The organism is Pseudoalteromonas sp. Xi13 (assembly GCF_003952205.1).
GTDB classification, from domain to species: Bacteria; Pseudomonadota; Gammaproteobacteria; order Enterobacterales; family Alteromonadaceae; genus Pseudoalteromonas; species Pseudoalteromonas atlantica.
In genome coordinates this window covers 1,017,918-1,075,588 of sequence record NZ_CP034439.1, presented here as the reverse complement: position 1 = coordinate 1,075,588, position 57,671 = coordinate 1,017,918, and the positions used below count along the sequence as shown (strand labels likewise).

Here is a 57,671-nt window from a genome sequence, read left to right as displayed (position 1 = left end):
AAACACCAAACAGACTGCTGCAAATTTAACCTCGAAAGGTAAACAGGCCCTAAAATTTATTACACAAAATCAACTCCTTATTCTAAACCTGTTGATAACATTAATTAAATGCATCGCATGATAGACACACCAGACGATAATTATTGTCACAATTGAGCAAATAAGTACTTTTTATTTATTTGCAATTCCAGTAGATTGTCAGCGCCGTCAAAAAATAGAGAAGTACAACAATATGAGCGCAGTTAGAGGTGAGTTTAGCTCTCGCTTTGGATTTATAATGGCCGCCGCAGGCTCTGCAGTAGGTTTAGGTAATATTTGGGGTTTCCCTACCCAAACAGCAAGTAATGGTGGTGCCGCTTTTTTAGTCGCTTATTTGGTACTCGCGTTCTTTTTAGCATACCCCGCACTTATGGCTGAGCTTATAATTGGCCGCCACGGACAAGCTAATGCGGTGTCTTCTTTAACAAAAATAACATCACACTCGTGGCAAAAGCGCTTTGCTTTTATCGTGGGTTTTGGGGGGATTTTATGTGCGGGCTTTATTTTAAGTTTTTATGCCATTGTGGCAGGCTGGATGCTCAGCGCAACAATTGAACCTATCACTACATTAGCTGGTGCAAATCAAGCTTCAACGTGGTTAAGTGATCAGTCACTTTCACGAAACATCATTTTTACAGTGATATTTATTATACTCACCGTGGCTATTATTAGTCGTGGCGTAGAAAACGGCATAGAAAAATGGTCTAAGCGTCTGATGCCTGCGCTTTTAGGTATTTTATTTGCCTTAATTGCCTACGTTATGACCCAAGAAGGTGCTATGCAAGGGCTTAAAGCCTATTTAGTGCCTGATTTTTCATCTATATTTGATGCGAATTTACTCGTAAGTGCACTCGGCCAAGCGTTTTTCTCTTTGTCATTAGGCACCAGTGTGATGATTATTTATGGCTCTTACATAAGTAAAAAAGAAAACCTAGTCACGCTAGGCGCATATGTAACCTTAATAGATGTGTTTATCGCGTTTGTAGCGGGCCTTTTAATTATACCTGCCATGTATGTCGCACAAGCTCAAGGCGTAGAAATTTTTTCATCTACAGGCAAACTTCTCTCTGAAGACACACTGGTGTTTCAAGTGCTACCAGCATTGTTTGATGGTATGGGCTCTGTGGGTTTATTTATAGGCTTTGCATTTTTTGCCCTAATGAGTATAGCCGCACTTACCTCCTCTATTTCAATGTTAGAGGCGCCGGTATCGTATACGGTGGAGCGCTTTGCAATGAGCCGCCTGCAGGCAACATGGCTAATTGGCGCGCTAATAAGCGCAGTGAGCATTACCATAGTATGTAACTTAGGAAGCTTATTTGGTTTAGTGATCACCCTAACAACTAAAGTTGCTCAGCCTTTGCTTGGCTTAATGTGTTGTATTTTTGTTGGCTGGATTTGGTACCGTGGCTCACTACTAAAAGCAATACAGCAAGGTAACCCTGAGGTTCATAACACACTATTTTGGAAAGTATGGCCTGTATACACTAAGTTTGTGTGCCCTATAGCTATTGGTGCTGTGTTTTTACATTCGGTGTTAAGTTAAAACGTTATTTTTAACTAACCCGAGTTCAGGTTAAGTACTAAATTAAGCAAAGCCCACGTGTTAAGTGGGCTTTTTAATAGCTTAAATTTACTCGTAATAAATTAGCTTAGAGTATTTAACACCATATCTTGATGAGGGATGCCATCTTCTAGGTATTGCTCCCCTACTTCTGTAAAGCCAAAAGAGCGATAAAATGCTAATAAATAGGTTTGTGCGCCTATATAAATATGACGCTGTGGCCACTGCTTTTTACAACATGCTATGGCCGCATTTACAAGCTCAGTAGCCCGCCCTTTACCTCGCTCACTTTTGCAAACCAGTACACGGCCTATTGCACTGTACTGCTCGTTTTTTTCATAGCAGCGGGCATAAGCTAATAAACTATTATCTGCAATTGCATATAAATGCTGAGTACTAGGGTTAATGTCTACTTCATCAAGCTCAGGGTAAGGACACGTTTGCTCTACTACAAATACATCAACACGGCCGCGCATTATCGTAAATAAAGTACGCGTATCAAGCGCATCAAAATGCGCACATTTAAACGACATATAAAATCCTAAAATAAAAAACCCAGCCTAAGCTGGGTTTAGTTAAACTATGCATCACTTAGGCAAACAAACGCTCTAATTGGTCGCACAACTGCGATAAATTTACATGGTCGTGCTCTATGGTTAAATCAACATAACCATCGCCTCTAAATGCTCTATCCAGCTCAATTAAAACATGCGTTTTGTGTGCTTCTGGTACAAACGATAATTCAATTTCTTGAATACCAAATAAGCTGCGGCTATTAGGCTTGTATTCTAACTCTTGATAACACCCCGATACCGACTGAAAAGTAGGCGCACGTAAATGGCCTTTTTCAACATCAGCTTTTAATAAACTAAACCCTAATTTATCCATTGCTTGCATACAGGTTTTAACAGCTTCGTTAGGGTAAATATGCAAGTGGTCTTTATCTGTTGGGTCTAGTGCTAAATCAATATCAAGACCTGTTTCAATCCATACATGTGATTGGTTGTAGCCGGCATTAATTTCAGTAATTGGCGTTTCTGGATGAAGGCGCGCTTCAAATGGAATGCTTTTAACTTCGCCTGGCTCAACAGTGCCTATATCGGTTATACGCCACTGATCTATTACGTGATTAGTAAAGTACTCACCTTCTTCGCCATCAACTTTAACGCGAGTCATTAAAAACAAATCAAGGCCAGCAATTTCTTGAGCCACATCGCCTGCAGTTATAACGATATTAGCGTTAAAAAGTTGCCCTGGCTGAAGATGCTCAGTTTCTAAAATTGTATCTACTTTTGCAGCGCCAATACCTACCGACGCTAAAATCTTTTTAAACATATCTATCTCCTTAAGCTGAGCGGCTCAGTTTGCTGCTCAAGCTTAAACTCCTTCGTTAAAGCATCTTAACCATATTTAAAAGCCAATGTCAGTGAAAAAATGTTATTTACATGCTATTTACGATTAAATACGTGTTTAATGTGCATTTTTTATACGCAGCTGGGCAAGTAATTGATTAAACGCGCTCATTTTTAGGGCTATTTTTATTTTCAATGGTATAAAATTTTCGCTACACTGCAATCCCAAATGAAGTGATATTAAGAATTATGGAACTAATCTATTTTGCCGCCGCGTTTGTTTGTGGCTTTGGTGTTTATCAATTAAAACTTCCTCCCCTTATTGGCTTTTTACTTGCCGGTTTTGCATTAAATTTATCTGGCTATAAAAGCACCGAACTACTCGATACCATTGCGGCACTGGGTGTAACACTTCTTTTATTTAGTATTGGCTTAAAACTTAAAGTAAACAGCTTAATCAAGCCCCAAGTATGGGCACCCGCTACCCTACACATTATTTTTAGCAGTACATTATTTAGTGGCTTTATGTTACTACTAGGTATTTTTGCTGTGCCTATGTTTGTTGATTTAAGCTGGCAAAGTGCCTTATTAGTTGGGTTTGCGCTAAGCTTTTCAAGCACTGTATTTGCGGTAAAAGTACTTGAAGAGCGCGGTGAAATGGCAAGCCTACACGGAAAAATAGCCATTGGCATTTTAGTTATGCAGGATATTTTTGCGGTTATATTTTTAGCCATTAGCACTGGCAAAGTACCTAATATGTGGGCTCTTGCTTTAATTATTGCACTCCCTTTAGTGCGCCCACTTATGTATGCAGTGCTTAACCGCTCTAAACATGGTGAGCTATTGCCGTTATTTGGCTTTTTCTTTGCGTTGGTAGCCGGTTATAACGCATTTGATTTTGCAGGTTTAAAAGGCGATTTAGGCGCACTCATTATGGGGATGATGTTTGCGCCACATAAAAAGGCGGGAGAGCTTTCAAAGTCGCTGCTTAATTTAAAAGATATTTTGCTGGTCGGTTTTTTCTTAAGCATTGGTTTAAACGCAGAGCTTACAGCTAATTCATTAATTGTAGCGTTAATCCTTATATTTGTGCTGCCAGTTAAAACCTTACTTTATTATGTGTTTACGAATACCTTTAAGCTCAGAGCACGCACCTCGTTACTCACTGCATTTAGCCTTGCTAATTTTAGTGAGTTTGGCCTTATTGTGTGTGCTGTGGCAGCCTCTACAGGCATGATCACCTCAGAGTGGCTGGCGGTAATGGCTATTGCGGTGTCTATTACCTTTGTTATTGCATCGCCTCTTAATAAACGCTCAAACGAGTTATACGTAAAAATTGAGCGCTGGTTATTAAAATTCGAAAGCAAAACCCGCTTAGCTGAAGAGCTACCCGTTAATTTAAACGACACTAAAATCGTTATATTTGGTATGGGCCGCATAGGTACAGGTGCCTACGAAACAATAAATGCGACTCACCCTAATGTAGTGGCGGGCATTGATATAAAACCAGAGGTGGTAGAAAAACATATTAAACGCAATAGAAAGGTACTCCTTGCCGATGCCACCGACCCTGACTTTTGGCAGCGCGTTAACCACTCCCATGTTGAAATGGTCATGTTAGCTATGCCAAAGCATATGCAAAATATTTTTGCACTAGAGCAATTACAAGCCTCAGGCTATAACGGCCAAGTAACAGCTATCGCCAATTACCCTGATCAACAAAAAGAGCTTGAACAGATGGGCGTAAACTCGACCTATAACTTTTATTTAGAAGCAGGAAGTGGTTTTGCCGAGCACGTAAAGCAAGAGCTATTCGAAAAATAGCACTTTTATACTAAACAATAAAAACAACCAAATGAAAACGCCTTATTTTTAACAATGCTTTTTTATTAGTTTTAGTTTAAAAACTCATTTTATTTACATTCCTTTACATTACTTCTCTCTATCTGTAAAAAAAACAGATAAACTACCGGTGTTGTTTAAATAAACGCCTTCGCACCTATGTCGCATAATTAGACTCCAGCTAATTAATGCAGGGTAAGCATTTATTTATCAACACAAATTTATTCAATCAGAGGGCCTACTCCCTCGTTCAATAGGCTGTTTCTTGCCCGTCACAGCCTATTTTATTTCTGTTTACTTGCCCGCTTACCCAGCCACTATTTAATGCGTTTATTATTAATAAGCAGTAGTATTACTATTATACGTTTTATCAATTACTGACTTATTATGGATACAGCCGAACTCAAGCTCGCCATTAATACAATTATGCCCTTTGGAAAATACGCAGGCAGACCTCTGCTGCTTTTGCCAGAGCCCTACCTAGTGTGGTTTAAACAGCAAGGGTTTCCAGAAAGTAAACTCGGAGCGCAGCTTGCAATGATGTACGAGGTTAAATTAAATGGGCTTGAGCAAATGCTGATGCCCCTACTTAAAAAAAATGAAAAATAATTGAGAACTTTTTCCACGTAGCCGGGTCTACTATTTTGCTACTTGTTGATTTTGGTTTTTAACCACAAAAAGCGCCTTAGGCGCTTTTTTTATGTCTGGCGTTTTTAGGTGAATTGCTTTTATACCAATCCGCATAATAAAGTGATCTATTTTGAGGATGGAAAACGTGTGGATAGCTAAGCAAAAAATTCGCTATTTAGTTGTTCTCGGCAATTACTCCTGCATTGCTCTACCTTCTGCATCCATGCAATCGTAAATGAGAATTTTTAACGTAGGTAGCGACACATTTGGCCCCACAAAATGATTAAGTATTATTGTGGATAGGTATTAGGTAAGGTAACTATAAACTTAGCGCCACCAAGCGATGAGTCAGTGATTGAATAGTGCCCTTTATGCCACGATACAATTTTTGCCACTATTGCTAAGCCTAAACCAAAGCCCCCTGTGCTTTTATCACGGCTTTTATCTAAACGAGTAAAAGGTTTAAATACGCTTTCTCTGTCGCTTTTTAAAATACCTTCTCCGTCATCTTCCACAATAAAGTAAATTGCATCACCCTGCGCTTTGAGTGTGACATCAACACGACTAACAGCGTACTTTAACGCATTGCCCACCAGGTTTTGCATTACACGCGCAATAAAGTGCGCATCACACTTGTACACTAGAGCCTGTGGTAACACCGCATTAAACTCTATGCCGCTTGCAAAATTTAGCTTATTAATGACCGATTGTGTTAAGGCAGCCAAGTCAACGTCGCTTCTAGCTAAGCTTGGTTGCTGCGAATCAAGCCGAGCATATTCAAGCATTTCACACACAAGCGCTTCAAGTTCGCTTATATCTGCCTGCATATTAGTTAGGTAATGCTGCCCTTTTTCCGATTGCAGTGTTTCTTCTAACATGGCTATACCAAATTTTAATCGTGCAAGGGGCGTTCTAAATTCATGAGATACAGAGGAGGTCAGTTCTTGTTGCGCACTAAGAAGATGCTCTATGCGCTGCTGCATTACTTTTAGAGTATCAGTAACGGGTAAAAAAAACGATTTAGAAGGACTGCTTAAGTTAAAGTCTTGCGAGCCATCTACCGCTTCGCACGCATGGCGTAACTTAGAAAAATCACGCCATAGTAAAAAGCTCCACAGCCCCACAGGTAACCCTACAATAGCCAGTAACATTAAATACGGGATAACAGAGCTTTCAGGTGCTTTTATAACGCCTACAGGACCAATTTGAAGTAGTTTGTTATCACCAAGCTCAACATACCACACTATGCGCTGCTTTTTATCATACAGGTACAGGTAATGATTTTTATCTAATGAGGCTTGCTGCTTAAGGGGTAAAATAAGATCTTTGCGGGCAATAACTTGGCTTTCAAAGCTGTGTTTTAGCTTATCTAGACCATCATCGGTTTGCGATAATAACCAAAGTGCTTGGCCAAACTCATCATCTAACAGCACTTGCTGCTGCGTCTCTTCGTAAGGCCAAATTTGTTCTATAACACCACTAACAATAAATAAAGAAACAATGATATAAACATATAAACTTATAAATAGTTTGCCCATTATTCCTTATTTACCTTCATATATTATTTTTCCCAGGCGTCTGATACAAACAAGTAACCTTGCCCCCACACGGTTTTTATACGGTAAGGTTTATCGCTGTTATCACCTAGCTTTTTGCGAATTCGTGACACGCGTACATCAACGGTACGGTCAAGCCCGTCGTATTGACGGCCAATCATATGTTGATGAACATGTTCACGGCTTAGTACTTCGCCTGCATTTGAGGCAAGTAGCCATAGTAGCTCAAACTCATGGGATGTAAGTACTATTTCGTTTTCGTTTAATTTAACAATTCGGCTGGTTTTATCAATGACTAAATCACCAAACTGAATCTCTTCTGCGGCCTTAACCACGGGTTGCCCGCGACGCAGTAATGCATTTACACGCGCCAGTAAAACACGCGGTTCTGCAGGTTTTACCACATAGTCATCTGCGCCAAGCTCTAAGCCAATCACCTGATCAAAGTCTTCACCTTTTGCAGTAAGCATTAAAATTGGCAACGAAAACTTATCACGTACTTGTCGACATACGCTAAAGCCATCTTTACCTGGCAACATAATATCTAAAATCATTAAATCAGCAGCGTTATTCTCAAGATAACTAAATACTTCATCACCACGGCTTAATACGTCTACTTCTAAGCCATTATGTTCAAGATAATCTTTTGTTAGTTGTTGTAAACCTAGGTCATCTTCAACAAGTAAAATTTTTGGCATGAGTTGCTCCTAAATTAAAAATAGCTCCATGGAGAGCGAAGCCTGCGCCTACTTTTTTTAGCATCAGCACTTTGCACTTCAACGTGTGTTTTAGCAATTAACACACCGGTATGAGGATTGATTAAGGAGTATATGGTCTCTACCTGAACACGCGCTTTATACTCAAACTCACCAACAGCCTGCTGTTGCCAGCATTTAATCAGTTTGTTTTGTTGGTACAAGCATGCATCGCTTGGCGATGGTTGCTGCCAATTAAACTTTAAATCGAGATCGCAAAACGCTTGCTGCTCAGACACAACACACACTTTGGGAGAGACCTTTAAAGACGCATTTTGCGCTACAACGGGAGGGCTAAACAGAAAAACTGTAAGCACAATCAACATTAAATACTTCATATTAAAAAGTATGATCGAATCCTATAAAAGCAGTCATTGAATAGTTACGTTCAAAAAGCGGACTGCCATCCATAGCTGAATAGTCGTAATATGCTACATGAAAACGAAGACTGTTAGCCTCACTCAATGGCCAACTGGCGTCGATTTTAGCATAAGGTTGCCAGCTACTACCAACGTCAATTTTACCTAATGAGGTTTCGTGTGCTTTTAAACCATAATAGTAGCTGTTTAATTCAGCTGATTTATAGTTAACCCCAAGCGTTGGTTTTAACTTTAAACGCCCTACTTCACTGTGGTACTGCCATTGTATAGCGCCTCGAGTACCGTTATAAACATTACTTATATCGTGTAATAACTGTATCGATAGCACATGGTTTTGCTGCACATAATGATAGCTTCCTCCAGCATCTAGGGCTAAATGGCGATTATCAATATTATCGATATTTATTTTTTTAGGCTGGGGATTATTTTGCGCTAATGCAGAAGCACCTGTGGTTGCTGGTAAAACAAAGAGGTTATTAGGGTGCCAATCAATAAAAAAGCGTGACTCTGCGTTCAGTTCTGAAACGATATTAAAATGATGCTTTTGATTTTCTTTAAGTGTGAAGCCAAGGCGACCATTATCGAAAAACCAACGCTCACCATAAAAAGCAATGCGTGGGATCACAGGGAGCGGGACGTTTTTTCCGCCATGCAAAGGGTTGGTAATAACACCCGCGCCGACACTTAGATTTACATGCCACTTTTTAACAGTAATATGTTGCTGCGCATACTCTTGTTCGTTATAGGCCTGCGAAGCTGTGCTAGGCACGCAAACAAGACACACCACAAAGCAAAAAATGTAAATAAAAGTATTGAGCCGCATTAACCTAATCTAAATGAGTAAAATAAGTAAGTGACCCATACTAGCAAGGTAAGCACAAATGTGCGCCACCTGGTTACAATCATTCACAATTTTTATACATGCGTATCACATTTAAATATCAGGGGCTATTTCAATACGGTTGCGACCATGTGTTTTAGCTATATATAAAGCACGGTCGGCGCGCTCAATAAGTACCGAACCTTTCGTGAATGGACGTAAAATAGCGAGCCCAAAACTTGCAGAAATTGCACGTTTAGAATTTACATCGTCTTTTTTACGGATAGTTAATGAGGCAATATCTAAACGAATTTTATCAGCGAACACCATAATCTCGTTGATGCTGTCAAAATACCCGGTAATACAAAACTCCTCACCACCATAGCGGTAAACATTCAGGCTATCGGAAATATTTTGCGAAACTTTTTTGGCTACTAATTTAAGTACTTCATCGCCTTTTTGATGACCAAAATCGTCGTTAAAACGTTTAAAGTGATCAATATCAAACATGATTAGTACCGCCAATACGCTCTCGTCAGCTTGCTCTGAATAGGTTTGACAAAACTGCTGAATATCATCATCAAACTTTCTTCTATTAAAAAAGCCTGTCAGGGGGTCTGTATCAGCTGCTTCTTGAGAAAGGTTAAGTGCTTCTTTTAAATCTTTAATTTCGTTATAGGCTACCGCAAGCTTAGTTTGAAATTCTCGCGCATAGTCTTGCATAGCCACCGACTCATCGGTTAAGCGTTCAACACAACCGAGTATTTCGTTAAACGAATTTACATTAGCTAAACTTGCTAACTCATTTTGAGAATCTACCAACGACGTGGTAAAGCTTTTAGAGTGATCGAGGGTAACGCTTATATCATGCTGTACTTGCTCCATAGTGCCATGGAAGCGATCTGCCATTTCTTGAAAAAACACTAAGTCATCTTCGCTTAAATGCTTATCAAAAATTTCTTTTGCTTTATTTTGAGTACATGTTTGTTGCTCAGCAATGACGTGATCAAGCTCAGCATTTAATGCTGGCTTACTGCCTTGCACATAGCAATACCAAATAGCGTAATTGATAGGCGTTACCGGCATTCGGTATTTTACCATCAGAGGAATTGCTTTTTTTAAACATTGAGCAGAATGAGCGAGCGATACAGCATGATCCATAATTATTATAAACTCTCGTGCGTCATTATTTTTTATTATTAAGCTTTCATGTTAAGTAATAGTAAACTCATACGCAACTGTTAATCATACTATTTACTGAATTATATTAATCGTTAAAAGCTTAAATAACATTTGCGCCTAAAGTTTGTGCAATACTCCATAATGCACTGATTGCAGGGTCGTTAAGCTCTTTTTTTAGCACCGCCAAACCAATATCGAACCCTTCTGGCTGGTAATTTTCACTGGGCAGTACGTGTACCTTGTCTTGTAGCGGACTATTATCTAGCACTATTTTGGGAACCATGGCGACACCTAATCCTAGGCTCACCATAGACACCATAGCTTCGTGCCCTGCTACTTGTGCATAAATTTTTCCATGCACATTATTTTTCCGCCACCACTGCTCTAACCGCTGCCTAGAAAAACCTTGCTCAGGTACAATAAACTCCAGTTCTGACCAATCAATATGTGGGGCGTTTTTCGCTATTTTTTCGCTGATCGGGCATTGAATTTTAGGGCCAATAAGAACCAGTGGAGAGTGGCCTATATTAACAAAAGCAATTTGGGCAGGCAGTTTACTTGGCCGTGCAGCAATAGCCATTGATTCATGGGCATCCAGTACTCGGTTTATTGCCAACGCCGGATCGCCGGTATTTAGCGTTATTTCTATATGCTGATGCTGCGCGCGGAGCTGTTCTAATATTTGATGCAAAAAACTATACGAGGCGGTGACTGAGCAATAAATACTCACATTACCGTAAATATGCTGGGTTGGGTCTTTCACATTCGTTTTAAAGCGCTGCCAATTAGCCAGTGTAGAGGTGGCGTAATCAATAAACGACTCCCCTTCTTTCGTTAATTTTACACTTCGGTTATCGCGTATAAATAAAGCAACGCCTACCTCGTCTTCAAGCTGCTTAATATTACGACTTAAAGTAGGTGCACTTATATGGCACAGCTCGCTCGCCCTGGCAAAATGGAGCGTTTTAGCTAACGCTAAAAAGTAATTTAAATGCTTATGATCCATTACACGCCTCTACGTTTCATTTTTTGAAATACTTTAGTGCAAATATATCATTTTACGCAAGCAAAGTTTTTTTTTATGGTGTGTTTAAGCAAAGCAAATACGCTTTGCATCTAACAAACACGAATTATAGGACACTAACATGGCGAATTATTTTAATACCTTACCTTTACGCGAGCAGTTAGCTCAATTAGCGCAATGTGAATTTATGGACCCAAGTGAATTTACCGATGGTGTTGATGCACTTAAAGGTAAAAAGCTGGTTATTGTTGGCTGTGGCGCACAAGGTCTTAACCAAGGTTTAAACTTACGTGACTCAGGCCTAGATGTATCGTACACGTTACGTCAATCGGCAATTGATGAGCGTCGTCAGTCATACCTAAATGCATCTGAAAACGGTTTTACTGTAGGCACGTACGAAGAGCTAATTCCGACCGCTGACGTAGTATTAAACCTAACACCTGATAAGCAACATACGGCCGTTGTAACTGCCATTATGCCTTTAATGAAACAAGGCTCTACACTTGCTTACTCGCACGGTTTTAATATTGTTGAAGAAGGCATGCAAATTCGTGAAGACATTACGGTAATCATGGTTGCTCCTAAGTGTCCTGGCTCTGAAGTGCGCGAAGAATACAAACGCGGCTTTGGTGTACCTACTCTTATTGCTGTTCACCCAGAAAACGACCCACAAGGTCATGGTTTAGCACAAGCTAAAGCCTACGCTGCGGGTACCGGTGGTCATCGTGCCGGTGTACTTAAGTCATCATTTATCGCTGAAGTTAAATCAGACTTAATGGGCGAGCAAACAATTCTGTGTGGCATGTTACAAACCGGTTCAATTTTATGTTTTGATAAAATGATTGAAAAAGGCATTGATGCGGGTTACGCATCAAAACTAATTCAATACGGCTGGGAAGTAATTACCGAAGCCCTTAAATACGGCGGCGTTACTAACATGCTTGACCGTTTATCAAACCCTGCAAAAGTAAAAGCGTTTGAACTAAGCGAAGAACTTAAAGTTATTATGCGCCCGCTTTATAACAAGCACCAAGATGACATTATCGACGGTACTTTCTCACGCGTAATGATGGAAGATTGGGCAAACGATGATGCAAACTTACTAAAATGGCGTGCAGAAACTGCCGAAACTAACTTTGAAAAAACCCCTGCTGGTGATGTAGAAATCTCTGAGCAAGAGTTTTTCGATAACGGTATTTTAATGGTTGCTATGGTTAAAGCGGGCGTTGAGCTTGCATTTGAAACCATGACTGCAGCGGGCATTATTGACGAGTCGGCTTATTATGAGTCTTTACACGAAACACCGTTAATTGCCAACACAATAGCACGTAAAAAGTTATTCGAAATGAACCGTACTATTTCTGATACTGCAGAATACGGCTGTTACTTATACAACCATGCGTGTTTACCATTATTGGCCGATTTTATGAAAAACATCGACACCGATGTTATTGGTAAAGGCTTAAATGAGCAAAGTAACCAAGTAGATAACCAAACATTGATTCAAATTAACACTGCACTACGTGAGCACCCTGTTGAAATTGTTGGCGCTAGACTACGCGGCTACATGTCAGCTATGAAGAAAATTGTATAACTAGTTTCGCTTGTTAGAAACCAAGCCCACATGCATACGCTGTGGGCTTTTTCGTGCTAGTAATAATAAAAAGCGAGTATACCCTTTTAGATATATTGCAATAATTAGCGCTTAATTAATAATGTGCTAACATGGCTATCTACCTAGTTGTAAAGTTAAATAATATGACGATAAAAAACCTAACTATCACTCAAAAAATCACCATTTTAGGCAGTACCATTGCAATCTGTGTCGCTGCATTAATTGGTTTAACGTCTTTATATAGCTCTGAAGATATTATAGAACGACGTATGATTGAATCTGAGCTACCCAGCAAATTACATAGTATTAGTAATCAAATTGGTGGCGAAATAAACGAACTACTAGGTGCTGCACAGCAACTATCATCAAATGAATTTATCTTAGAGTGGGCGCGCTCAAATAACCAAGACGACACACTACTGCTTAAAGAATTAAACCGCGTAGCAAAGCAGTTTGATTTAGCAACGGCGTCGTGGGCTAACCGTGATACAGCACAATATTGGAACCAACACGGATTTTTACGCGTGCTTAAAAACGATGCGGCTGATGGGTGGTTTTTTGGCTTTACCAACTCAAATAATCCGTACTCAATCAGTATTTATCAAGAATCTCCGACTGATGTAAAAATGTTTGTAAATCATCAACAAACAAATGGGCTTGGATTAGCGGGACTTGCAAAAAGCATCACCGACATGCAAAAGCTACTACAACAATTTAAAATTGAGCAAACAGGCTTTGTGTTTATTGCAGATAAAAGCGGCTTAATTCAGTTACATAAAGATGCAAATAAAGTGGCTAAAGTAAACATAGACACACTTTATGGCAGTAATGTTCATAGTACTTTGTATAACCCTTCTGGTTTTGCAATTACAGAATTATCACTTAATAACGAAGCCACATTTTTAGCAGCCATGCCAATAGCCAATACCGACTTATACGTATTAGCCCAAGTACCTAAAAGTGAGGTATTTGCGACTGTAGGTACATTGGAGTGGCAAATATTTACCTTTACGCTAGTGATAGCCCTAGTTGCTAGCATGCTAAGTTACTTGTTAGCACGTTCTTTAGCGTCACCGCTTTCGGATATGGCCGAGCTGTTCTCACGTTTAGGATCAGGCGATGCTAATTTAGCGTACCGTTTGCCAGAGTCTAATCAGCCAGAGCTAAACAATTTAAGCCATGGCTTTAACCAGTTTATTCATAAAATTGAAACTGCCATCAAGCAAGTCGCCAACGAAAGTACAGAAATACGCCAAAGTTCTAATCATGTATTTGAACAAGCAAAAAACAACTCCCAGTCTATTGATAATCAAAAAGAGCAAACCATTTCGGTAGCTGCAGCCATTAACGAAATGGGCGCAACTGTACAAGAAATAGCACAAAGTGCGGCTAATGCAGCTAAGTTAACGCAAAGCAGTCAAGAAAACACCAGCCAAAGCCATCAGCAAGTACTGCAAAGCCAAGCTACAATTTCAGCGCTTGCCACTGACATTGACGGCATTACCGAACAAGTAACACTGCTTTCTAAAAAAACAATTGATATAGCGAGTATTGTTGACTCTATTCGCGGCATTTCAGAGCAGACTAATTTACTGGCCTTAAACGCAGCCATCGAATCGGCACGGGCTGGTGAGCATGGTAGAGGCTTTGCTGTGGTGGCCGATGAAGTACGCGCGCTTGCTAATCGTACCTCGCAATCAACCACCGAAATTCAGTCAATGATTGAAGAGCTAACCACTATTTCTGAAGATGTAGTAAACGATATTAGTCAATCTAAGCAAAAAGCCCAACAAAGCGTAGGCGCAATGCAAAGCTCTGTTGAATTGCTTGATGCGATAAGCGAAACAGCAAATCAAATAAACGACATGGCTACCTTAATTGCCACCGCAACTGAGCAGCAAAGTAACGTGGTTGCTGATGTAGGACGTAATATTGAACAAATAAGTGAAATTAGTGACCGTGCTATGAATGAGCAAATAAACACCGAGCAAGCAATTCGCGATTTAGCAAATAGCGCTCAAGCCCTTGATGCACTCGTAGCCACCTTTGAAAAACACCACTAAACACGTTTTGTAACACTTTAATAAACCACCTACGCATATTGCATCTACACTTATAGATGTAATATGTTGGAGGTGGTTTATGAACATATCTTGTTTTAACGCATTATTACTAAGTAGTTGCTTATATTTAAGCGCATGTAACACCACGGTGCGTGAACCTCCACCGCTAGCCCTTGTAAACCATCCAACATTTAACCGTATTAACGTTGAAACCGAGCAAGACATATTTAAGCTCGACAAAACAATCACTTCCCAACTTGATGCCCACTTAACCAGTAAGCGCAGCGCGCATTACTTAGCGAACAGTATTTTAAGTTTTTTATTAAAAAACGGCGATAACTCGTTAACCTATCAAAGTGGCGCCACATTGAGTGCATCGCAAACCTACACTAATTTAAATGCTAATTGCCTGTCGTTATCGATATTAGCGTATAGCTTAGCCGATTATTTAGGTATAAAAGCGCGCTTTCAAAAAGTCCATATTCCTGAATATTGGGCAATGAATAAAGGGGTTAATTTACTGACAGGGCATATTAATTTATCAATTGACAATGCGCTTATGCAAACAATACCAGCCACAATGGTTTATCAACGTGATAAACAGTTAACCATAGACTTCGACCCGAATATAAGAAAACAACGCTTTAAAACCAGCCCAATAAGCAAAGAGTTTGTTACGGCTATGTTTTATAACAATAAAGGCGCTCAAGCTTTAGTAAATAAAAATTATAATTTAGCTTATAGCTACTTTAGTGCCGCCGTTGAAGCCGCCCCATTATACAGTGGTGGCTGGGGGAATTTAGGCATTGTATTTAGGCAGCTTAATTATTTAAAAGAAGCTGAACAGGCATATAACTATGCATTATTGCTTGATAAAAATAACCATACTGCCATAGGTAATCTCGCTGTGCTGTACACCTTAAGTAACCGCGCTAAACAAGGTCAGCAAATGCTAAAACAGCTCAATAAAAAGCGCCAAGCTAACCCGTATTACCATATATCATTGGGTAATAGTGAACTGGTACTTAAAAATTACTCTCAAGCGATTAAGCATTTTAAAAGCGCTTATAAAATTGACGCTAAGTTACACGAAAGCCACTTTGGCCTTGCGCGAGCATATTATTTTATCGGCAATATAAAGCAGGCAACACATTATTTGCGTTTAGCAGGTATAAACGCCGAGTTTAACTATGACAAAGCCCGCTATCGTAATAAATTAAAAGCATTAAAAAATGCCACAGCTTCACTTAGTCATTAGCTGTTGTACGTAGTGCTCTTTTTGGGCCCTACTTAATTTTTTAATTTGCCACTCTAACTTGCTAGCTTCGCTTTTTGAGCCCACCTTTTGTTGATGAATTAAAACTAAAGGGCCTTTGCCTTTTAAGTTTTTTGCGCCTTTACCCGCTTGATGCGTGGCTAAGCGCTTATCAACATTGGTTGTTATACCTGTATACCAGTGGCCTAAACGCGTTTGCACTATATACAAATACCATGTTGAGGGTACTTTGTGTGCTTTGCTTATATTTATACTTAAACTTTTTTGTGTGTTTGTGGTCAAAACTTTACCTTAACCCTCGTAACTAAAAACAATTTCTTAAAAGGGTTTTACCTTCAGTGACTAATCGGTATCATGCAGATTATAAAAAATAAGGATCACAACTAACAATGCAGTCGTTAAAAACTTTTTCTCTTTGGCTTATCGTTGCTCTCACATTCAGCTCTTTAGCAGGTTGTTCTAGCTGGGTATATAGAATCAATATCCCACAGGGTAACTTTTTAGAGCAATCAGATGTAGATAAGCTTCGTGTAAACATGACACGAGAGCAAGTTATTTATGTATTAGGTCGTCCAATAGCAGAAGATGCGTTTGATAATAGTACCTGGCGTTATGTGTACAGCTTTAACAAAGGCCGCGATAATGAGCAGCATAAAGAGTTGCTGGTTAAATTTGAAAATGATCAACTAGTTGCTGTTTCGGGTGATTATGATCAACCAGAAAACTTTGATACTCCGCTAGAGCAGTAAACGCTTTAGTTATTAAAAAAAGGTGAGCATGGCTCACCTTTTTTATTTACTACATTAATAACCTTTATAAAGGACGCCCACCGGTAACTTTATTTGCTCGACCTTCATCTTTTGCTTTTTCAGCCCGCTTTCTTCGAGCATCTTTAGGGTCTGCAATTAGTGGACGGTAAATTTCTATTCTGTCGCCATCTTTTAATTCGTAATGCGCTTTTACTGTTCTATTCCATACACCTAAAGTAAGCGCAGTTGGGTCTATTTCAGGGCACTTTTCAATGATCCCCGATTGAATAACAGCTTGTTCGGCTGTGGTTCCTTGCGCTACTTCCACTGTTAATGTGGTTGCTTTAGTCGGTAATGCAAAAACTATCTCAACGCTAATCATTATCTTGCTCCGTATACTTCTTTTGCACGTTGCGTGAATGCGCTAACCATATTTTTAGCTACATCATTAAATATTTTACCAAACGCCAATTCTATAAGCTTGCTAGAGAATTCAAATTCAAGCTTAAGCTCAACTTTACAGGCTTTTTTATCTAACGCTTGAAAATGCCAACGCCCTTTAAGAGTTTTAAATGGGCCATCAACCAGCCTTAATTGCACGGTTTGCTCGTCAATAAAGGTGTTTTCAGTGGTAAACCACTTATTTATACCCGCCTTGGATATTTCTAAACTCGCGGTCATGTTATTATTGTGCTGCGAAACGATTTTAGAGTCTGAGCAATTAGGTAAAAACTGCGGATAAGCTTCTACATCATTAACTAGGTCAAACATCTCTTTAGTGCTGTACATAACCAGCGCACTTTTTTCTATTTGTGGCATACTCACTCCCAACTGTGTGGGCGAATTTTAGCAAGCTTTGCGCGTTTCCCCAAATTTTCATGGTCTTAAGTTCACCAGATTATTTTAAAGGCACATATAAAAAATCGATGTAAAACATCTCTTAATACGTATATTATAGGGCACTATGGCTAAGAACAAATCATCAAAATCGAACAGTAATACCATCGCGCTTAACAAAAAAGCGCGTCATGAGTATTTTTTACACGACAAGTTTGAAGCAGGTGTTGAACTACAGGGCTGGGAAGTAAAAAGTATCCGAGCTGGTAAGGTAAACATCTCAGAAACTTATATTCATCTTAAAAATGGCGAAGCTTTTTTATTAGGCAGTCAAATTCAGCCTTTAAATAGCGCCTCGACTCATGTTATTTGCGATCCAATGCGATACCGTAAACTGTTATTAAGCCGCAAAGAGCTTGATAGATTAGTCGGTGCCACTGAACGAGATGGCTACTCACTTGTTGCCACTGCCATGTATTGGAAAAAATGTTGGGTGAAACTTGAATTTCACTTAGCAAAAGGTAAAAAAATGCATGACAAACGTGAAGACGGCAAAAATAAAGATTGGTCGCGTGAGAAAGAACGCCTCATGAAACATAAAGTATAAACACAACGCCTAATTTATTTAGGCGTTTTTTTTAATTTCTCACCGGTTAAATTTAAAACAACCTGATCAAATTCCCCTCAGCTTTATTTAATTCATCCCTGTGCATGATATAAATAAATTATTACACTTTATTTATTTTTTTAATTTCTTTAGATGCCTACCCATTTTAGTGCGCAAATTTTATGGTACAAAGCGAGTAATTTAGCCTTGTCTATCCTTTTTCGTTGTTTCTATTATTGAATATTTTTCCCTCAACACTCTACAAAAACTCATACTAAAATCGCAAAGGGTGTAGATTGATAACACTTAAGTTACATGATATTAATGTCATCGCTTGTTAAGCAACTAAATTTATAACATATCAACAAGGACTTAAGGATGAAGCAATCAATTGCATTTACACCTAGCATAATTGCAGGTGCTACAATCGCACTTTCAGCAGGGTTTACAACAACAGCTTATGCTGCTGAAGAAGCAAAAAAAGTAGAACGCATTGAAGTAACAGGTTCGCGCATAAAACGCACCGATATCGAAGGGCCTTCGCCAGTACAATCTATTGGCAGAGCAGATATCGAAAACATGGGTTACGATAACCTTCAACAACTCCTCGAAAGAATGCCTGTGGCAGGCAGCGGTACTTTCTCAACTCGCGGCAACAACCAAGATTCAACTGCAAATGGATCTGCCGCGGTCAGCCTACGTGGTTTAGGTGCTGATGCTACATTGGTGCTAATCAACGGCCGCCGTGTGGCTATTAGTGCCTTTGCCGAAGGTATAACAAACTCATTTGTCGATATTAATAGTATTCCGGTATCGGCGATTGAGCGCATTGATATTTTAAAAGATGGCGCATCAGCAATTTATGGCTCTGATGCAGTAGCGGGCGTAGTCAACGTTATTTTGAAAAAAGACATAGATGGCGTTGAACTAAACTTAGGCTACGGTGGTACCGATGGCCCTAATTACGAAGAAACAACAGCAAGTTTAGTATGGGGTACAACTAGCGAAAAAAGCAGTGCCTCAATTATTATTGATTACTTTAAAAACACCTCGCTTTCGTCAGATGAAATGGGCAGCTTAGGCACCGCTAACCAATCGCCTTATGGCGGCGAAGACTTTCGCTCTTCTCGTGGCTTTCCAGGCTACTTTTATGTTGATGGTGTAAAAACAATTGATCCAGATTGTCCTGCAGAAAACGCTACATCAAGCGGCAGCTGTTTATTTGATTACGGCCCATTTGGCTACATCGCCCCTGAGTCTGAGCGCGTAGGTGCTATTTCTCAATTTGAATACAATTTTGATAATGGTATTACCGGCTTTTTAGAAATGGCAGTGCAGCATAATACCTCAGTTGCAGCCGGTGCCCCTACTCCACTTGATGAAGATGCAGGTTTAACAGTACCAGCTAGCCACCCTAACAACCCGTTTGGTGAAGATATTCAAATTGGCCGTTACCGTACGGTTGATGCGGGCGCTCGCCAATGGGATATTGAATCAGACACGCTTCGCTTTGTAGCTGGCCTAAGAGGCGAAATCAACGAATGGAGCTGGGAAGCTGCGGTTCAAAAAGGCCGTAGTAAATCACTTCAAACAGGCGATCGCTCGCAAGGTTGGGTTCGCACCGACTTTTTACAACAAGAAATTGATGCCGGTAACTACAACCCATTTGGTGGCACCTATAACAGCCCAGAAGTTATTGACAGAATTACCACAAGCTTAGTTCGCCGCGGTGAGTCTCATATGACCTCATTCGACGCTAACATCTCTGGTGAAGCATTTAGCTTTGGTGATGATGTGGTTATGATGGCCGCGGGTATTGAATACCGTGAAGAAGATGTAACCGATACACCGGATGACCAATTTCAGCGCGGTTTAATTTTTGGTACTGAGTCTGTGTCTGCTGCAGCAGAGCGCGACCAATACGCAGCCTATGTGGAATTTTCAATCCCACTTGCTGAAAACCTAGAGCTACAACTCGCTGGACGTTACGATGATTACAGCGACTTTGGTAATACAACAAACCCTAAAGTCGCTTTACGCTGGGCACCTACCGACGAAATAACCATTCGTGGTTCGTGGGCACAAGGGTTTAGAGCGCCATCGCTTGCACAAGTAGGTTTAGGTCCATCACAAGAAAGTCAGTTTTTTGTAGATACTTATCGCTGTGAAGCAACTGGCCTTGATTGTGACGCGCTAGATTACAACATTGAATTTGCTGGTAACCCTGACTTAGAAGCCGAAGAGTCAGAATCATGGAACGTTGGCTTTATTTGGGCACCTTCTGCTGAATTTGGTTTAAGCGTAGATGTGTGGAGTATTACCCAAGATAATAAAATTGATGAACAAGAATTTGGCCCAATTTATAACTCTGAGTGTAATAACCAAGATAGCACGGTGTGTGTTCGCTTAGCACCTAGTGGTGGTAATAGCTTAGGCACCATTCAAAAAATATACAGCACCTTTGAAAACGTCTCTTCGCAAGAAGTGTCAGGTGTTGATTTATCAGCAAATTACAACCATTCGCTGGATGATTTAGGCTTACTTAAATTTAACTTAGAATGGGCGTACCAAAACAAGTTTGAAAAAGACGGCCGCGATTACACGGGTGAATACAATTACCCAGAGCACCGCTGGATTTTCTCTACTAACTGGGAAATTGGCCAATTTAATACCAACGTAAATATTAGCTACGTAGGCGAGTTTGAAGATACCCCAGATATAGACTTTGACGGTAATTTAGACTTTGATAGCAATACATCGCGTATGGTTGACTCGCAAGCATTGGTAGATTTACAAACATCTTACCGTGTAAGTGATGCAACTAAAGTGTCGCTTGGTGTAAATAACGTATTCGACGAAGAGCCACCATTTGCTATTGGTGATGGCGATGCCGACCTTTACGGTTATGCATCGGGTGTACACAACCCACGAGGTCGTTACTTCTACACTAAAGTAACCTTCTCGTTTTAATTTAATATAGCCCATTATTAAATGGGCTATGCTAAAAACAAAAAAACCGCCATTAGGCGGTTTTTTTATTAAAACGTAGGGGCTAAATTATAGCTCGCCTTCGTTTTCAGATAGGAACTTAGCAACACCTTCAGGGCTTGCGTCCATACCTTTTTTACCTTCTTCCCAACCAGCAGGACATACTTCGCCGTTTTCGCTGTGAAATGCTAGCGCGTCAACCATGCGGATCATTTCGTCGATGTTACGACCAAGTGGTAAGTCGTTCACTACTTGGTGACGTACGTTACCTTCTTCATCGATTAGGAAAGAGCCACGAAATGCAACGCCCGCTTCAGGGTGCTCAACGTCGTATGCTTTACAAATTTCGTGCTTAACGTCTGCAACTAGTGCGTATTGAACTTTACCAATACCGCCGTCTGCTACAGCAGTGTTACGCCATGCGTTGTGTGAGAATTGTGAATCGATAGAAACACCAATTACTTCTACGCCACGCTTTTGGAATTCTTCATAACGCTTATCAAATGCGATAAGTTCTGAAGGACATACAAACGTGAAATCTAGTGGGTAAAAGAAGATTACTGCTTTTTTACCTTTAATTGTTTCATGAAGGTTATAGCTATCTACAATTTCACCATTACCTAGTACAGCTGCAGCGGTAAAGTCTGGTGCCTGGCGGCCTACTAATACACCCATTTTATTCTCCAAATATTTTGAGTTTGTTGTCGATTGCATACGCAATGCTGATACTTATATGGGCGCTAAAAATTAAAAAACAATAGCGCCAACACATAATTACGTGGCATTTTAAATTTAATAAGGAAAAAAGAACAATCGTATTTAGCGATGTGCACAATCGAAAATACCGAACAGATATTAAAACTTTATTACGCCTATAAAAAAACCTGCATTTGCAGGTTTTAAAAATGGGCTAATCCATGATATCGGAAGGCATATCGCCTTTAATATTTTGCCAGATTTCACCGGTTTGATGGCCAAACTTACGCATCATTGAAATCGCGCCATCATGCTCACGGTTTTCAGCCAATACTGTTAGGTCTTTATAAAATTGACGTGCTAACTGGCGAGTGCCTGCGTCTGAGAAATAATGACAACCAATTTTAAAGTAAAATCCTCTAAAACCGTTAAGTATAAGTACGTAAATGCGGTTATTACCAGCGACAGCTAATTCGTGGTGTACTTTGTAATCGTAATCTGCAAAAGCTTGCGCAGTGTCTTCAAGTTCATCGCTTTTTGATAAAATCTCAATAACACGCTCAGGGTTAAGCTTTATCGCTGCACGGGTATAAATAGCACTAATATTAGTACGTGCAGATAATAACTGATCGGTCAGCTCTGGCATTTTGTCTTCATCTAAGCGCGCCAGCGTTTCGAGTATGTTTAAACCCGATGTTTCCCAAAAGTTATTCACTCTGGTTGGTTTGCCGTGCTGAATAGTTAGCCAACCATCGCGTGCTAAACGTTGCAGTACTTCACGTAAGGTTGTTCTGGTTACACCAATTAACTCAGAAAGCTCACGCTCTGCAGGTAGAATTGAACCTGGAGGGAAATCGCCGTTCCAGATAGATTCAACTATATACTCTTCAGCAAATCCTGCTGGGCTTTTAGCTTTAAAAATTCTCATTCAATTCCCACTCGAATTAATCACAACTCATCGTTTTATACGAATAACTGACAGATTGTACCAGATGAAATATAACTAACAAGTAAACTCGTTGATATAAGTGCCAAACAGCCGCTGAAAATTTCGCAATAGTAAATAATAAAATTCAACATGCTTAAATTAGGCCTAATTAGCTAAATAAATTAACCCTATTCATAGTAGGTACATTAATGCTATTGCTGTTTTTGCTTAACCATTACATTACTACAATAATTCCCGTGTGCGGCAACAAGCACATTCAAAAGTCGCATACAGCAGAGCATGTCAACTGTAACGTTTAAACAAGCCTTTTTAGCGAACAAATCTTATATTACATGTTCACTTAGCAAATTAAGCTTAACCTTTCCCTAAATAGGATTGGCCAAAACCGCTTATTAATTTCATCTTAAAAAAAGCGACTTCGGTAGCTTTTTTACCCTTTTTGTTGCTCGTTACTTTATCCTAGTACATAATTCAACGTCTTATTTCAATGCGGATTTTTTATGAACTGGCTAGCACAACTCCCTACTCAACGTACTCCATGGCTACTATTTACAGGCATTGTATTTTTATTAGAAGTCACCGCACTGTTTTTTCAATACCAGATGGGACTTGCTCCATGCATTATGTGTATTTACCAGCGAACTGCGGTATTAGGCTTATTAGGGGCAGGCATTATTGGCGCAACTAAACCACAAAGTAAATTACTACGCGCTATCGCTTATTTAGTGTGGGGTGTATCAAGTGTGTGGGGTTACTTTATTGCGCGTGAGCACATTGAAATGCAAACAACCACCGATCCCTTTGCATTTAGCTGTGAGTTTGAGCCAAACTTTCCTTCATTTATGCCATTGCATGAATGGATCCCAAGCTTTTTTCAAGCCACAGGGGATTGCGGTAATATCGATTGGCAATTTGCGGGATTAAGTATGCCAGCATGGATGGAAATACTATTTGCGTTATTTACTATCACGCTTTTTGTAATTGTTACCACTCGCTTACTTACTAAAAAGACTATTTAATATGTTTACGTTTTTTACCAGTCAGCTGCCTGAACTAAAGCACCTTAAAGTGAGGCAGCGACAAGCCGTTGTTGCTATTGCGCTAAGCATGCTACCTGCCACCGATAGAGTGTTATTAAGAATAGTAAAGCTGATATTGCTCAGCCCATTGTTTTTATTATTTACTGTTTTTAAAGGGTGGGAACTCATTCCCTTTTTAATTTTAGGTGGCCTATGTTACCCGCTTTTAACAACCCCGATTGAAATAAACTTCGCTAAAAAATATTTAGCCAAAGCACTTGAGCAGTATTCACAGGGCGCTTAGCGCCCTGCCTATTATAAAGAAACTTTTCCTTCTAGTTTAGCTACAAGCTTTTTACCTATTCCTTTTACGTTAGCTAAATCGCTCAGCTGGGCAAATTCGCCATTTTCAACCCTGTAATCAACAATAGCCTGCGCTTTTTTCTTACCAATACCAGGCAACTTGGCCAGCATTTCTGAATCGGCACTATTAATATTAATAACCGGCGCTTGCGGCATTTCAACCATAGGCTTATCTTCAACAGGGTTAGCGTGGGTAAACGCGCTAAAGCTTAAAAAGCTAATAATAAGTAGCGTTAATAGATTTTTCATTTGTCATTCCTTATTTTTGTTTATACCAAAGCGTTATAGTTAAACGGCTAATTTGGCTTTAAACATGTGCTTAATTTTTATTTGAGGAAATAATGTTAAATAAGGAGCAACGCGCATCACTTACATTATTTCCAGTGCATAATCACCTAAATCCGAAAACCTAAAATGCAGCTGGTACAACAAGTGATTGCTTAACTAAAGTAAAGTTACGCTTTTTTGTCAAATTGATGACAAGCTAAAAATGCACCGAATACTTGCAATTTTACACACAAACATTTACTGTATATAAAAACAGTGACCTACGGGTCAGTAACCACATTACCACGCAATCAAGCAGGAGAGATCATGGCTGTTGTTGTTAAATATGTTGTAGAACGAAACGGAGTTGAGCGAATGACGTTTACTACTAAAAAAGAAGCGGATGCCTATGACAAAATGCTCGATATAGCAGAATCGCTTGAAGTAATGCTGGAAAAAGTAGATGTGCCACTGAGCGAGCAACAGGTTGAATCGCTTGCGCTTGAAATTGCAAAGAGTAAAGATGACTTTATGGCGGTGTTAAAAGGCGCAAAAGAGCCCACAACAAAAAGTACAGCTAAAGCTAAAAAAGCCGACAACGTAGCATCAATAAAAGATAACGACGAGCAACAAGCTAGCTAATTTGTGACTATTTTAAATAAAGGGCTGCTACTAAATAGCAGCCCTTTTTTATTAATTTTTGAACAGTTACAAATTTTTTCTGGCTTTTTAAACTGAAATTGATACATTAATCCGGTTAATAGCGAGTGTTTATGTGCCATGTCAGTATTTATTAAGTCTTTTTACCAAAAATTTTTCCCAGCCCGTCAGTTGCTTATTCGTCAAAATGGCGAAGTTAAGCATGTTGTTTTGGCGCCTTGGTTTCAGCTTTTTACAGTACTGCTTATTTTAGGCACTATTACTTGGGTCGGTATTTCTAGTTTTCGTGTTTATAGCCAAACAAATAAAATTACCGACATAGAACAAAGCCAAATTGACAAACAACAAGTGTGGCAAAAACAGGTCCAAGAACAAAAAGCACTGCACGCTAAGCAATTAGAACAACTTGCTGTACTAGAGCAAAAGCAGGCACTTTTGCAAGGTATGATTGAATCCCTCCCCGCATCTATTAGTAAAGAGACAATAAAACTAGAAGAACAACTTGAATCGCCTGTTAATCAAGACAAAGGCGAGTTTCATGAACCACTTGTAGATGAAGAGCCGAAAAACAAACACGCCAGCCTTCTAACGCCAATCACTTTTGCCGCACGTTATGAGCGCTTAAATAAATACTACGAGCATAATTTTGCGCTTATTGATGCGCAAATTAATAAACGCCATGATGCAATTTTAGCGATGTTAAAAGGCGCAGGCTTAGAGTCAGCCCTTGAACAACATTTAGCACTGGGCGCACAAACCAGTGCGCAAGGTGGCCCGTTAGATGTATTTGATGAAACTAAAATACCAGGGCAGTTTTTAGCCATTGTTGATAAGCTATTATTACTTAACAACCTTGAAAACTTTTTAACAGAGCTGCCTAACTCACTGCCCTTGCCTGCGGCTAAATACTATATTTCGAGCAACTTTGGGTTACGTAAAGATCCGATGAACAACCGCCGCGCTTTTCACAAAGGTGTTGATTTAGCCGGCTGGCATAAAACCGAAATTTTTGCCCCTGCTGATGCACGTGTATTGCGCGCAGGTAAAAATGGCGGCTATGGTAACTTTATCGAGCTAGAGCACAAAAATGGCTTGGTCACCCGTTTTGGCCACTTAAATAAAATTAAAGTGAAAAAAGGCCAAACAATTGCTAAAAATGAGGTAATTGGATTAATGGGCAGTACTGGCAGAAGTACCAGTACCCACTTACACTATGAAGTGTTACTCGATGGCAAACATGTCAATCCTCTAAAAATAACAAAGGCGCTTTCTCGTGTTCGGTAAAAAAAAGCAACCAAGTAGTCAAACTACGTTAAAAAGAGTAAATCATACCCCTTCTATTATTTCTGAAGATGTGCGCTTAACTGGCACACTTACCAGCCAAGGCGAAGTGCAGCTAGATGGCCGAATTGATGGCGATATAAAGGCAGAGCACCTGGTAATTGGCTCTACCGGCATTGTTGAAGGTGTGGTTGAAGCTAAAAGTGTCATTGTAAAAGGTAAAATTATTGGCTCACTAAACTCAAGTGAAGTGAATATTCAAAGCAGCGCTCACGTACATGGCGATGTTTTTCACGATACACTAAGTATTGATGCGGGAGCCATTATTGAAGGCAGCTTAAAACAGCGCTTTGAAAAAGAAGAACCGGAACTTATTAGCGAAGATTTAAAGCCGGCTAAAGAAGTAAAAACTTTGCTTGATGATGCTGATAGCGACTTGTCGTTTGTTAATAAGCAAGCCGCTGATAAAGCCAAATCTAATTAAGCGCTCATTACTTTTTCTCGGTTATGTACATCGTAATATCTGCAGTGAACACCAGTTCATTGCGGGTATTGTAAAGCTTAACTGGCACCACTAAATCTTCTTTATCTACCCATTGGCGAGGCAAGTCGATTTCTGCAATAGCAGTTACATCGGTATCAACCTTTGCTAAATAGTGTACCGTCATTCCTTTTGGGATCCAGCGATGCGTTTTATAAGGCACGGTGGCATCTACCATTACACCAGCACACAGCTCAGCTAAGTTACATTGTGCAATAGCATGAATAGTCCCAATATGGTTATGCACACTACGGCGGTTTTTTACGACAGCGCTACAGTGCCCTTCTCTTAAATCGAGTACGTAAGGTTTCATTGAGCCAAAATACGGGGCTTTTATGCATACCGCTTTGCTAAACAACCAATTGCCAAAAGGTAAGCGTTTAAATTTAAGCCAGGTTTTTAAAAGGGCTGATTTATTACTCATTGTTATTTCCCATTTTGTGTTTATAAATTCAAACTAACACATCAGACCAGTTAAAAAAAGCGCAATTCACTGTGCTGTTAATCCTAATGTCATGAAATATTTATCACAATAAAGCGAGGCTCACTCATAAGCCCTTTCTTTTTTATATGCGGGCACCTAAAATAGCCAGCAAAAGGAGACCTAATGCAAACACAGCCCGCTAAACCTAACTTAATTTTATTACTCATCTTAGCGTTACTCGTAATATTTTGCCCTATGGCAATTGATATTTATCTTCCCGCTTTTCCAACTATTGCCACGCAATTTAACGTAACCGAACAACAGGTTCAGCAAACAGTGGCTATTTTTATGCTTACTGTGGGTTTAGGGCAATTAATTGCAGGGCCGCTTGCTGATAAGTTTGGCCGAAAGCCGGTAGCGGTTGTAGGTGTTAGCTTATATGCAGGCTCAGCCTTACTTGCCTACATGGCGCCCTCTTTTGCTGTATTAATGTTTTCACGCGCTCTGCAAGGGTTAGGCGCATGTGCTACGTTTGTTGTTGCTTTTGCTATTGTACGTGATAAATACGGCAGCGAACGCAGCGGGCAAATGATTACCTATTTAAATGGAATTGTGTGCTTTATTCCTGCGCTTGCGCCTATTTTAGGTGCTTGGCTTACCGTGCAATTTGGCTGGCGCATGAACTTTATGTTTTTAACCTTGTTTGCGTTAGCGGGCCTAGTCATTACGCTCACCTTATTTAGAGAAACCCGCCCTGCTGATAGTCACTACCAAGGGCATATATTGGACTTACGCCGCTTTGTGCCAATATTAAAAACACCGATATTTTTATTTAATAGCTTACTGTGTATGGTCGCCATGTCGGCGATTCTTGTGTATGTCACCTTGGCACCTGGGTGGATCATTACGCACTTAGGGGGCACCGTTGCCGACTTTACTTTTTGGTTTACGCTCAATGCCGTATTAAGTATTGTAGCCAGCTTTATTACCCCCATTTATATTAAACGTAATAGCCAAAAAGCCCTGCGCGTTGGAGTTACAGTATTGGTAGCCTCTGGCATATTAATGATTGCACTTAGCCATATAGAATCGGCCATTGCGCTTATGCTACCTATTTTAATTGCTGCACTTGGTTTTGCCCTGAGCTTAGGCTCTGCGGCTGGTATGGCGTTATCGCGCTTTCCAAAACAAGCCGGTACAGCCTCTGCCTTAATTGGTGCTATGCAAATGAGTGGCGCTAGTGTGCTTGTGTTTTTAACGCAATATTTAGGCCTTAGCACACCTTGGCTAATTGCTTTTCATTTATTGTTACTGGCACCACTTTGGCTAATTTTAATGAGTAAAAAAGCCCATACATTGCACCCGGTTAATACATGATCAACCCTGATTTTTTAGTATCCTTTTTACTAGCGAGCTTTTTAATGGCGGTGGCCCCTGGGCCATCAAACGCATTTTTAATGGCGCAAACATTTGCCAATGGCAGAGCGGCAGGTATGCAAAGCGCATTTGGCTTTGCTTTAGGTGGAGTAATACACACATTTTTTGCTGTTATTGGATTAAGCGCGGTATTAAAAGCCTCGCCCACCGCTTATAGTGCAGTACAGTACTTAGGCGCGGCTTATTTGTGCTATTTAGGGCTTGTGATGATTAAAAGCACTTTTTCGCAGCCAAATACCGTGGATTGCGCTAGTGATGATAAGCCTCATGTAAGCACCAGTAAAAAGCCAAATGTCATGTTTCAAGCCATGATGACCGAGGTATTAAACCCTAAAGTCGCGTTATTTTTTATTGCTTTTATCCCTCAGTTTGTAGACCCAAGCTTATCATCGGCAACGTTTCAATTAGCTTTTTTTGGTCTGCTCTACCCTATTTTTGCTTTCCCAATTGACTGTACGTATATTTATTTTGGCGACAAAATAGCGCAATTTTTCAAAAAATACCCACATAGCCAACTTTGGATAGACCGAGTGACTGGCATGGTATTTATTGCACTGGCCATTAATTTATTATACTAATTACACTAAATTGGTATTACTTAACCAAAACCTTGGTTACTCAACAAAATAAGATGCAGCATGGAACAAAAAAAACAATCGCTACCCGCTAATAAAAATATTGCCTTAGTTGCGCATGATGGTAAAAAAGCCGCGCTTAAATTATGGTGCGAAAAACACAAAGAAGCCTTAAGCAGACACACCTTATACGGTACTGGCACCACAGGCCATTTAATCGAAAAAACCACCGGGCTAGAGGTTATTCAGCTATTAAGTGGCCCTATGGGGGGCGATCAACAGCTAGGAGCTAAAATTGCCGAGCACGAAATTCATGTATTGGTGTTTTTTTGGGATCCGTTGGCATCGCAACCACACGACCCTGATGTTAAAGCATTACTGCGTTTAGCTGCTGTTTGGAATATTCCTGTGGCCTGTAATGAAGTCAGCGCCGACATGTTATTAAGCTCGCCCTTAATGGACACTGAGCTTGAACGTACTTTGCCAGATTACGAAAAATACCTCGCAACCCGACAAATTAGTCTTTAAAGCCTTTTAAGCTACTTATAAAGCATGCTGGCCCATTTTGTTAGGCCAGCCGTTACACTACCAAAGTGATCGCCATTCAGCATTTTAATATCACCTAAATGCTCACTTAACGCGGCTTTAATAAGTGGTGACTGCGCACTCCCCCCTGTTAAATAAATAACGTCTGGTGTGGTTCCTGCATCGGTAATTGCTTGTTTTGCTAACGTTACTATTTGGCTAATGCTACTTTCTACTGCAACCGCTAAATCGCTTACCGATAGGTTTTTACTAAGGTCATTATCTAAAAAGCGAAGATCGCAATCAAAAGCATCTGCCGATGAAAGCGCTATTTTAGCCGCCTCACCTTGCTGTACTAACTGATGGCCCTGTTTATTTTGCTGTAAATGAATTAAGCGTTTGAAAAGCGCAGGTGCACTGACATCGCGTAATTGGGCAGTGAGTTCTCGATAGTGGCTTTCACTATAAAACTGACTTTGTAAATTTACATCATTAATTTTACAGGCTTGCCAAAAAGGTTGGTTTGGTAAAGGTAGGCCCGATTTAAAGGTACTGCCTAAACCAAGCAATGGCATTAAACCATGAAAACTAAGCGCTATATCTAAGTCATTCCCGCCAACTCGCTTACCGCTGTGGGCTAAAAAGTCATTATCGCGCTCACTGTTGCCTCTAAAGCTTGGCCCCATTTGTACAAACGAGCAATCGCTGGTACCACCGCCAATATCAATAACCAGCACTTTTTGGTCTTCCACTAAACTACTTTCGTAATCAATCCCTGCTGCAAGCGGTTCGTATAGAAACTCCACGTCTTTAAAGCCCGCACGCTTAGCTGCGCGCTCTAAAATACCTACAGCTTGCTGATTTGACTGCTCACCGCCAACGGCCTGAAAGTTAACTGGACGACCAATAACCGTTTGCGTAAGGGGGGTTTTAAGTGAAAACTCTGCGCGTTGCTTTATTTTTAAAATCATTGCGGTAGCAATATCTTCAAAAAAATTAATTTGCCCTTGCTTTAAGCCTGTGGCACCAAAAAACGATTTAGGAGATTTTACAAAGTAGCCTTCTTCAGGAAACTGCACATATTCACTAATGGCTTCACGGCCAATAAAAAGCGTTTCATCTGTAGGTTGTAAATCAAGATCTGACTTAATACGCGGGAGTGTATTTAATAAAGCTTGGCGCTGCGTTAAAAAGTCATGCTCGTGGGCTGTGCCTTTTACATGCTTTGCCACAAAGTCGACAACTAATGCGCTGTGGTGTGTATAAAGAGTAGAAGGTAAATAATGTTTTCCTTGCTCAAGTGGCACTAACTGTACTTCCTCTTGCTCCATAACACCCATGGCACAATTAGAACTACCGTAATCAAAACCTACAAACATACTTCACCATACATTAGAAAAAGGCCGCGCAATTTAGCATACTTTGCCAAAATTATAAACGCTAATGACCCTCCCTCACCCTTAAAAAGCTCGCAAAACGTGGTAAGCCATGTTTTGTTAACCCATGGTACCGATACGTTACCGTGCTGCCTATAGCCGGCGGTGTTTGGCGCTGTTTGTTACTAAAGCCCGTGCCTATTTTAAATATTTGCCCATGGGGTGTTTTTACTTTTAATGCACCTAACATACCGGTGTATTTTCCTTTACCCGGTAAATGTGCAATCACAACCGCTTCAGCATCAAGATAGGGCTTTAACTTTAATAATGTATTGCTGCGCCCGCTTTTATATTTAGCATTGGCTAAATGCAGCATCACCCCTTCAGCCCCTTGCTTAGTTAAATCTTCAAAGTACGCTGTTAATTGGGCTGTGCTAGTAAAGCGGTGTTGCTTAACTGCAGTTATATGCTGCTTATTGATTTGTTTTACCAAGGCTTGGTAGTTTTTATAACGCGCACTAAAAGGAAGGGTTGAGTCTGGCATATCAAATATTTGATAGCGTATAGCGTGCCAATCTGAATTACTGGGGCGTTTGGTTCTTACAATCCCACTGACCAAAGAAAATTGAGTGCGTGCTATCCACAGCTCCCCATCTAACCAAACATTTGGTAATGGCGCCGTAAACCAATTCGGGGCGTTAATCGCATTTCCTTTACGGGTAATAAATTTATCGCCCGTCCATATTGCTCTTACACCATCAAATTTTTCACTAACGAGGTATTCACTAATATTGCCATGTTTAGCTTCATCATATACTTTTGCCAATAACACCTGAGGCTGCGCCGCAAAAACAAGCGATGAGCCAATTAAGCTGACAATGAAAAGTAAGTACTTTAGCTGAGCCATTACTGCATCCCTGCAAATAAAATAAGGCTTTAACTATAGTTGAGATTCGACCCACTGCCAAAACTCACCTAGGTCAGCCATTTTGTACGTCGCCTTACTAAAGTCATGGTCAATTGTATGATGATTTGCAATCGCAACGACTCTAACCTGTGCATTAGTTGCAGCACAAACGCCCGTAAAGGTGTCTTCAACAGCAATTGCATGCTCTGGGTCTACATGTATGTGCTCAAGCGCTAAAAGGTAAGGATCGCCTGCTGGCTTTGGATTTGTTACATCGTCTTTTGTCACTACAGTATCAAATAACTCATAAAAACCTAGCCCTTTTAAAATAGGCATAGCTTCGCTGCGAGCACTACCGGTAACTAACGCCATTTTTAGCCCACTGTTTTTAACAGCGTGTAAGGTTTGCTCAGTAAAAGGCATAACAGGCGGTAAATTAGTTTTTACGTATTCACCAAATAATCGATATTTTTCATCTGCTAAAAACTGTGCGCTGACGTCTAAATTATGCTCATTTTTAATATCAATTGCTGCTTCTAACGTTGGGCGCCCTGAAAAGCGCTGACAAAACTCCACTTCGTTATAACTTACATTGTAGGGTGCAAGCAGCTGACTCCAACACTCAAAGTGCATGCTTTCAGAGTCAACTAGCGTGCCATCCATATCAAACAATACTGCGTTTAAGCACATCCTCATTCCTTAAATTTTAACGTTAAAAAAGGCGCCTAGGCGCCTTTATAATATTATGCTGTTAAGCCAGCAGGTGGCTCAGCAAATGCTTCCTCACCGGTTTCAACATCAACCAGTTCGTAGCCTCGGGCTTTGCGCACAACCTTAAGTATTGGTTTTTCTAGCGCCGTTTTTAAACGATCGGCATCAGCTGCTAACTCATCTAGCGTTGTACCAAAAGGTGCTGCGCCTGTTTCTGACCAATTAGTTACTTTGCCATTTAAGTTATATTCTACTTCGTGTATTTGGTATTGCGCTGCTTCATCTTTCGTTGCTTCACAAAAAATTACACGGTAGTTCCAAAATCCAGCCATTTTTCTATCTCATTAAAGTTAATTAACGCTACTTTACCAGCTTTATAAAAACATAAAAGCCTGCACTAGGCAGGCTTTTAAAAATTAATAAAATTTAAGGTTATCTTTAGAAGAAGTTAACTTTAAATTCAGCACCAATGTAGCGCTCTTCATTAACAATACCCGTATTGTTATTGAAGTCTACCGCACCAATTGCTTGTTGCTCATCAAATAAGTTACGAACAAATGCAGATACTTGGTACTCGTAGTCACCTTCAGCCCACTCGTAGCCTGCACGTAAACCTACTTCTGTTAATGCTTTACCTTCAAATTCTACTGAATCGTATAGGAACATGTTAATTTCGCTACGGTAAGAAATATCACCTAGCGCAAAGAAGTTACCATCTTCAAGCTCTTTGTTGTAACGAAGGGTAAAGTTAGAGATCCACTCAGGAGCATGCGGTAAGCTATTGCCATCTAGCACAGCTAAACCAGCATCATTAATAGGGTCATTCACGATACATTGAGCACATACCGCTACAGCTAACTCATCATCTTTAATTTCAGTCTTGTTGTAGCTTAAGTTAAATGTTGCATTAAACTCATCGCTTAATACCCATTCTGTATCTAGCTCAAAACCGTAGCCTGTTGTTTTATCAGCGTTAACTAGGCGGTTAAAGTTAGCACCACCACCTACCGCAGTAAGCTGTTGGTCGTCCATTGTGTAGTAAAATACCGTTGCATTTACACGGCCTTGGCCATCAAGAACGTCTGATTTAATACCGGTTTCGAATGAAGTAACGGTTTCTGACTCAGCCGTTGTTACGTCATCACCAAATAAAATACGACCTTGTAAGCTAGGCGCACGGAACGTGTTTGCTACACGGCTGTACCAGTTTACATCGTCATTAACTTTGTAGTTTGCAGATAAATCCCAGCTTACGTGGCTGTCACTTACACTGCGCTCTACGTATAAAGCACCACCGCCAATTGGGCTAATTGTACGGTCTGCAACAAAATCTTTTTCGTCATCAGAGTAACGAAGACCCGCTGTTACTTTTAACTTATCTGAGAAGATGTAATCTACTGAGCCGAAAATAGCCCATGCTGTCGTGTCTTGTTGTTGCTGAACATAACCGTTTAAAGCGCCAGCAGGTGAAGAGAACGTATCGTAACTAAAGTTTTCGATTGTAAGCTCTTCATCAAAGTAAAAAAGACCAACTTGGTAGTTTAAGTCACCGCTGAAGTTACTAGCAAGGCGAAGCTCTTGCGTTAACTGATCTTGCTCTGGAATACCATCCGCACTTTCTGAAGAAAACGGAATAAAACCTGGACCCATGTAATCAGGGATATAAGAAGCACCGTAACCGCCGTCAATATCTGCACGTGAGTATATTTCTGCACTTTCCCAACCTGAAATAGAGGTTAGCGTGTATTCATCGCTAATATCCCACTCAAGCTTTAAGCTTGCGCCTTCAGATTCAACTTGCTGGGTATTGCGTACAGCGGCATCTTGATAAACAACATCATGCTCGTAGTTGTCTACTAAATCGTTTGAGCCTGATTCAATAACGTTTGCACGAAACGCAATTGGTGAGCCGTCTAGGTCACGCGTGTGGTAGTTTAGAAGAGCAGTAAAGTCATCGCCTTCGTATAAAAACTGAATACGCGCTGCTTTTTCTGTGTAGCCGCCTTGCTCGTCTTTCGCTTCAAAGCCAGGCGCTTGGTTGTCGATGTAATCATCTTTATCTTGCCATAGCAAAGATACACGTGCAGATAAACGGTCAGTTAATGCACCACCTACAGCGCCCTCAGTATCTACAGCGCCACGGCTACCGTAAGAAACAGCACCGTAACCTTCAAATTCTTGGCTTGGTTTAACAGTATCAAATTTAACTAGGCCAGCCGGCGTATTACGGCCAAACAAAGTACCTTGTGGACCACGTAGTACTTCTACACGCTCAACATCAAATACTGGAAAGCCTTTTAAAATGGCATTTTCTTGAACCACTTCATCAACAACTAATGAAACAGGTTGTGAAGCATTAAGATCGAAATCGGTATTACCCAAACCACGAACATAAAAACGAGGGAAAGAACGTCCAAACGATGATTCGATTGAAAGACTTGGGATTTTCGCACTCATAAAGCGAATATCCATACCAGCAGAACTATAAGCATCAAGGTTATCACCTTGTAATGCAGATACAGCAACAGGCACTTCTTGTGCATTTTCTACACGTTTACGAGCAGTAACTTGAATAACTTCTAATTGGTTATTTTTTTTTGCAGTTTCTTCTTCAGCAGCAAGAGTAGAAACAGAGGTACCAGCTGCAGATAATAAAGCAGCATTAATTATGGTCGCTATTGCAGTTTTTTTGATTGCTTTCATGTCGGGTATAAACCTTTTGTATGCACTCTTGTTCAACGGTTTTTTGTGTTGCGCAATGTATTCATTGCGGGCTCGTACAATTTTTCGCGTCTAGCTTTATGGCGCGCGGACCTCATCACCGAGAGTACAAAAACGGAGTAATGAGGCTGAACGAACGATGAAGATTATACCATCGTATTACAAATTTACTGCATAAATATGTACAAAAAAGTAAACTTTTTTGCAACATTTAACCTCATTTTATAGCTTTTTTACCCGCTTTTAGATGCAAAAGACTAATAATGCGGACATATGTCCTTTCTTTCAAAAGTCACTTTAAAGTAGCAAACTGCGTATTTTTACAAATAAACCCAAACTAGAAACGCGCAGTTAAAACCCGTTAATGCTTGCTAAATTTTAAAGGCTAAATTCATTGGGTACGCTTTAACGCAATTTCTCCATCAATGTGAATATCGCGCTGTGGAAACGCAATCACCACATCGTGTTTTTCAAAAACAGCATAGATACTAAAACGGATATCACTACGTACTTTTCTGAGCATGGTTTCTGACTCTGCACAAACCCAAAAAATTGCATTAAACACCAGTGAGCTATCAGCAAAGTCGTCAAATAAAACAGAGGCTTTTGGATTTGTTAGTATCGCATCATGATCATCAAGTACTTGTTGAATTAACGTTTTAACTAACAATACATCGCTGCCATAAGCAACACCTACGCTAACCGAGGAGCGGGCATTACCGTCTATTAAGGTCCAGTTAGTCACTGTGTTTTCTAATAGTTGCGAATTAGGGATTAACATATGCACACCATCGTTACGGCGAATGCGGGTAGAGCGCGTATTAATAGTTTCTACTACGCCCTTTGCATTACCCACTTCTAAAAAGTCCCCAATACGAATTGGCCGCTCCCACATTAAAATCCAGCCACTAATAAAGTTATTAATAATGTTTTGCGCACCAAACCCGACTCCAATGGCTATTGCCCCTGATACAAATGCAAAGGCCGTAAGCGGAATACTTAAAACCTCTAACGAGGTGAAAATTAATATTGCGATACTCAAAATAAAATAAATGCGCGTAAACAGATGAACCGCGTCTTGGCTGATTTTTTTGGCCAACAGTGTTTTTTTAATAAGTTTGCCAATGCGCGTTACTACAAACCACATAGCAAATAAAATTAAAGGAACTTGTATAACCTTAGCCACGGTGATGTGTACATCGTTATAGGTAAAAATAACCAAGCTGAGATAATGTTGAATGTGTTCGAGCGTCATGTATTTTCCAAAGTATTATTTATTGTTTGTTATTTGTTCAGTAAAAATGAGTGTGGTTCAGTCTTCGCTAAGCTTAGCACGGCATAATAGTGTTAAAACGCTAAGTTAATAGGTTTAACGTTTTTGTTTAAACAATTTATTAACTCTTTATTGCACCGAGTGCTATATAAATAGTGTACAAGCACTGGAGATTACATATGTCACAACTTACTCTAAATCAAAGACTCGCTACTTTGCAGCCGCAGGTAGATTTAAATTTGTTTGAAAGCAGCCTAGATTACCGCAATAAAATTTTGTGCCTTCTTGCTGAGCAAGAACAAACACTTGCTACTATTAATAAAGAATTTGGCCAGCAATCTAATAGCTTTGGTTCTGAAAAACGCTTTGTTCTTGGCTATAACTAGCCTTTAAAAAACACACACAATACAATATTTAAGTAGCCTTACGTTTATTTTTAAGGCTACTTTTACCTCCAAATCGCATTTTTAGTAGCTAATTTGCGTTTAAATCCCGCTTAATACCGATAAACTTTATTGTATAAACGCCAAAATTTGATAAGTTAACTGGGTTTTCGACTCGAAAAGCCTATTTCGGCTCATCTTTTTATGGAGTTATTATGCGTAAAACACTGATCGCCACTACTATTGCTAGTGCCCTAATCCTATCTGCTTGTTCATCTAACGAAACTCAGAACACAGCTAAAGAGAGCGCAGCACAAGTGCAAGATATGAACGCAAACAATGTATTATTCAAACCAAGCCCATTACAATACATGGCACCAGAGTTTGATAAGTTTGGTACAAAAGACTACGAAGCAGGCTTTGATGCAGGTATTGCTCAGCACACTGCGCAAGTTCAAGCTATTGCAAACAACCCAGAACCAGCAACATTTGAAAACACACTTGTTGAGATGGAAAAATCTGGTGAGTTGTTAAACCGCGTATCTGCTGCTTTTTACAACCTATCGGGTTTAATTTCAGATGACGAATACCAACGTATAAGCAAAAAAATGGCGCCGGTATTATCTGCTCACTCTGATGACATTTACCTAAATGGTGCGTTATTTAAGCGTGTACAAACTATTTACGACAATAAAGATGCGCTTAACGCTGAAGATCAACGCTTAGTTGATTTCTACTACAAGCAATTTGTAAAAGCCGGTGCTAAGTTAAGCGATGCTGAAAAAGCAAAAATGCGTGAAATAAACGCTCAGCTTGCAGAGCTATCTACTGCGTTCTCTCAAAACATTTTAAAATCGTTTAAAGAAGACGTTATTGTTGTTACAGACAAATCTAAACTTGCTGGCCTATCTGAAGGTGAAATTGCAGGCCTTGCAGCCGCAGCTAAAAAAGCAGGCAAAGATGGCTACATGATCACCCTGGTTAATACCACTCAGCAGCCTATCTTATCAAGCCTTGAAAACCGTGAGCTACGCGAGCAAATTTTTAAAGCCTCTACAAACCGTGCTGCTAAAACTAACGGCCCTATCATTATTGAAGAAACTAACCTGCGTGCACAAAAAGCAGAGCTGTTAGGCTTTAAAGATTGGGCATCGTATGTAATGACTTCGCGTATGGCACAAACAACCGACAACGTGTACGGTATTTTAGATGACCTTGCACCAAAAGCAGTTGAAAAAGCCAAAGCAGAAGCGGCCGCTATCCAAAAAGTAATTAACGATTCTGGCGAAAGCTTTGAGCTTAAGCCATGGGATTGGGCGTTTTACGCAGAAAAAGTACGTGCTGAAAAGTACGACCTAGATCCTGCGCTAGTTAAGCCTTACTTTGAAATGAACTCTGTGATCCATGATGGTTTATTCTTCGCAATGAACAAGCTTTACGGTATCACCTTTAAAGAGCGTAAAGACTTACCTGTTTACCACGAAGATGTAACAGCGTACGAAGTATTTAACGCAGATGGCAGCGCTATTGGTTTATTTTACATGGACCCATACGCACGTGAAGGTAAGCGTGGCGGTGCATGGATGAGTGCATATGTAAGCCAAAGCGGCTTAAAAGGCACTAAACCGGTTATTTACAACGCACAAAACATTCCAAAACCGGCTGAAGGTGAGCCAACGCTAATGACCTTCGACGAAGTATCGACTATGTTCCATGAATTTGGTCATGCTGCGCACGGTTTATTCTCAAATGTTAAATACCCAAGCCTAGCGGGTACTGCTACAGCACGTGACTTTGTTGAATTTCCTTCACAGGCACACGAAGACTGGATGATTGAACCTACCGTACTTGCTAACTACGCTAAGCATTACAAAACAGGTGAGCCAATTCCACAAGCATTACTTGATAAAGTACTAGCATCGCAAAAATTCAACCAAGGCTTTGGTACTACTGAATACTTAGCAGCTGCTTTACTTGATATGGAATGGCATTCATTTGGTTCTGATAAAAAAATCAGTGATGTTCAAAAGTTTGAAAGCGATGCGCTAAAAGCACACGGTATTGATTACTACCCAGTGCCACCGCGTTATAAATCAAACTACTTTAGCCATACTTTTGCCGGTGGTTACTCAGCAGGTTACTACGCCTACCTATGGACTGAAGTATTTGCAGCCGATGCGTTTGCCCATATGGAAAATAACGGTGGCCTAACCCGTGAAAACGGTGACAAGTTCCGTGAAGAAATCCTATCAAAAGGTAACAGCCGCGACTTAATGCAAAGCTACATTGAGTTTAGAGGCCAAAAACCAACGACAGATGCACTTCTTAAGCGCCGTGGTTTAGTTGATTAATAACCTCGTTTATTAATTTTAACCTTATAAAAGCCCGCTTGCGGGCTTTTATTGTTTATAACAGATAAACTAGCCACACTATAAATTATAAAAAACGACAATTATGGGCTATTTATTTGCAGTTACCCTACTTTGGGCTTTTTCATTTAGTTTAATTGGTGTGTACCTAGCAGGCCAAGTTGATGCGTGGTTTAGCGTATTAATACGAGTTGCATTAGCCACATTGGTTTTTTTACCCTTTTTAAAACCTAAACTTACCTCAAAGCCACTCGCACTTAAGCTAATGCTGATAGGCGCTGTGCAACTGGGTGTTATGTACAGCTTTTACTATCACTCCTTTTTATTTTTAAGCGTACCCGAAGTGTTGCTCTTTACCGTTATGACGCCGCTTTATATAACGCTTTTAAACGATGCACTTAATAAGCATTTTAACCCTCGCTTTTTTGCGGTTGCGCTTATTGCCGTACTGGGCGCGGTAGCTATTCGCTGGGAAAGCCTCAATAGTCATTTCATCATCGGTTTATTACTGGTTCAGGGTGCCAATATTAGTTTTGCCACCGGGCAAGTAACTTATAAACGTTTAATGGCCACTAATCAGTTGGATGACAAAACCGTATTTGGTTGGTTTTTTATTGGCGCCTTAGTGGTGGCGAGTGCTTGCTACGCTTTATTTGGCAATACAAGCAAATTGCCGAGTACACCTACCCAATGGAGTATTTTAATATACTTAGGTATTGTAGCCTCGGGCCTTGGTTACTTTTTATGGAACAAAGGGGCAACAAAAGTAAATGTGGGAGCATTAGCCGTTATGAACAACGTGCTTATTCCTGCCGGTATTATTGTTAACGTGCTTATATGGAATAAAAATGCCGACATTATGCGCTTAAGTATGGGGGGGGCAATCATGTTAGCAGCACTGGTAATTAATCAATTGGGGACAAATAAACAGAACGTCACATCCTTGTAGCTAATTTGTCATTGAATGCGATTAGGGTTGAATAAAATAACGTTAAGGAACAAACATGAAACATCTCACCCTAATAACAAGCTCAGTAATACTTGCACTACTGAGCGGCTGCGACGACGATGTCGAAATTGTAGAAAAAGACGTAGTCGTTACCAATACCACTGTTGAGGTTGTTGAAGTACCGACGCCTGTAATTGTTGAAGTTGCAAAAGGCGAGGCGCCTGATATTCAATTAGGTACTCGTGCCGACTACCTTATTAACGATATGGCACAGAGCGATTTAAAAACAAAATTAGAATCGTGTACAGATGGGCCATTTTACCGTACAGATTTTTCTATTGGTCATCGTGGTGCGCCAATGCAATACCCTGAGCATACAAAGGAGTCTTATATAGCTGCGGCGCGTATGGGCGCAGGTATTGTCGAGTGCGATGTAACCTTTACCAGCGACAAAGAGCTCGTGTGTCGCCACTCTCAGTGCGATTTGCACACTACCACCAATATATTAGCCATTCCTGAACTTGCCGCTAAATGCAGTGTGCCTTTTACTCCAGCTAACGCGGCAAGTGGCACGCCTGCCACCGCTAAATGCTGCACAAGCGATATCAGCCTGAGCGAATTTTTAACGCTTGAAGGTAAAATGGATGGCGCCAACACCCGAGCCACTACTATTGCCGAATATATGCAAGGCACGCCCAGCTGGCGCACCGATTTATACGCCACAGGTGGAACATTAGTAACTCATAAACAAAGTATTGAGTTATTTAAAAGCCTGGGTGTAAAAATGACCCCAGAGCTAAAATCGCCGCAAGTTAGCATGCCTTTTGAGGGAATGACACAACAGCAATACGCGCAAAAAATGCTTGATGAATACACGCAATTGGACGTACCAAGCAGTGATGTGTACCCGCAATCGTTTAATCTTGATGATGTGAAATATTGGATAAATAACAACCCCGACTTTGCAAATCAAAGCGTATATTTAGATGGCCGTGACAGCGAAGCGGGCTTTGATCCAAGTAACCCTGCAACGTGGCAACCAAGTATGGAAGAGCTAGTAGCCGATGGCGTTAAAATATTAGCGCCCCCTATTTGGATGATGCTCACCATAGACAACGAAAGTAATATTGTCCCCTCACAATACGCCATTGATGCAAAAGCTGCAGGGCTTGAACTGATAGCATGGAGCCTTGAGCGCTCGGGGCCTCTTAACGAGGGCGGTGGCTACTACTATCAATCAATCGCCGATGTTATCGATAACGATGGCGACATGATGACGGTGGTTGATGTACTCGCGCAGGATGTTGGGGTTATGGGTATATTTTCGGATTGGCCCGCGACCGTAAGCTACTACGCAAGTTGTAATAAAATGCCTGCAAGCATTTAAAAAACCAGTATCAGTGGTCGTTTATTTTTTTGCGCTCAGTTACCATAACCTTATTAATTATTTAACAGAGCGCTTTTATGATAATCCAACACCATAATACCGACCTACCCACCCCAACAGGCTTAATGCGTACTACCGTTTACCGCCCACAAGCAGCTGGCCAATACCCAAGTATTATTTTTTACTCTGAAATTTTTCAGCAAACCGCACCTATTGCGCGCAGCGCTGCTATTTTAGCAAGCCACGGTTTTGTTGTGTTAGTGCCTGAGGTATTTCATGAGCTAAACCCGATTGGTACTGTACTTGCGTACGATGACGCGGGTAAAGATAAAGGCAATGCCGATAAGTGGCAAAAGCCACTTGAGCACCACGACAGCGACACACAAGCACTCATCGACTTTGTACAAAATCAAGATTACTGCACTGGCACAGTAGGCGCCATGGGTGTGTGCATTGGTGGGCATTTAGCTTACAGAGCCGCATTAAACCCACACATAAAAGCTGCATTTTGTTTATACGCCACCGATATTCATAGTGATACCTTAACGGCCAATGCAGGTAACAATTCGTTTGAACGCATGGCTGATATTCAAGGTGAAATACACTTTATTTGGGGTAAGCAAGACCCACATGTACCGCAACAAGGCCGAAGTAAAATTTACCAGCAATGTGTAGCCACGGGTATTAACTACCACTGGCAAGAAGTAAACGCACAGCATGCGTTTATGCGTGATGAGGGCGAGCGTTACGATGCCGCGCTTGCAATTACTATGTACCAACAAGCAGTTGCATTATTTAATCGTACTTTGTAATTAAGTGCGGTTTTACGTGCTTTTTAGCATGCCCAGTGCAGTATGCTGTTTAACAAAATAGGCTTTTAAATAATCAATAAACAACCTGAGCTTTTTGGAGCCTGCCGCCCCAGGTGGAAACACACCATAAAGCTCAATATCTTTTGTTTTATAATCATCAAGAATTATTTCTAACAGCCCTGCTTGCACTTTAGGCCACGCATCATACAACGGAATGCGCCCGAGCCCGTGCCCTGCCTCTACAAACGCGGTACGCGCAGCGGCATTATTGGTGCTTATGCCGCCTTGTAGTATTACATCGTATTTTTTGCCCTCTTTGCTAAGGGTTAATGTTTTATTGCTAAGCTGGTACACCACCCATTTATGCAAGGCTAATTCAGCTGGCGTTTTAGGTTTGCCAAAGTGTTCAAAATACTCAGCTGAGCCACAAATACAGGTACTCATGGTTGTTAGTTTAGTGGCTTGTAAGTTTGAGTCACTTAAAGCGACCCCACGAATAGCAATATCAAAGCCGTTTCTTATTATATCAACCACATCATCGGTTAGTTGCAGGTCTATTTCAATTTTGGGGTATTGGCGTTTAAACGTATTAATTGCAGGCACAATTAGTTGCATGCCTACATTAACAGGGCAGCTAATTTTTAATACTCCTTGTGGCTCACTTTTAATGTTTTCTATTTGCTGATTAGCTGCGTTTGCTTGTTCTGTGATCACTCTACAGCGCTCATAATACGCAATGCCCGCCTCAGTTAGCGCCATAGTGCGGGTTGAGCGATTTAGCAGCGTAACTTCTAATTGCGTTTCTAATTTTTTAAGGTGATAACTTACCACCGCACGCGTTAACCCCAACTGCTTTGCAGCCGCGGTTAAACTGCCCTGCTCGACAATTTGCGCAAATACCACCATGCTTTTAAGTTGCTCAAACGACACTTTCATCACAAACCCACCAATGATTATTCAACTCAATAATTGTATCAATAATTAAACCAATAAAGTTAAATTTATCATCGTTGTTTAAATCCTTTTAAGTGCATATAGTTATTACAACACCTTGGTTAACACCAAGCTTTAATTTACTCACTAATCGAAGGAATATTGTTATGGCTAAAAAAATACTTATGGTACTTACCTCACATTCAGAGCTTGGCAACACAGGCGAAAAAACAGGTTTTTGGGTAGAAGAATTTGCAGCACCTTACTATGCATTTGTTGATGCTGGTGCAGAGGTAACACTTGCATCCCCTGCGGGTGGCCAACCGCCAATTGACCCAACTAGCACGCTTTCTGACTTTGAAACCGATGCAACAAAGCGCTATGACAACGACAGCGCAGCACAAACACTTATGGCAAACACCAAAAAGTTAAGTGAAGTAAACGCCAGCGACTTTGACGCGGTATTTTACCCAGGCGGCCACGGTCCACTTTGGGATTTAGTAGATAACAGCGATTCAATCTCACTTATTGAAAAGTTTGTAGAAGAGCAAAAGCCAGTAGCGGCTGTTTGCCACGCAAGTGCCGCTTTTTTAAATGTTAAAGATGCACAAGGCAATGCGCTGGTAGCTGGTAAAAAAGTAACAGGCTTTACTAACTCAGAAGAAGCTGCCGTGCAATTAACAGACGTAGTGCCATTTTTAGTTGAAGATGAACTAATCAAAAAAGGCGGCGATTATCAAAAAACCGACGACTGGGGCGTATTAGCGCTCGAAGATGGTTTAGTGATTACAGGCCAAAACCCAGCAAGTTCAGAGCTTGCTGCGAAAAAACTATTAACTAAACTAGGTTAAAATAACCCCTGTGCGCGGCGCATAACGCCGCGCTTATTAAATCGCTTTTAATAGCGAAAACATACTCCTATACTGGTACAAAACAATCCTACTAAAGCGTTTATATGCCAACTACCCCATCATCATCTTCACTGATAACCAGTACGCGATTTGCAATATTTAGCGTAGTTTTTATATGCCTAATACTACAAGTGATCAATAGTTTACCTGGCATTACGCTTAATGGTTTAGGTATTTACCCTCGCAGCGTTCAAGGGTTAATCGGCATTTTATGCGCCCCATTTTTACATGGCAGCTGGTGGCACTTTGCTAGCAACATGTTGCCTTTTGCTGTACTTAGCTGGCTAATTTGCCAATACAGTGTAAAACGCTTTTATACCGTGTTTATATTTACTGCGTTAATTGGCGGGCTATTAGTGTGGGCCTTTGGTCGAAGTAGTTTTCATGTTGGATTAAGCGGCGTTATTTATGGTTTATGGGGATTTATACTGTGCTATGGCGTGGTTAGGCGCTCATTTAAGTCTATTGTTATTGCCCTAGTAGTGGCAGTGCTTTACAGCGGATTTATTTGGGGCGTGCTACCACAACGCTTTCATGTCTCGTTCGAGAGTCACCTTTTTGGAGCATTAAGTGGGTTCTTTTTAGGGTATAAACTTGCCAAAGCAGATAAATTAAAAGCACGATAATTTTTTCATTGCCTTTAATTAATTTTTTACGCCCCCAGCTTGTTATCTATGAGTATATAAATTAATTACATTTTTAAATTGAGGTTATTTATGAGTAATGAACACGAATACACGCCGCCTAAAGTTTGGACGTGGGACAGCGAAAGTGGTGGTAAATTTGCTAATATTAACCGCCCTATTGCCGGCGCCACTCATGACAAAACCTTAGACATTGGCAAGCATGCGTTTCAACTTTATTCATTAGCCACGCCTAATGGCCAAAAAGCGACCATTATGTTTGAAGAGTTATTAGAGCTTGGCCTAACCGATGCCGACTACGATGCCTATTTAATTAACATTGGCGAAGGCGACCAATTTGGCTCAGACTTTGTTGATATTAATCCAAACTCTAAAATTCCTGCGCTAATGGATCACTCTACCACGCCACCAACACGCATTTTTGAGTCGGGTTCAATTTTACAATACTTGGCAGAAAAATTTGATGTGCTAATCCCAAAAGATTTTAAAGCCAAGACCGAGTGCCGTAATTGGCTATTTTGGCAAATGGGTTCAGCGCCTTATTTAGGTGGCGGATTTGGTCATTTTTATAGCTACGCACCAACAAAAATGCAATACCCAATAGACCGTTTTACTATGGAAACTAAACGCCAGCTCGATGTATTAAATCGCCACTTAAGTGAAAACGAATACATGGCGGGTAGCGAATACTCTATTGCCGACATTGCCATTTGGCCTTGGTATGGCTCGTTGATGCTTGGAAAATTATACGACGCCGCTGAGTTTTTAGATGTTGCCTCTTACACTCATGTAATGCGCTGGGCAGAGCAAATAGCAAAGCGCCCCGCTGTTAAACGTGGTCAACGTGTTAATCGCACCTGGGGCCCTGAAGAAGAGCAACTTAGCGAACGACATAACGCCAGCGACTTTTAATCTAACAGCCCATAACAAGACATTGTGTTATGGGCATTTTTTTATTTAAAATCTGCATTTCCCTGTCATTAAACTATATTTATTATTGTGTTTTTATAAAATCTAACCTGCTTTACCCGCATTACTTTTCATAAGGCTTTAATGAGTGCAATATAAAAATTTAAATAGTGATGAACGCAGAGAAGCCGTAAAACTTTTATATTCTAATGCTTTATCTGGCATTGGTGTTTCGGCGTTAGTTAGCTTTGTACTTGTATTTGCATTTGACCTAACGGATGAGAGAACAAATCAAGAAAAAATAATTTGGCTTTTTTTCATGCTGGTTGTTTTAGCAGCAAGGCTAATGGATGTTATTTACTTTAACTACACCAAAGGAGTTAACCAGCCTTTTAATGCAAATAGCTTTTTAAAACGCTTTTCGGTGGGGTGTATAGCGACCGCGATTTCGTGGTCATGTTACGCACTGTGGTTTCATAAAAGCTCATCCACCGTTGAAATTACCACCACAATAGCTATTTTGTCGGCATTTGCTGGAGGCTCAGCCAATTTGCTCTCGGGTAGTCGCTTTACCTCGGTGTGTTACAGCATTATTTTATTAATGCCTTACTCTATAGTACTAACCTTATCTGATGACTATTACCACTATGTATTAGGTTTTTTAGGCATTACTTTTTCGGCAATTATGGTCGCCTCTTCTTATAAGTCGGCCACGTTTACCCAAAAGGCCATAAAATTACGAAATCAAAACCGCGAACTACTTAACGAAATGGAAAGTAAAGTAGAAACACGCACAGAAGAAATTTACCGTTTATCAAATACTGACCCGCTAACAAGCTTGTTAAACCGCACCGCTTTTTTAAAAGTGGCAAATAAACAACTGGCAGATCACCCCGAGGAAAAACTCGCTTTACTGTTTGTAGACCTAGATGGCTTTAAGCAAATTAATGACTCTATGGGTCATAAAGTTGGCGACCAAGTACTTAAAGAAATAGCCGAGCGACTCACTAACGTTTGCACCCGCCACTTATACAAATGCCGCTGGGGCGGAGATGAATTTTTAATTTTAACAACCTATGAAGATGAACAAGACTTATTTGATTTTGCCAAAAAGGTTATTAAAAGCATTCGTGCCGAGCATGAACGATACAAATACCAAAGCTGGGTATCTGCCACTATTGGCATAGCGTTATTTCCTGAGCATGAGGGTAATTTAAGCGCGTTAATTCGTTCAGCAGATTTAGCAATGTACCATCAAAAACGTATTGCCAAAGGCTGCGTAAATATCTACAACAATGACTTAAAGCGCCAACAAGAGCGTGAACAATTGCTCAGCAAGCGCTTGGCAAGTGCAATAAAAGACAACGGCTTGCGGTTAGTGTTTCAGCCTATTGTGGATAGCCAAACAGCGAAGGTGACCTCGTTTGAGTCACTTTTACGCTGGCAATTAAATGACGAAGCGATATTTCCTGATGAATTTATTGCCATTGCCGAGCAATACAACCTCATAACCGAACTTGGCTTATGGGTTATTGAGCAAGCGTGTGTGCAAGCTTGCACGTTTAAAAACGTACACCCCCCTATTGCTGTGAGCGTTAATGTATCTGTAATACAACTTCAAGACCCTGATTTTGTCACTAAGGTTGTAAATATCGTTGATCAATACGGTGTAAAGCCAGAAAACCTGCACCTTGAAATCACTGAATCTGTGTTTGCTGAGGATAAGCTCACCTTTTTAGCAGCAGTAAAAGAACTGCAAAAACAAGGGTTTTGTATTTCTATTGACGACTTTGGTACTGGGTACTCATCCTTGTCGAGCATGTTAGATATTGGTGTAGACATAGTAAAAATAGATAAAAGTTTCATTCAAAATATGGATAAGCGAGGCTTAAGTATAATTCATGCGATTGTGCAAATGGCCTCAACACTTGATTTTATAGTAGTCGCTGAAGGTGTAGAAACCCTAGAGCAAGCCAACATGTTAAAAGAAATTGGCGTGTCTCATCTACAAGGTTATTACTTTTCTAAACCTATGGAACAACACTTTGTAGATTCGTACCTCAAAGAGCAAAACAAATTGTGTAGCTAGCAGTATGAAAAAACTCACTAAAGAGCAAGTCTATAAACGCCTTAACAACGATGAAGACGCACGTGCCTGTAAAGACATAAACGAAGATGACTGCAAAGAAGTGGCCGGTAACTTTATTCTTTTATTAACAAGTCAGCTTTTTAGTAAATTTGCCGATGCCCTCCTCAACCCTAAAGTCACTCTGCCTTGGTTAATGCAAAGCTTAAACGTACCAAGCGCGTTTATAGCGTGGCTGGTGCCTATAAGAGAATCGGGCTCTTTATTACCACAATTAGCGATAGCCAATATTATCCGTAAACTCTCAGTAAGAAAGTGGGTATGGGTTTGTGGTGCATTTGCCCAAGCGGTATGTATTGGCGCTATGGTTGGTGTTTCATTTGTGCTAGAAGGCGCTCAGGCTGGCTATGCAATTTTAGCCCTGCTGGTGCTCTTTAGCCTCGCCCGCGGGTTTAACTCTATTGCCGCTAAAGATGTATTAGGTAAAGTTATTCCTAAAAAAAAGCGGGGCAATATTAGTGGCCTAGCGGCAAGTATTGCCGGCTTTGCAACACTCACTTTTGGTTTAATGATGTGGTTTTTTTCGGGGCAAAAAGAGCAAAATACGGTATTAATTGCGCTGTGTTTAGGCGCCGTTTTGTGGGTTGTTGCTGCACTTTTTTATAGCCGCATAAACGAATACAAAGGGGCGACACAAGGCGGTAAAAATGGCTTTTTAAATGCGCTAAGTAAATTAAAGCTGCTTTATCAAGATAAACAATTTGCACACTTTGTAATTACCCGCGCCTTTTTACTTTGCTCAGCCCTAAGCGCGCCTTTTTATATTATTTTAGCAAGCTATCAGCAGTTTGAATTTTCATTATTGGCAGTATTTTTAGCCGTGTCTGGCTTAGCAAGTTTAATTTCTGGGCCAATATGGGGAAGACTCAGCGACTTTTCTAGCCAAAAAGTGCTTGTGATCAGTGCGTTACTTGTCACCATAAACGGCGTGAGTGTGTTTGTAATAGCCACATGGTATAGCCAGCTGTTTGAATATGCTTGGGTAATACCTGGTTTTTATTTTTTGCTTTGCATTGCTCATCAAGGCGTACGGCTCGGGCGTAAAACCTATTTAGTAGATATGGCACAAGGCAATAAACGCACTGATTACGTGTCGGTTAGTAATACTGTAATTGGCATTTTGCTTTTAATGTTAGGCAGTATAGGGCTTTTAGAAGCATTTTTATCAACCGCACAGCTTATTCTGCTGTATAGCCTGCTCGGTTTGTTAGGTGCTATTAGCGCGATTTTTTTGCCTCAAGCGGAGTAATACCAATGCGCAATAATACGTGACCAATTAAGCGAATTGGTATATTAAAAAAGCCCAACAAAATAATTGCCGGGCTTTGGACTTAAGACCTAAGGATAAACAGTCAGCTTTACCTCAAGTTATAACACCTAAGCAGTTACATTTAGCAGTGAATCACCTTCACTTAAACCAAATTTTTCTTGTACCGATGAAAGAATTGATTCTTTATCTTCATCAGATAGCTGGCTTGAATACTCAGTTAATAACTCATCTAAGTAGCTAACCACTTCGTCAGTATCAACAGATTCTAGCGAGTTTTGCGGCGGCGGTGGCGGGCGCTGCCCTTCAGGGCGTCCTGCATCGCCAATACTTTTAGCGTCAAAATCAAGTTCGCTCATTAAATCAGCCAACTCTTTTGTAGGCGAGATCCCCTGCTCTTCAAATGCGGCTTGAATACTTTGCGCATCTTCCGTACTTAGGTTTTGTGCATCAAATTCTGCAAGTGTTTCTTTAACAAACTCAGTTTGCTCTGAAGTTAAAGCGCTTACTTGGCTAGATTGTTGAGTCATAAAACTCGCTGAACTACCAATACTGTTGATCATATTTATCTCCCTTAACGTGAGCGGCGTGGTGGCTTGTGTTCACTTAATTCTTGTTCGCTAATTTCGCCATTCCCATCGGCATCTATTTCGTCAAAAATAGTTTGCGCATCGCCTTGCGGTGGCGCACTTTCGCTAAATTCTGCAAGGCTAATCACACCGTCACCATCTGCATCTATGCTTGAAAAGTCAGGTTTAGGTGGTGGGTTATCACCGCCTCTGGCTGCAACATTGGCTGAAAAAGCCATTGATAATAATGCAGCAACGGCAAAAGTAGAAAAATGCTTCATCGTGGTCACCTTGGGTTAAATATTAATAAAGGGTATGAATATAAAGTACGCTTAAAAAACGCAAACATTGTGCAAACAATAAGGAAATAAAAATAAATCCGATTTTTATCATGTTATTTTTACCTTATTCGGTATTTCGGTTATTGTGATAACTAATTACTTAAAACCACTTTCAACACCTGTTTTGAGAGCTAACATACTAAGGACTTATTAACATACATGTTTAATCTTCCAATTTTTCTAGTTGTATCGCAGTGAAAATACCTAAACGCCTCCAGCCACTCGTTGATGATGGCCTAATTGATGAAGTGATAAGCCGCTTAATGAGCGGTAAAGAAGCGGATGTATTTGTGGTGCGCAGCGGTGGCGAAATTCGCTGTGCTAAAGTCTACAAAGATGCCGTTAAACGCAGCTTTAAAAAGGCAGCTCAGTATCAAGAAGGCCGAAAAGTAAGAGGCGGACGCCAAGCCCGCGCCATGGGTAAACGCTCCAGTTATGGGCGGCAACTAGAAGAAGAAATTTGGCAAAATGCAGAAGTAGACGCGCTTTCACGTTTATCACGCGCTGGCGTCAGAGTTCCTGATACTTATTACTGTATTGATGGCGTGTTGTTAATGGAGCTTGTGTGCGATGAAGACGGTGATGTTGCTCCACAGTTAGGGCATGTGACCCTTACACATCAAGACGCTATTGAGCAGTACAGTATGATGGTTCATTATATTAAATTAATGCTGTGCGCTGGTATTATCCACGGTGACTTATCAGAATTTAACGTACTTGTTGATAGTAAAGGGCCTGTAATTATTGACCTTCCACAAGCTGTAAACGCCGCAGCCAATAACAGTGCGCAAGCAATGTTTACGCGCGATGTAAACAATATACGCCGTTATTATGCGCAGTTTGCACCTAGCCTATTAAACACTCATTACGCTAAAGAAATGTGGGCACTGTTTGAAGAGGCCAGCTTAACGCCAAACACTGTGCTCAGCGGAGAATTTGAAGACAGTAATGAATCTGCAGATGTAGATGCGGTACTCGATGAAATACAAGCGGCCGAATACGAAGAGTTCGACCGTTTAGAGCGTATTAAAAACGCTGACGATGAGTAAAACTGCGCTCACGTTTAGCTATTGAGGATGAACAAACCGATAGCCCACACCGTAAACCGACTGAATAACGCTGTCGGTTTGCGTTACTTCATCAAGCTTTTTACGTAACTTTTTTATGTGGCTGTCTATAGTACGGTGGCTAACTATACGTTGGTCTGCGTACATGGTGTCCATTAAGCTATCGCGTGAATAGATTCTGTTAGGGTTGGAATACAAGGGCTTAAATAGCTGAAATTCAAAATTAGTAAGTTCTATACTGCTATTTTTATAGTTTACACTGTAAGTACTTTCATCCAGTGTCATGGCATTATTTACCGGCTCTTTTGTGGTATTAACACGCCTTAAAATTGCTTTTACTCGCGCCACCAGCTCAGCATAACTAAACGGTTTGCAAATGTAGTCATCGGCGCCCAGTTCAAGTCCGAGTAACCGGTCAATCTCCTCTACCTTTGCCGAAACAATAATAATGGGCACATTAGAGAACTTTCTTATCGCTTTGCACAGCTCTATACCGCTTTGCCCTGGCAACATAATATCTAATAAAATAACACTTGGCTTATTACTTTCAAGCCAGCTAAGTACTTCATCACCATGATGAATAAGGTGCGTTTGATAATGATGACTTGTTAAAAAGTCGCTCATTAAATTGGCAAGTTTTATTTCATCTTCAACAATGAGTATTTGCTCACTCATATTTATCCTCTACTGAACTAATAAGGGTAATTTAATAACAATGCCAAGCCCGCCAATACTGGCTTTTACGGCTGATATTTCGCCATTATGACCTTTAACAATATGCTGACAAATAGACAAACCTAAACCAGAGCCACCCTCTTGGCGATTGCGAGAGCTGTCTACACGGTATAAATATTCAAACAAGTGCGATAAATGCGTTTGCTCAACGCCTATCCCGTTGTCCTCTATTATAAGCTCTAAATAGGCTTGGCCTTTAATATTTACGTTATTGGCACTTAAAGAAATAGTTGAGCACTGGGCATAATGCACCGCATTCATTAAGATATTATCTAGTAATTGCAGTATACGTGTTTTATCTGCGTTTACTGTGGTGTTGTTAGCACTATTAAGAAGGTAAAAATTAATAGCGTGCTGCTCAAAAATAACGTGATACTTCTGCTCTATGGAGTTAAGTAAAAAGCCTACGTCGGTAGGTTGCATGGTGTAATGCATGCCGCCTAGTTCTGCGCTGTTTAACATGTGTAGGTCGTCAATCAAGCGCTTTAAATGCAGCGCTTCATCGTTAGCAGAACTAATATTTTTATTGTTTGGTTCACGTATCCCAAGCAACATAGCTTCGAGCTCACCGAGTAAAATGCTCATGGGCGTTCTTAGTTCATGAGAAATATTAGCTAACCAGCGTTTACGTACTTGCTCATCTTTAGCGAGCGTAAAGGCCAAGGTGTTAAAATCTTCACTAAGCTGGCCCAGCTCGTCTTTTCTATCTAATAAAAGCTTTGTGCTGTACTGCCCTTTGGTTAGCTTATGCATACCACTGGCAATTTGCTTTACAGGGCCAACTAAATGCCTTGCCAGTAAAAAAGACAACAGTAAGGTAAGTAGCCCTGCGGTTAACGCAATAAGCCATAAATAGTTAGTTTGTTGCTTTAAAAAATCCAGCTCGTACCCATCTGCTAGGCTTTTTCTTTTTGAAACAGCAAGGTAAGCAATTGTTTTACCTTCAAGCTCTATGGGCGTTTTAATGTACTTTAAATCCTCAAATAATTTACCAAAAATACGCTGCTGGTTTTCATCAAGTAGTGCATAGTGCGCGGCATGCTCGGGCGGTGGGCGACGATCTCGTTGCGCCATATGCTGTGGGGGTCTGGGTCTGCGTTCACCGCGAATTTCTGGGCGCTGTGGCATATCGCGTAAACTAGGTAAAAACTGGCTTGATTGCAATTGCGATTCAACCAACCTTAAAAAGCGCTGATCGTTACCTATAATTTTATCCCACGAGGGAGTTTGCGCGTATTTATTAGCCAGCTGTACCGCTAATGGCTCTAATGCTTTTACTTCTTTGGCGTTTACAAAATCAATAATACCTTGGCCAATACTGTACTGAATAAGCACAACTAGCCCCGCAATAATGCTAAAGGTGAAGCTAAATAATATTAAAAAAAGTTTGTTATGAATTTTCATTTATTTTTTATAAACCTGACTCTAAAAGCATTTGAGCTGTTATTTATAGCGTATTTTTTACTGCTAAAACGTATTATTAAAAGCTCTAAGCACTTTAAAGAATAGTCTGTAATACCAATTGTATTAATTGCGTGTTCTATTATAGCGACTTATAAATAGCGCCTTTAATAACAACGTATAACGTTAACAAGTAAAAGTGCAAACAATGTGCATTATATAAAAAATTACGCTCAAAAAAGGCGACCTAAGTCGCCTTTGTTATTAATCGTTTTTTAAATGCTTATCAAAAAAATCGAGAAACGCTTGTAACGTTTTAATTCTATGCGGCTGATAAGACAAGTAATGATCGCCATCTTCTAGCTCAATGTAAGTAACATCTTTATCTTCGTCATCTAGTTCATCTTCCATTTCTCTACTATGGTAAATAGGGACAACACTGTCGTCGCTACCATGCACAAGTAAAACAGGTTTGTTGATTGATTTAGCAAAATTGACCGGCGAATTGGCCTCTAGCTTATCGCTATTTGTTCCAAACTGTTTTCGTACTATGTCTTTATTTGTAAAGTGTCGGGCTTTACTCACAATATGCTCAAGGTCAGTTACCCCTGCAAAACTTGCCGCACATTTAAATGTTTCAGGGTGTTTAATAACAGCCATTAAGGCGGCGTATCCACCGTAGCTTGCGCCACCAATACAAATTTTATCTGGCTGAGCAATCCCTTGGTCTATTAACCAGTTAGCTCCATCTTGTAAGTCATCTTGCATGGCTAAACCAAAACCTTGGATCGACTGCATTAAAAAGTCATAACCATAACCACTTGAGCCACGAAAGTTAGGCTGTAACACGGCATAACCATTATATGCCAGTAGCGCAGTCCAATAGTCAAAGCCTGCATAGTCTCGCGCCATAGGCCCACCATGTGGAAATATAATAGTGGGTAACTTATCGCCTTTCTCATAGCCAACAGGCAGCGTTAAGTAGCCTTCTATAATAAGCCCGTCACGTGCTTTATAGCTAATGCGCTCTTTACCGGCGTATACGCTTTCGTTAATGTGTGGGTAAACGTCTGCAAAAAATGTTAAATCACCTCGCTTTCTGTCACCTAACATATAGGCGCCTGATGTTTTATCTGAGCTGACATAAAGTACATATTTTTGCTGATCGTCGCTGGTGCTAACAATATCCATTTCAAATGAATCTTTAGGTAATGATGCTCGTAAAGAGCGATGTAGCTTGTCTAAGTCTTCATCCCAATACGCAATACCATCTTCTAAATGCGAATGCGTAAAGCCTGCCACTTCGCCAGTTTTACGTGAGTAAAAAATATCGCCATCGACATCATACTTGTCGTCGCTAAAAATGAGCTCACGTTTGTTAGTTGTTAGATTAAGCTTAAATAATGCATCACGCCCTTCATGGAGCGCAGTGATGTATAAAAAGTTAGGATCTTTATCAAAGCCAAGTATCGAAATGCTTTGCTCACTAAATACTTCGTAGCTAAATAGTGTTTGCCACGACTCATTTTGCTCATTGTACAGCTCGTAAGTAAATTGTGTTTCATCCATTTTTTTAGCAATACGAACCTTGCCTTGTCTATCAGCAAACCAACTGGTTACATCTGCACGAGCACGTTGTATTTGTTTTTTGCGTAAAGTGGTTAGGTCAAGTTCATACACAGCTGGGGTATTGGCTATTTTAAAATCGCCCTGCACGAGTATTTTATTTTCTTGCTCCGGTAAAAAGCTAATAATTCGGTCAGAAAACTGAGGCTGCTTTTCATCACGCGTGTTGTTTGCTCTAAACGCCAGTTTTATTCCTTTATCATCATTTAGATTATACGAATACATTAATGTAGACGCATACTTAACCCCACCAAATTGATATTTAATGTATCGTGCGCCCAATAACAACACATCATTATTTGCCCAACTAAACCAGTCAAAAAATACAGTGTGGTTATCCGATTTAATAATCGGCTTGCCCTTGCCTGTTGTAAGGCTTTGCACCATTAAAACTAAATCGCCATCAAGGTTTCTAACATACGCAATGTTATTTCCATCTGGTGAGAGCTTAACTTGGCTTATGCTTTTTAAGCCTGCAAACGCTTCTATGGGTAGCTTTTTATCAGAGGCTGATAGGCAGCTAAAACTAAGTAGGGCAAATACTAAAGTGAGGTAAAGTTTAGACATTCAATATCCATTTGTTTTTATAAGTAACGCTTAATGAGTTAACAGTAAGTGTATAAAGTTAATCTGTTATTTTACAATTGTGGCCGCTTTAGTACAAATTTATCTTTAGTAGAGCTAAAGTAGTCTCCACCCATTTTACCTACGCTGTTTAATCGCGTGGGATCTATATAGCCATTCACTAACACGTTATCGTCAATATAAATTCCCACCACGTTGAGTAGCATAACCTTGCCGCCACCGGGTTCGTCGCTTATCTGAATAACGTCTCTTAAGGTGCACTCGTATCTTACTTTAGCCGCTGCGGCGCCTGGGGATGTTACGTGTGTACTGGCGATTGTTTCAATATTTGCCGCCTCAAATTCACTCACATTATGTGGATAATTAGCGCAGCTTTGATTCATTTTTTCTACTAGCTCTTCACTAACAATATTAACCACGCAGTTGTTAGTGGCTTGAAGGTTTAAAAGCGTGTCTTTATTGGCTTTGTCGCGTGGGTTTACTTGGGTCACGCTCAGCACTGGCGGGTTACAACTGGCCACTGTAAAAAAAGAGAACGGGGCAATATTAGCAATTCCCTCCTTACTAAGTGTGCTTACCCAAGCAATAGGCCGTGGGCTAATACCCCCCACTAAATACGAGTAAACATTGTGCTGCGTGTTTTGTTTTAAATCTAAAAACATAATTTTCCTTTATACGTCGTACTGCAAATCGTAAATGCGCTGTAATGCGTACAGTATTTCATAACTGCAGCCACTTTTTTAAATATGCGCGAAAAAATAAACATAGTGTGGTTTAAACGCGATTTACGCCTTAGCGACCATCAACCACTTAAAAATGCATTTAGTGATGATTTACCCACGTTACTGCTATACAACTTTGAGCCACTAATGCTTGAGGATGCACATTATAATGCGCGCCATTGGTGTTTTGTTTATCAATCAATAGGCGAAATAAATCAGCAGCTAACTCGCTACAAAGCAACGCTGTATATTTTTAACCAAGACATGCTGACACTGTTAAACACGCTTAATCAAACATACCAAATAGCAAACATATTTAGCCATCAAGAAATTGGCTTAAACAATACCTTTGAGCGCGATAAAGCCGTTGCTATATGGTGTAAAGCTAACAAAGTTAACTGGCTTGAGTCACAAACGGGCGGCGTTATTCGTGGCAAAAAAAACCGTAAAGATTGGAACGCACGCTGGCAACAAACAATGCAGGCCCCTATTGCTATTCCTAATTGGAAAAACATAAAAACCATTACACTTAATAACTACCAACCCCCTAAATTACCCGACAGCTACACGCAAAATGATGACAACTTTCAAGTTGGTGGGCCTTTAACTGCGCACACAATATTGCAAAGCTTTTTTGCTGAGCGCGGTAAGGGATATCAAAAAGGCATATCTAGCCCCAGCTTAAGCCGTATTCATTGCTCTAGGCTTTCGCCTTATTTAGCGTGGGGTAATATTAGCCTTAAACAGGTTTATCAAACGGCTATTGATGTATACCATGCAAAACACCCAAGCAAAAAAGGATGGAAGCGCCCGATTGCTGCATTTGTATCGCGCTTGCATTGGCACTGCCATTTTATGCAAAAGTTTGAAAGTGAGAGTACGATGGAATTTACAGCGCTCAATGCGGGGTA

General features: G+C 40.4%; 57 protein-coding genes (1 of these 57 only partly in view). 29 read left to right on the top strand and 28 right to left on the bottom strand.

The window, feature by feature from the left end:
* Positions 1–232 precede the first annotated feature (232 nt).
* Positions 233–1,585: a sodium-dependent transporter gene (locus EJ103_RS04845; protein ID WP_126006332.1), complete on the top strand. Its 1,353-nt coding sequence runs from the start codon at positions 233–235 to the stop codon at positions 1,583–1,585.
* A 101-nt stretch (positions 1,586–1,686) separates the two neighbouring features.
* On the opposite strand, the gene EJ103_RS04840 is transcribed toward EJ103_RS04845, so the two are convergent.
* Together EJ103_RS04840 and EJ103_RS04835 are read right to left on the bottom strand one after the other, a co-directional pair.
* Positions 1,687–2,136 carry a GNAT family N-acetyltransferase gene (locus tag EJ103_RS04840; protein ID WP_004587354.1) on the bottom strand — a complete coding sequence of 150 codons (450 nt, stop codon included), beginning with the start codon at positions 2,134–2,136 and terminating at the stop codon, positions 1,687–1,689.
* 58 nt (positions 2,137–2,194) lie between these two features.
* Positions 2,195–2,938: a sporulation protein gene (locus tag EJ103_RS04835; protein WP_004587355.1), complete on the bottom strand. Its 744-nt coding sequence runs from the start codon at positions 2,936–2,938 to the stop codon at positions 2,195–2,197.
* Positions 2,939–3,204: 266 nt separating this feature from the next.
* Between EJ103_RS04835 and EJ103_RS04830 the strand changes: the two genes are divergently transcribed.
* Both EJ103_RS04830 and EJ103_RS04825 read left to right on the top strand, forming a co-directional pair.
* Positions 3,205–4,779 (top strand): cation:proton antiporter family protein, encoded by a 1,575-nt coding sequence (locus EJ103_RS04830; RefSeq protein WP_126006330.1) that lies wholly within the window; start codon positions 3,205–3,207, stop codon positions 4,777–4,779.
* 405 nt (positions 4,780–5,184) lie between these two features.
* Positions 5,185–5,406 carry a DUF3820 family protein gene (locus EJ103_RS04825; RefSeq protein WP_004587357.1) on the top strand — a complete coding sequence of 74 codons (222 nt, stop codon included), beginning with the start codon at positions 5,185–5,187 and terminating at the stop codon, positions 5,404–5,406.
* A gap of 311 nt (positions 5,407–5,717) precedes the next feature.
* Here EJ103_RS04825 and EJ103_RS04820 read toward each other — a convergent pair whose 3' ends face one another.
* The 6 genes from EJ103_RS04820 to ilvY form a co-directional block, all read right to left on the bottom strand.
* The gene (locus EJ103_RS04820) at positions 5,718–6,965 is read right to left on the bottom strand and encodes an ATP-binding protein (protein ID WP_126006328.1); all 1,248 of its coding nucleotides are present in this window, start codon (positions 6,963–6,965) and stop codon (positions 5,718–5,720) included.
* 23 nt (positions 6,966–6,988) lie between these two features.
* The gene (locus EJ103_RS04815) at positions 6,989–7,681 is read right to left on the bottom strand and encodes a response regulator transcription factor (protein WP_024031826.1); all 693 of its coding nucleotides are present in this window, start codon (positions 7,679–7,681) and stop codon (positions 6,989–6,991) included.
* A 14-nt stretch (positions 7,682–7,695) separates the two neighbouring features.
* Positions 7,696–8,076 (bottom strand): DUF3019 domain-containing protein, encoded by a 381-nt coding sequence (locus EJ103_RS04810; RefSeq protein ID WP_024031825.1) that lies wholly within the window; start codon positions 8,074–8,076, stop codon positions 7,696–7,698.
* 1 nt (position 8,077) lies between these two features.
* Positions 8,078–8,887: a MipA/OmpV family protein gene (locus tag EJ103_RS04805; RefSeq protein WP_126006326.1), complete on the bottom strand. Its 810-nt coding sequence runs from the start codon at positions 8,885–8,887 to the stop codon at positions 8,078–8,080.
* Between the two features lie 165 nt (positions 8,888–9,052).
* Positions 9,053–10,099: a GGDEF domain-containing protein gene (locus EJ103_RS04800; protein ID WP_004587362.1), complete on the bottom strand. Its 1,047-nt coding sequence runs from the start codon at positions 10,097–10,099 to the stop codon at positions 9,053–9,055.
* Between the two features lie 121 nt (positions 10,100–10,220).
* Complete coding sequence (ilvY, locus tag EJ103_RS04795; protein WP_126006324.1) at positions 10,221–11,126, bottom strand: HTH-type transcriptional activator IlvY; 906 nt, start codon at positions 11,124–11,126, stop codon at positions 10,221–10,223.
* 139 nt (positions 11,127–11,265) lie between these two features.
* On the opposite strand from ilvY, the gene ilvC reads away from it, so the two are divergent.
* From ilvC to EJ103_RS04780, 3 genes are all read left to right on the top strand, one after another.
* Positions 11,266–12,738: a ketol-acid reductoisomerase gene (gene ilvC / locus EJ103_RS04790; RefSeq protein WP_126006323.1), complete on the top strand. Its 1,473-nt coding sequence runs from the start codon at positions 11,266–11,268 to the stop codon at positions 12,736–12,738.
* A 164-nt stretch (positions 12,739–12,902) separates the two neighbouring features.
* Positions 12,903–14,822 carry a methyl-accepting chemotaxis protein gene (locus EJ103_RS04785; RefSeq protein WP_024031820.1) on the top strand — a complete coding sequence of 640 codons (1,920 nt, stop codon included), beginning with the start codon at positions 12,903–12,905 and terminating at the stop codon, positions 14,820–14,822.
* 79 nt (positions 14,823–14,901) lie between these two features.
* Positions 14,902–16,080, top strand: coding sequence for a tetratricopeptide repeat protein (locus tag EJ103_RS04780; RefSeq protein ID WP_126006321.1), 1,179 nt, complete (start codon positions 14,902–14,904; stop codon positions 16,078–16,080).
* On the opposite strand, the gene EJ103_RS04775 is transcribed toward EJ103_RS04780, so the two are convergent.
* A complete protein-coding gene (locus EJ103_RS04775) occupies positions 16,066–16,380 on the bottom strand; it encodes a GIY-YIG nuclease family protein (RefSeq protein ID WP_004587367.1) in 315 nt (104 codons plus the stop codon). The two genes, EJ103_RS04780 and EJ103_RS04775, sit on opposite strands and share 15 nt — an antisense overlap.
* A 107-nt stretch (positions 16,381–16,487) precedes the next feature.
* On the opposite strand from EJ103_RS04775, the gene bamE reads away from it, so the two are divergent.
* On the top strand, positions 16,488–16,847 hold the full coding sequence (gene bamE, locus EJ103_RS04770; RefSeq protein ID WP_004587368.1) for an outer membrane protein assembly factor BamE: 360 nt from the start codon (positions 16,488–16,490) through the stop codon (positions 16,845–16,847).
* A gap of 64 nt (positions 16,848–16,911) precedes the next feature.
* On the opposite strand, the gene EJ103_RS04765 is transcribed toward bamE, so the two are convergent.
* Entirely contained in the window at positions 16,912–17,229 is a 318-nt protein-coding gene (locus EJ103_RS04765; RefSeq protein ID WP_126006319.1) for an RnfH family protein, read from the bottom strand.
* Positions 17,229–17,666, bottom strand: a complete 438-nt coding sequence (locus EJ103_RS04760) for a type II toxin-antitoxin system RatA family toxin (protein ID WP_126006317.1) — start codon at positions 17,664–17,666, stop codon at positions 17,229–17,231. The genes EJ103_RS04765 and EJ103_RS04760 overlap by 1 nt, the downstream gene beginning before the upstream one ends.
* A gap of 145 nt (positions 17,667–17,811) precedes the next feature.
* On the opposite strand from EJ103_RS04760, the gene smpB reads away from it, so the two are divergent.
* Both smpB and EJ103_RS04750 read left to right on the top strand, forming a co-directional pair.
* Complete coding sequence (gene smpB / locus EJ103_RS04755; RefSeq protein WP_004587371.1) at positions 17,812–18,291, top strand: SsrA-binding protein SmpB; 480 nt, start codon at positions 17,812–17,814, stop codon at positions 18,289–18,291.
* Positions 18,292–18,669: 378 nt separating this feature from the next.
* Positions 18,670–21,261: a TonB-dependent receptor gene (locus EJ103_RS04750; protein WP_024031815.1), complete on the top strand. Its 2,592-nt coding sequence runs from the start codon at positions 18,670–18,672 to the stop codon at positions 21,259–21,261.
* Between the two features lie 87 nt (positions 21,262–21,348).
* Here the strand turns inward: EJ103_RS04750 and EJ103_RS04745 are convergent, their stop codons facing one another.
* Positions 21,349–21,954 carry a peroxiredoxin C gene (locus EJ103_RS04745; protein ID WP_004587374.1) on the bottom strand — a complete coding sequence of 202 codons (606 nt, stop codon included), beginning with the start codon at positions 21,952–21,954 and terminating at the stop codon, positions 21,349–21,351.
* 235 nt (positions 21,955–22,189) lie between these two features.
* Positions 22,190–22,903, bottom strand: coding sequence for a fatty acid metabolism transcriptional regulator FadR (gene fadR, locus EJ103_RS04740; RefSeq protein ID WP_004587375.1), 714 nt, complete (start codon positions 22,901–22,903; stop codon positions 22,190–22,192).
* 521 nt (positions 22,904–23,424) lie between these two features.
* Between fadR and dsbB the strand changes: the two genes are divergently transcribed.
* Positions 23,425–23,943 (top strand): disulfide bond formation protein DsbB, encoded by a 519-nt coding sequence (dsbB, locus tag EJ103_RS04735; RefSeq protein WP_126006314.1) that lies wholly within the window; start codon positions 23,425–23,427, stop codon positions 23,941–23,943.
* Between the two features lies 1 nt (position 23,944).
* Complete coding sequence (locus tag EJ103_RS04730; RefSeq protein ID WP_004587377.1) at positions 23,945–24,247, top strand: DUF6170 family protein; 303 nt, start codon at positions 23,945–23,947, stop codon at positions 24,245–24,247.
* Between the two features lie 11 nt (positions 24,248–24,258).
* Here the strand turns inward: EJ103_RS04730 and EJ103_RS04725 are convergent, their stop codons facing one another.
* Positions 24,259–24,555: a ComEA family DNA-binding protein gene (locus EJ103_RS04725; RefSeq protein WP_004587378.1), complete on the bottom strand. Its 297-nt coding sequence runs from the start codon at positions 24,553–24,555 to the stop codon at positions 24,259–24,261.
* Between the two features lie 345 nt (positions 24,556–24,900).
* On the opposite strand from EJ103_RS04725, the gene EJ103_RS04720 reads away from it, so the two are divergent.
* The 3 genes from EJ103_RS04720 (at position 24,901) to EJ103_RS04710 (ending at position 26,998) form a co-directional block, all read left to right on the top strand.
* Complete coding sequence (locus EJ103_RS04720) at positions 24,901–25,215, top strand: YebG family protein (RefSeq protein ID WP_055253001.1); 315 nt, start codon at positions 24,901–24,903, stop codon at positions 25,213–25,215.
* A 138-nt stretch (positions 25,216–25,353) separates the two neighbouring features.
* Positions 25,354–26,517 (top strand): M23 family metallopeptidase, encoded by a 1,164-nt coding sequence (locus EJ103_RS04715; protein ID WP_055253000.1) that lies wholly within the window; start codon positions 25,354–25,356, stop codon positions 26,515–26,517.
* Complete coding sequence (locus tag EJ103_RS04710; protein ID WP_126006312.1) at positions 26,507–26,998, top strand: polymer-forming cytoskeletal protein; 492 nt, start codon at positions 26,507–26,509, stop codon at positions 26,996–26,998. The genes EJ103_RS04715 and EJ103_RS04710 overlap by 11 nt, the downstream gene beginning before the upstream one ends.
* Before the next feature lie 7 nt (positions 26,999–27,005).
* Here EJ103_RS04710 and EJ103_RS04705 read toward each other — a convergent pair whose 3' ends face one another.
* Complete coding sequence (locus EJ103_RS04705) at positions 27,006–27,479, bottom strand: hotdog fold domain-containing protein (RefSeq protein ID WP_029773430.1); 474 nt, start codon at positions 27,477–27,479, stop codon at positions 27,006–27,008.
* Positions 27,480–27,662: 183 nt separating this feature from the next.
* On the opposite strand from EJ103_RS04705, the gene EJ103_RS04700 reads away from it, so the two are divergent.
* From EJ103_RS04700 to EJ103_RS04690, 3 genes are read left to right on the top strand one after another with little or no spacing between them, the layout of a single operon-like run.
* On the top strand, positions 27,663–28,856 hold the full coding sequence (locus EJ103_RS04700; protein ID WP_126006310.1) for a multidrug effflux MFS transporter: 1,194 nt from the start codon (positions 27,663–27,665) through the stop codon (positions 28,854–28,856).
* Complete coding sequence (locus EJ103_RS04695; RefSeq protein ID WP_126006308.1) at positions 28,853–29,494, top strand: LysE family translocator; 642 nt, start codon at positions 28,853–28,855, stop codon at positions 29,492–29,494. Before EJ103_RS04700 ends, EJ103_RS04695 begins: the two co-directional genes overlap by 4 nt.
* 60 nt (positions 29,495–29,554) lie before the next feature.
* Positions 29,555–30,019, top strand: coding sequence for a methylglyoxal synthase (locus tag EJ103_RS04690; protein ID WP_004587385.1), 465 nt, complete (start codon positions 29,555–29,557; stop codon positions 30,017–30,019).
* Between the two features lie 11 nt (positions 30,020–30,030).
* Here EJ103_RS04690 and yegD read toward each other — a convergent pair whose 3' ends face one another.
* The 6 genes from yegD to EJ103_RS04660 all read right to left on the bottom strand — a co-directional run bounded on the left by yegD (position 30,031) and on the right by EJ103_RS04660 (position 36,986).
* A complete protein-coding gene (gene yegD / locus EJ103_RS04685; protein ID WP_126006306.1) occupies positions 30,031–31,395 on the bottom strand; it encodes a molecular chaperone in 1,365 nt (454 codons plus the stop codon).
* A 61-nt stretch (positions 31,396–31,456) separates the two neighbouring features.
* A complete protein-coding gene (locus tag EJ103_RS04680) occupies positions 31,457–32,299 on the bottom strand; it encodes a DNA ligase (protein WP_126006304.1) in 843 nt (280 codons plus the stop codon).
* Between the two features lie 33 nt (positions 32,300–32,332).
* A complete protein-coding gene (locus tag EJ103_RS04675; protein WP_126006302.1) occupies positions 32,333–32,989 on the bottom strand; it encodes an HAD family phosphatase in 657 nt (218 codons plus the stop codon).
* 53 nt (positions 32,990–33,042) lie between these two features.
* Positions 33,043–33,342: a hypothetical protein gene (locus tag EJ103_RS04670; protein ID WP_126006300.1), complete on the bottom strand. Its 300-nt coding sequence runs from the start codon at positions 33,340–33,342 to the stop codon at positions 33,043–33,045.
* A gap of 106 nt (positions 33,343–33,448) precedes the next feature.
* Positions 33,449–35,713 carry a TonB-dependent receptor gene (locus tag EJ103_RS04665; protein ID WP_126006298.1) on the bottom strand — a complete coding sequence of 755 codons (2,265 nt, stop codon included), beginning with the start codon at positions 35,711–35,713 and terminating at the stop codon, positions 33,449–33,451.
* A gap of 409 nt (positions 35,714–36,122) precedes the next feature.
* Positions 36,123–36,986, bottom strand: a complete 864-nt coding sequence (locus EJ103_RS04660; RefSeq protein ID WP_024034237.1) for a mechanosensitive ion channel domain-containing protein — start codon at positions 36,984–36,986, stop codon at positions 36,123–36,125.
* A 197-nt stretch (positions 36,987–37,183) separates the two neighbouring features.
* Here EJ103_RS04660 and EJ103_RS04655 point away from each other — a divergent pair, with 197 nt between their 5' ends.
* The 5 genes from EJ103_RS04655 to EJ103_RS04635 all read left to right on the top strand — a co-directional run bounded on the left by EJ103_RS04655 (position 37,184) and on the right by EJ103_RS04635 (position 42,904).
* Positions 37,184–37,390: a hypothetical protein gene (locus tag EJ103_RS04655; RefSeq protein WP_004587392.1), complete on the top strand. Its 207-nt coding sequence runs from the start codon at positions 37,184–37,186 to the stop codon at positions 37,388–37,390.
* 212 nt (positions 37,391–37,602) lie between these two features.
* Complete coding sequence (locus EJ103_RS04650) at positions 37,603–39,738, top strand: M3 family metallopeptidase (RefSeq protein WP_096042068.1); 2,136 nt, start codon at positions 37,603–37,605, stop codon at positions 39,736–39,738.
* 103 nt (positions 39,739–39,841) lie between these two features.
* Positions 39,842–40,705: a carboxylate/amino acid/amine transporter gene (locus EJ103_RS04645; protein ID WP_126006296.1), complete on the top strand. Its 864-nt coding sequence runs from the start codon at positions 39,842–39,844 to the stop codon at positions 40,703–40,705.
* 55 nt (positions 40,706–40,760) lie between these two features.
* Positions 40,761–42,092 carry a glycerophosphodiester phosphodiesterase family protein gene (locus tag EJ103_RS04640; RefSeq protein ID WP_126006294.1) on the top strand — a complete coding sequence of 444 codons (1,332 nt, stop codon included), beginning with the start codon at positions 40,761–40,763 and terminating at the stop codon, positions 42,090–42,092.
* A gap of 77 nt (positions 42,093–42,169) precedes the next feature.
* Positions 42,170–42,904, top strand: a complete 735-nt coding sequence (locus EJ103_RS04635) for a dienelactone hydrolase family protein (protein ID WP_121637150.1) — start codon at positions 42,170–42,172, stop codon at positions 42,902–42,904.
* A 12-nt stretch (positions 42,905–42,916) separates the two neighbouring features.
* On the opposite strand, the gene EJ103_RS04630 is transcribed toward EJ103_RS04635, so the two are convergent.
* Complete coding sequence (locus tag EJ103_RS04630; protein WP_126008720.1) at positions 42,917–43,840, bottom strand: LysR family transcriptional regulator; 924 nt, start codon at positions 43,838–43,840, stop codon at positions 42,917–42,919.
* 164 nt (positions 43,841–44,004) lie between these two features.
* On the opposite strand from EJ103_RS04630, the gene EJ103_RS04625 reads away from it, so the two are divergent.
* The 5 genes from EJ103_RS04625 to EJ103_RS04605 all read left to right on the top strand — a co-directional run bounded on the left by EJ103_RS04625 (position 44,005) and on the right by EJ103_RS04605 (position 49,696).
* The gene (locus tag EJ103_RS04625; protein WP_126006292.1) at positions 44,005–44,688 is read left to right on the top strand and encodes a type 1 glutamine amidotransferase domain-containing protein; all 684 of its coding nucleotides are present in this window, start codon (positions 44,005–44,007) and stop codon (positions 44,686–44,688) included.
* A gap of 104 nt (positions 44,689–44,792) precedes the next feature.
* Positions 44,793–45,374 carry a rhomboid family intramembrane serine protease gene (locus EJ103_RS04620; RefSeq protein WP_024034245.1) on the top strand — a complete coding sequence of 194 codons (582 nt, stop codon included), beginning with the start codon at positions 44,793–44,795 and terminating at the stop codon, positions 45,372–45,374.
* Positions 45,375–45,464: 90 nt separating this feature from the next.
* The gene (gene yghU / locus EJ103_RS04615; protein WP_126006290.1) at positions 45,465–46,304 is read left to right on the top strand and encodes a glutathione-dependent disulfide-bond oxidoreductase; all 840 of its coding nucleotides are present in this window, start codon (positions 45,465–45,467) and stop codon (positions 46,302–46,304) included.
* Between the two features lie 145 nt (positions 46,305–46,449).
* Positions 46,450–48,390, top strand: a complete 1,941-nt coding sequence (locus EJ103_RS04610) for a bifunctional diguanylate cyclase/phosphodiesterase (protein WP_126006288.1) — start codon at positions 46,450–46,452, stop codon at positions 48,388–48,390.
* A gap of 4 nt (positions 48,391–48,394) precedes the next feature.
* Positions 48,395–49,696, top strand: a complete 1,302-nt coding sequence (locus EJ103_RS04605) for an MFS transporter (RefSeq protein ID WP_126006286.1) — start codon at positions 48,395–48,397, stop codon at positions 49,694–49,696.
* Positions 49,697–49,824: 128 nt separating this feature from the next.
* On the opposite strand, the gene EJ103_RS04600 is transcribed toward EJ103_RS04605, so the two are convergent.
* The gene (locus EJ103_RS04600) at positions 49,825–50,277 is read right to left on the bottom strand and encodes a hypothetical protein (RefSeq protein ID WP_004587402.1); all 453 of its coding nucleotides are present in this window, start codon (positions 50,275–50,277) and stop codon (positions 49,825–49,827) included.
* An 11-nt stretch (positions 50,278–50,288) separates the two neighbouring features.
* Positions 50,289–50,564, bottom strand: coding sequence for an EF-hand domain-containing protein (locus EJ103_RS04595; protein ID WP_055252984.1), 276 nt, complete (start codon positions 50,562–50,564; stop codon positions 50,289–50,291).
* 254 nt (positions 50,565–50,818) lie between these two features.
* On the opposite strand from EJ103_RS04595, the gene EJ103_RS04590 reads away from it, so the two are divergent.
* The gene (locus EJ103_RS04590) at positions 50,819–51,673 is read left to right on the top strand and encodes a PA4780 family RIO1-like protein kinase (protein WP_126006284.1); all 855 of its coding nucleotides are present in this window, start codon (positions 50,819–50,821) and stop codon (positions 51,671–51,673) included.
* 18 nt (positions 51,674–51,691) lie between these two features.
* On the opposite strand, the gene EJ103_RS04585 is transcribed toward EJ103_RS04590, so the two are convergent.
* The 4 genes from EJ103_RS04585 to EJ103_RS04570 all read right to left on the bottom strand — a co-directional run bounded on the left by EJ103_RS04585 (position 51,692) and on the right by EJ103_RS04570 (position 56,700).
* Positions 51,692–52,366, bottom strand: a complete 675-nt coding sequence (locus tag EJ103_RS04585; protein ID WP_126006282.1) for a response regulator — start codon at positions 52,364–52,366, stop codon at positions 51,692–51,694.
* A gap of 9 nt (positions 52,367–52,375) precedes the next feature.
* Positions 52,376–53,830, bottom strand: coding sequence for an ATP-binding protein (locus tag EJ103_RS04580; protein WP_055252983.1), 1,455 nt, complete (start codon positions 53,828–53,830; stop codon positions 52,376–52,378).
* A 261-nt stretch (positions 53,831–54,091) separates the two neighbouring features.
* Complete coding sequence (locus EJ103_RS04575) at positions 54,092–56,020, bottom strand: prolyl oligopeptidase family serine peptidase (protein WP_055252982.1); 1,929 nt, start codon at positions 56,018–56,020, stop codon at positions 54,092–54,094.
* Between the two features lie 71 nt (positions 56,021–56,091).
* Positions 56,092–56,700: a flavin reductase family protein gene (locus tag EJ103_RS04570; protein ID WP_126006280.1), complete on the bottom strand. Its 609-nt coding sequence runs from the start codon at positions 56,698–56,700 to the stop codon at positions 56,092–56,094.
* Between the two features lie 84 nt (positions 56,701–56,784).
* Between EJ103_RS04570 and EJ103_RS04565 the strand changes: the two genes are divergently transcribed.
* Positions 56,785–57,671, top strand: partial view of a deoxyribodipyrimidine photo-lyase gene (locus EJ103_RS04565; RefSeq protein WP_126006278.1) — the 5' portion only. The gene runs 616 nt beyond the window's last position; the window shows 887 of its 1,503 coding nt (coding positions 1–887); its start codon is at positions 56,785–56,787; its stop codon lies beyond the right edge, outside the window.

Excerpts from the sequence above, each read along its gene's own strand:
- EJ103_RS04845 (WP_126006332.1), top strand. The coding sequence starts at position 233 with ATGAGCGCAGTTAGAGGTGAGTTTAGCTCTCGCTTTGGATTTATAATG.
- EJ103_RS04840 (WP_004587354.1), bottom strand. The coding sequence starts at position 2,136 with ATGTCGTTTAAATGTGCGCATTTTGATGCGCTTGATACGCGTACTTTA.
- EJ103_RS04835 (WP_004587355.1), bottom strand. The coding sequence starts at position 2,938 with ATGTTTAAAAAGATTTTAGCGTCGGTAGGTATTGGCGCTGCAAAAGTA.
- EJ103_RS04830 (WP_126006330.1), top strand. The coding sequence starts at position 3,205 with ATGGAACTAATCTATTTTGCCGCCGCGTTTGTTTGTGGCTTTGGTGTT.
- EJ103_RS04825 (WP_004587357.1), top strand. The coding sequence starts at position 5,185 with ATGGATACAGCCGAACTCAAGCTCGCCATTAATACAATTATGCCCTTT.
- EJ103_RS04820 (WP_126006328.1), bottom strand. The coding sequence starts at position 6,965 with ATGGGCAAACTATTTATAAGTTTATATGTTTATATCATTGTTTCTTTA.
- EJ103_RS04815 (WP_024031826.1), bottom strand. The coding sequence starts at position 7,681 with ATGCCAAAAATTTTACTTGTTGAAGATGACCTAGGTTTACAACAACTA.
- EJ103_RS04810 (WP_024031825.1), bottom strand. The coding sequence starts at position 8,076 with ATGAAGTATTTAATGTTGATTGTGCTTACAGTTTTTCTGTTTAGCCCT.
- EJ103_RS04800 (WP_004587362.1), bottom strand. The coding sequence starts at position 10,099 with ATGGATCATGCTGTATCGCTCGCTCATTCTGCTCAATGTTTAAAAAAA.
- ilvY (WP_126006324.1), bottom strand. The coding sequence starts at position 11,126 with ATGGATCATAAGCATTTAAATTACTTTTTAGCGTTAGCTAAAACGCTC.
- ilvC (WP_126006323.1), top strand. The coding sequence starts at position 11,266 with ATGGCGAATTATTTTAATACCTTACCTTTACGCGAGCAGTTAGCTCAA.
- EJ103_RS04785 (WP_024031820.1), top strand. The coding sequence starts at position 12,903 with ATGACGATAAAAAACCTAACTATCACTCAAAAAATCACCATTTTAGGC.
- EJ103_RS04780 (WP_126006321.1), top strand. The coding sequence starts at position 14,902 with ATGAACATATCTTGTTTTAACGCATTATTACTAAGTAGTTGCTTATAT.
- bamE (WP_004587368.1), top strand. The coding sequence starts at position 16,488 with ATGCAGTCGTTAAAAACTTTTTCTCTTTGGCTTATCGTTGCTCTCACA.
- EJ103_RS04765 (WP_126006319.1), bottom strand. The coding sequence starts at position 17,229 with ATGATTAGCGTTGAGATAGTTTTTGCATTACCGACTAAAGCAACCACA.
- EJ103_RS04760 (WP_126006317.1), bottom strand. The coding sequence starts at position 17,666 with ATGCCACAAATAGAAAAAAGTGCGCTGGTTATGTACAGCACTAAAGAG.
- smpB (WP_004587371.1), top strand. The coding sequence starts at position 17,812 with ATGGCTAAGAACAAATCATCAAAATCGAACAGTAATACCATCGCGCTT.
- EJ103_RS04750 (WP_024031815.1), top strand. The coding sequence starts at position 18,670 with ATGAAGCAATCAATTGCATTTACACCTAGCATAATTGCAGGTGCTACA.
- EJ103_RS04745 (WP_004587374.1), bottom strand. The coding sequence starts at position 21,954 with ATGGGTGTATTAGTAGGCCGCCAGGCACCAGACTTTACCGCTGCAGCT.
- fadR (WP_004587375.1), bottom strand. The coding sequence starts at position 22,903 with ATGAGAATTTTTAAAGCTAAAAGCCCAGCAGGATTTGCTGAAGAGTAT.
- dsbB (WP_126006314.1), top strand. The coding sequence starts at position 23,425 with ATGAACTGGCTAGCACAACTCCCTACTCAACGTACTCCATGGCTACTA.
- EJ103_RS04730 (WP_004587377.1), top strand. The coding sequence starts at position 23,945 with ATGTTTACGTTTTTTACCAGTCAGCTGCCTGAACTAAAGCACCTTAAA.
- EJ103_RS04725 (WP_004587378.1), bottom strand. The coding sequence starts at position 24,555 with ATGAAAAATCTATTAACGCTACTTATTATTAGCTTTTTAAGCTTTAGC.
- EJ103_RS04720 (WP_055253001.1), top strand. The coding sequence starts at position 24,901 with ATGGCTGTTGTTGTTAAATATGTTGTAGAACGAAACGGAGTTGAGCGA.
- EJ103_RS04715 (WP_055253000.1), top strand. The coding sequence starts at position 25,354 with ATGTCAGTATTTATTAAGTCTTTTTACCAAAAATTTTTCCCAGCCCGT.
- EJ103_RS04705 (WP_029773430.1), bottom strand. The coding sequence starts at position 27,479 with ATGAGTAATAAATCAGCCCTTTTAAAAACCTGGCTTAAATTTAAACGC.
- EJ103_RS04700 (WP_126006310.1), top strand. The coding sequence starts at position 27,663 with ATGCAAACACAGCCCGCTAAACCTAACTTAATTTTATTACTCATCTTA.
- EJ103_RS04695 (WP_126006308.1), top strand. The coding sequence starts at position 28,853 with ATGATCAACCCTGATTTTTTAGTATCCTTTTTACTAGCGAGCTTTTTA.
- EJ103_RS04690 (WP_004587385.1), top strand. The coding sequence starts at position 29,555 with ATGGAACAAAAAAAACAATCGCTACCCGCTAATAAAAATATTGCCTTA.
- yegD (WP_126006306.1), bottom strand. The coding sequence starts at position 31,395 with ATGTTTGTAGGTTTTGATTACGGTAGTTCTAATTGTGCCATGGGTGTT.
- EJ103_RS04680 (WP_126006304.1), bottom strand. The coding sequence starts at position 32,299 with ATGGCTCAGCTAAAGTACTTACTTTTCATTGTCAGCTTAATTGGCTCA.
- EJ103_RS04675 (WP_126006302.1), bottom strand. The coding sequence starts at position 32,989 with ATGTGCTTAAACGCAGTATTGTTTGATATGGATGGCACGCTAGTTGAC.
- EJ103_RS04670 (WP_126006300.1), bottom strand. The coding sequence starts at position 33,342 with ATGGCTGGATTTTGGAACTACCGTGTAATTTTTTGTGAAGCAACGAAA.
- EJ103_RS04665 (WP_126006298.1), bottom strand. The coding sequence starts at position 35,713 with ATGAAAGCAATCAAAAAAACTGCAATAGCGACCATAATTAATGCTGCT.
- EJ103_RS04660 (WP_024034237.1), bottom strand. The coding sequence starts at position 36,986 with ATGACGCTCGAACACATTCAACATTATCTCAGCTTGGTTATTTTTACC.
- EJ103_RS04655 (WP_004587392.1), top strand. The coding sequence starts at position 37,184 with ATGTCACAACTTACTCTAAATCAAAGACTCGCTACTTTGCAGCCGCAG.
- EJ103_RS04650 (WP_096042068.1), top strand. The coding sequence starts at position 37,603 with ATGCGTAAAACACTGATCGCCACTACTATTGCTAGTGCCCTAATCCTA.
- EJ103_RS04645 (WP_126006296.1), top strand. The coding sequence starts at position 39,842 with ATGGGCTATTTATTTGCAGTTACCCTACTTTGGGCTTTTTCATTTAGT.
- EJ103_RS04640 (WP_126006294.1), top strand. The coding sequence starts at position 40,761 with ATGAAACATCTCACCCTAATAACAAGCTCAGTAATACTTGCACTACTG.
- EJ103_RS04635 (WP_121637150.1), top strand. The coding sequence starts at position 42,170 with ATGATAATCCAACACCATAATACCGACCTACCCACCCCAACAGGCTTA.
- EJ103_RS04630 (WP_126008720.1), bottom strand. The coding sequence starts at position 43,840 with ATGAAAGTGTCGTTTGAGCAACTTAAAAGCATGGTGGTATTTGCGCAA.
- EJ103_RS04625 (WP_126006292.1), top strand. The coding sequence starts at position 44,005 with ATGGCTAAAAAAATACTTATGGTACTTACCTCACATTCAGAGCTTGGC.
- EJ103_RS04620 (WP_024034245.1), top strand. The coding sequence starts at position 44,793 with ATGCCAACTACCCCATCATCATCTTCACTGATAACCAGTACGCGATTT.
- yghU (WP_126006290.1), top strand. The coding sequence starts at position 45,465 with ATGAGTAATGAACACGAATACACGCCGCCTAAAGTTTGGACGTGGGAC.
- EJ103_RS04605 (WP_126006286.1), top strand. The coding sequence starts at position 48,395 with ATGAAAAAACTCACTAAAGAGCAAGTCTATAAACGCCTTAACAACGAT.
- EJ103_RS04600 (WP_004587402.1), bottom strand. The coding sequence starts at position 50,277 with ATGATCAACAGTATTGGTAGTTCAGCGAGTTTTATGACTCAACAATCT.
- EJ103_RS04595 (WP_055252984.1), bottom strand. The coding sequence starts at position 50,564 with ATGAAGCATTTTTCTACTTTTGCCGTTGCTGCATTATTATCAATGGCT.
- EJ103_RS04585 (WP_126006282.1), bottom strand. The coding sequence starts at position 52,366 with ATGAGTGAGCAAATACTCATTGTTGAAGATGAAATAAAACTTGCCAAT.
- EJ103_RS04580 (WP_055252983.1), bottom strand. The coding sequence starts at position 53,830 with ATGAAAATTCATAACAAACTTTTTTTAATATTATTTAGCTTCACCTTT.
- EJ103_RS04575 (WP_055252982.1), bottom strand. The coding sequence starts at position 56,020 with ATGTCTAAACTTTACCTCACTTTAGTATTTGCCCTACTTAGTTTTAGC.
- EJ103_RS04570 (WP_126006280.1), bottom strand. The coding sequence starts at position 56,700 with ATGTTTTTAGATTTAAAACAAAACACGCAGCACAATGTTTACTCGTAT.